Origin of the sequence: Streptomyces sp. NRRL S-1813, from assembly GCF_000719605.1 — a bacterium.
Lineage (GTDB): Bacteria > Actinomycetota > Actinomycetes > Streptomycetales > Streptomycetaceae > Streptomyces > Streptomyces decoyicus.
On the sequence record NZ_JOHB01000037.1, the window covers coordinates 1 to 55,798 of the forward strand.

The following is a 55,798-nucleotide window of genomic DNA, read 5'->3' on the forward strand; positions in this document are numbered from 1 at the left end:
GCTCCGGGCGGATTATGGCGTGGCGTCGGAGCGGAGACTCGGGGTCGACTGCGGGGTGACGGGGAAGGCGGAGCAAGACCGCAGTTACCGACCGCACCGCCCCCCGAATACGCCCCGGAAGCCGGTCGGCAGGCGCCATGACGACCGCGTAGAAACGGCGCCACTGCTGGATTTCGCGGGCGGTGCGGACGGTGTGGGTTCCCGGGGCGGGCGGGGCGGCTTCGCCTCGTTGGGCGGCGCGGTAGCTGTCGAGGAGGTGCTGCTGAGCGGCGTTCATGCCCTCACTCTGGGGCGGCGCCGGGTCCGGTGGCCCGTCGATTGACGGGAGCCGTCAATCGACGTCCGTGCAGGTGGCGGCCTCGCGCATGATGGGCGCATGTCCAACATCATCGACATCACCGGGCTGCCGCCGGAGCGCATCGTCTTCTCCCCTTCCCCGTTGGCGGAGCTGGGTGCCGCCCTCCATGCGCTGTCCGAGCCGGCGCACCACCCCGGGCTGCACGGCTGGGTCACCGCCACCAACGCGGCGCTGAAGCCCGACCTCGCCGACCGGCTGTGCGAGGCGGATTTCCTGTGGCGGTCCTCCCGCTCCGACATCCTGCTGCCGGCCCGCCCCGGGGCGACGCTGGCCGAGGACCTGGACGAGCTGGACGAGATCGACGATGAGCGGTTCGTGGCCGCCGCTTTCGAGATCACCTGCTCGGCGAGCTACGCCCGCCCCACCCCGTCGCCCCTTGTCGACGCGGATGAGCGGGCGCGGGTACGGGAGATGGCCGCCGCGCGCGGCCCGCGGCAGGCGGCCTTCACCGACCGGATGCTCACCGACCCCGACGGTCTGCGGGTGTGGCTGCGCCGCCTGTTCGAGGACTGCGAGGAGGCGTTCTTCGGGGACATCTGGCGGCGGGTGGGCATCCAGCTGGCGGCCGATGCCCGGCACAAGACCGAGTTGCTGCGCCACAAGGGCCTGGCCGAGACGCTGTCCGCGACGTCGAAGGCGCTGTCCCTGGAGGACGCGCAGGACGGCAGCGGCGGTACCCGCATCCTGGTCGACAAGCTCGCCCGGGGACGTGCGACGGCGTTCGCGAACGCCGCGGATCCGGGCGTCACGTTCCTTCCGACGTCGTTCGGCTGGCCTCATGTGCTGTTCAGCCACTCCCCGGGCTGGCGCCCCGTGCTCCAGTACCCGGTCGCCGGCCCGGAGTTGCCGGCGCCGGCCGCGCTGGAACTCGTCCAGCGGCGGTTGGAGGCGCTGGGCCATCCGATGCGGATGCAGTTGTGCCGCACGCTGTCACGGGGGCCGCATACGACGGGGGAGCTGGCGAACGCGTTCGGCATCACCCCGCCGGAGGTGTCCCGGCATGTCGCGACGCTGAAGAAGGCCGGGCTGATCCAGACGCGGCGCCGTGGGCGTTATGTGCTGCACCAGCTGGACCTCCAGGTGGTGGCCCGGCTGGGCAGCGACTTCCTTGAGGGCGTACTGCGTTGACGGCGTGACCGGCCCGACGGACCCGTCAGCCACCGCCGGCCGTCAGCCGCCACCGCCCCGTAGCCGCCCCCCGACAGCCGCCCGTCCCCACCCGGCAACCAGTCGCCCCTACGCCCCCGCTCCCCCGGCCCGCACCAGCCCCGTCTCATACGCGAGCACCACCGCCTGGACCCGGTCCCGGAGGCTCAGCTTGGTGAGGATGCGGCCCACATGGGTTTTGACGGTGGCTTCCGAGAGCACCAGCCGTGCCGCGATCTCACCGTTCGACAGCCCCTGGGCGACCAGCAGCAGCACCTCCCGCTCGCGGTCCGTCAGCCGTTCCAGCTCGGGCCGGGACGGCTCGGCGGAGGTGGCGGGCAGCATGGGCGTGAAGCGGTCGAGGAGCCGGCGGGTGGTGGACGGGGCGACGACCGCGTCGCCGCTCTCCACCGCCCGGATCGCGGCGAGCAGTTCGCCGGGCGGCACGTCCTTGAGCATGAAACCGCTGGCCCCGGCCTTCAGCGCGGAGAAGGCGTATTCGTCCAGGTCGAAGGTGGTCAGGATGAGGACCTTCGGGGCGTCCTTCTTCTGCCCGCCCTCACAGATCCGGCGGGTGGCCTCCACCCCGTCCAGATGCGGCATCCGTACGTCCATGAGGATCACGTCGACCTGGGTGGCGCGCAGCACCTCGAGGGCCTCCACGCCGTTGCCCGCCTCCGCGACGACCTCCATGTCGGGCTGTGCGGCCAGCACCATCCGGAAACCGGTGCGCAGCAGCACCTGGTCGTCGACGAGCATCACACGGATGGTCATGTGCAGGGGGTCCCTTCGTGCAGGAGTGGGGGCTGAGCGTACGGGGTCGTACGGGGTGAAGGCGGCGGGCCGCGGATGCGGCGGTGATGGTCAGCAGGCCGGCGGGCGTCGTCACCGCACCGGTTTGAGCGGCAGGACGGCACTGACCCGGAAGCCGCCCCCCGGCCGCGGCCCCGCAGCCAGGGTGCCACCCACCATGCCGACCCTTTCGCGCATCCCGATGAGGCCGTGGCCGAGGCCGTCCGCCCCGCCCTCCTCGTAGAGCTCGCGCTGCGCGCCCCGTCCGTCGTCCTCGACGAGCAGGTCGAGGTCGTCTTCCTTGTAGGCGAGGCGGACGGTCGCGCCGACGTCGGGGCCGCCGTGTTTGCGGGTGTTGGTGAGCGCTTCCTGGACGATGCGGTAGGCGGTGAGTTCGACGCTGCTGGGCAGTTCCCGCGGCTCGCCCTCGACCTGGAAGTCGACGTGCAGTCCCGCGCCGCGTACCTGCTCCATGAGGTCGTTGAGCTGCTCGACGCCCGGCTGGGGGACGTATTCGCCGCTCTCGGGCTGTTCGCCGGTGCGCAGTACGCCCAGCAGCCGGCGCATTTCGGCCAGCGCCTGGCGTCCTGTGCCGGAGATCGTCTCCAGGGCCTGCCGGGTCTGCTCGGGGGCGGCGTCGAGGACGTATGCGGCACCGTCGGCCTGGACGACCATCACCGAGACGTTGTGGGCGACGACATCGTGCAGTTCGCGGGCGATACGGGCGCGCTCGGCCGCGACCGCGATCCGGGACTGTGCCTCGCGCTCCTTCTCCAGCCGGGCGGCCCTCTCCTCCAGCTGCGCCCAGTAGGCGCGGCGGGTGCGCATGGAGTCGCCGAGCACCCAGGCCAGTACGAAGGGCACGGTGAGCAGCACGGCGAAGAAGATGCTGTCCCCGACCGACCGCTGGTTGAACGCGCTTCTGAAGCGCACGGCGGAGAGGGCGGGGCCGACGAGGGCGCCGGCGAGGGCGCAGCGGGAGGCCCAGCGGGGGACGGTGGGTGCGGACGCGACGGTGTAGGCGATCACGAACATCGCGAAGTCGGCGGGCATGGTCTCGATGCCGACGAGCAGTTGGCCGACGCCGATGGCCGCCGTCAGCAGCAGCATTTTCACGGGAGCCTTGCGGCGCAGCGCGACGACGAGGCACAGGCCGATTGTGAAGATCGCGGCGGCGATCTGCTCGCTGCCGTGGACGTCGATCCCGACCCACAGGCCACTGAACCCGAGCAGGGGGAGGGCCCAGAAGGTGTCCACTCCCGTCGGGTGCCTGCGGAGGAAGTCATAGAGGCGCTGCACGTAACCCAGCGTAGGCACCGCGGATACGTGTACGAGTCGACCGGAGGAGCGATCCTGTGCGCCGGGTCTACTCCCCAAGGTGGAGACTCCATGCGCCAAATGTGTCGGTCCTCGGGACGGCCGGCGCACCACCCCGTCCGCCGGGGCGGCGCCCGCCCGTACCGTGGGGCAGGTGACGAACGAGTGGTGCGGGTGGCGTGAGGCCACGGAGCGGGCGCTGTACGGTCCGGACGACGGCTTCTACACCCGCCCCGGCGGCCCCGGCCCGGCCGGTCACTTCCGTACATCCGTGCATGTCTCCGGCCTTTACGCCGGCGCCGTCGCCGCTCTTCTGCGCCGCGTCGACAGCGCTCTCGGTCATCCGGACGAGCTGGCGCTGGTCGATGTGGGCGCGGGGCGCGGCGAGCTGCTGACCGGTGTGCTGGCCGTGCTGCCCGGTGAGGTGGCCGGGCGGCTGCGTCCGTGCGCGGTCGAGCGCGCCGCGCGCCCCCGGGGCCTCGATCCGCGGATCGACTGGCGGGGCGAGCTGCCCGCGCCGGGCTCGGTGACCGGCCTGCTGTTCGCGAACGAGTGGCTCGACAATGTGCCGGTGGATGTCGTCGAGACGGATGCGGACGGGGTGCCGCGCCGGGTGCTGGTACGCACCGATGGCACGGAGCGGCTGGGCGGGCCGGTGGACGGCGCGGACGCGGAGTGGCTCCGCCGGTGGTGGGCTCCGCCGCCCGGCCCGGACGCCCCCGGTGGCACCGCTCCCGGCGCCCTGCCCCCGGGGCTGCGCGCCGAGATCGGCCGCCCCCGGGACGAGGCCTGGGCGCAGGCCGTCCGTACGCTGCGCGCCGGGCTCGCCGTCGCCGCCGACTATGCGCACGAACGGGGTGACCGCCCGCCCTTCGGCACGCTCACCGGCTTCCGCGACGGCCGCGAGGTGTCTCCTGTCCCGGACGGGAGCTGTGACATCACGGCGCATGTGGCGCTGGACGCCTGTGCCGGGCCGTCGGCGGAGCGGCTGACCCAGCGCGAGGCGCTGCATGCCCTGGGGGTGGACGGCCGGCGCCCGCCGCTCGCCCTGGCCGCCACCGACCCGTCCGGGTACGTGCGGGCGCTCAGCTCGGCCGGGTCGGCGGCGGAGCTGACCGATCCGGCGGGCCTGGGCGGCTTCGGCTGGCTCCTGGAGCCGGTGGGCGGGGCGTGTGCGGGGCTGCTCCCGGCAGGGGGCGCCTGAGGGCCAGGGCGGCTCCCGGGACGGCGTGCTGCAAGACTGTTCCCATGACGGAGACGACGGTCGGCATCGGCGGCGCGGCGGAGAGCACCGACATGGTGCTGAACATCGGCCCGCAGCATCCCTCCACGCACGGTGTGCTGCGGCTGCGCCTCGTCCTGGACGGGGAGCGCATCCAGCATGCCGAGCCGGTGATCGGCTATATGCACCGCGGCGCCGAGAAGCTCTTCGAGGCGCGTGACTACCGCCAGATCATCATGCTCGCGAACCGGCACGACTGGCTGTCGGCGTTCTCCAACGAGCTGGGCGTGGTGCTGGCCGTCGAGCGGATGCTGGGCATGGAGGTGCCCGAGCGCGCCGTGTGGCTGCGGACGCTGCTCGCCGAGCTGAACCGGGTGCTGAACCATCTGATGTTCCTCGGCTCGTATCCGCTGGAGCTCGGCGGTATCACCCCCGTCTTCCACGCCTTCCGGGAGCGGGAGGAGCTCCAGGCCGTCATGGAGGAGATCTCCGGCGGCCGGATGCACTACATGTTCAACCGCGTCGGCGGCCTCAAGGAGGATCTGCCGGCGGGCTGGCTCGGCCGGGCCCGGCACGCCGTCGCCGATGTGCGCTCCCGGATGGATGTCTTCGACAACCTGGTCCTGGGCAATGAGATCTTCCGCGGCCGTACGCGTGGGGTCGGGGTGCTCGCGCCGGAGACGGTGCATGCGTTCGGGGTCTCCGGGCCGATCGCCCGGGCCTCCGGTGTCGACTTCGATCTGCGGCGCGACGAGCCGTATCTGGCGTACGGGGAGCTCCAGTCGACGCTGAAGGTCGTCACCCGCGAGGAGGGCGACTGCCTGGCCCGCTTCGAGTGCCTGCTGGAGCAGAGCCACAATGCGCTCGAGCTCGCCGATGCCTGTCTGGACCGGATCGCGGAGCTGCCGCCGGGGCCGGTCAACCAGCGGCTGCCCAAGGTGCTGAAGGCGCCCGAGGGCGCGACGTACGCCTGGACCGAGAACCCCCTCGGCATCAACGGCTACTACCTCGTCTCCAAGGGCGACAAGACCCCCTACCGCCTCAAGCTGCGCTCGGCGTCGTTCAACAACATCCAGGCGCTGGTGGAGCTGCTGCCGGGCACGCTGGTCGCCGACATGGTCGCCATTCTGGGCTCGTTCTTCTTCGTCGTCGGGGACATCGACAAGTAGGACCCGTAGGGATCGGCCAGCGGGAATCGGCAAGCAGGAGGGGCGGGCGGCGTTCCGTTCGCCCCGGAGTGCCGCCGGGTCCAGGGCGCGGCAGCCTCACTCCCCCTTCCCCTCCTCCGGATCTCTCCCCCGCAGGTCATCCACACCCTGTGGACGGGAAGAGGCTCCTGGCCCCGGCCGGATGAATGCTCCTGCGCGCTCACCCCGCCCGGCCCGAAACGTTCAGCCCGGAAGCGTTCAGCCGGAGAACGTTCTGCCGAAAGCCGCCTGGCCCCGGAGCTGAGGAACGCTCCGGGGCCAGGCGGCTGTCGGGCCAGGGTCAGGAGATGGCGCTGCGCAGGGCGCCGAGGTCGAACTGATCGGTCTCGTCGTGCGCGGTCAGGTCGATGACCTCGCCGGTGCCGGCGGTCGTCCCACCATCGGTCCGCTCACCGCCCGGCCGGTCGTCACCCGCCCGCGCGCCGTCGCCCGGCTCACCGTCGCCCGGCTCACCGTCGGCCGCGGTGTGCTCCGTGGACGGCAGCGGACGGGCGTCCCCGAGGGCCGTCCGGGCCGTGCGGGCCGACTGCTCGGCGAGGGCCTCGTCGCCGACGACGTCCGCCAGATCGTCCTCCAGCGGCGCGGTCAGCTCCATGGGGCCTGCGGCGGTCGCATTGCCGAAGAAGTCGAAGCCGCCCTGCGCGCGGGACGCGGCGGGGCGGGGCGGTGCGAAGGCAGCGGCGGTTGCCGGGACCGGGCGGAGCGCGGGTCCGGCGGCGGCGGCCGTACGGGCATGTGCGTCGCCCGTGCGCTGTGCGGCGGCCGCCGACGGGTTCCCCCGGCCGTTCTCACCGTCCTGGCCGCCACGGGCCTCGCGGCGGGCGGGCGGTCCGGACCGGGCGGCCCCTTCGGCGCGGGACTCGTCCCGCGGCATGCGGGCGGCCTTCTGGGCGGTGCGCTGCCGGGCGGCGTTGCGGGCCAGTTGGCGCAGGGCCCGGTCGGCCTGGGCGTAGGTCGCGGGGGCCGGAGCGGGGGTCTCCCCCGCGCTCGGGGTTACCGCCTGCCCGTGGGGAAGGAGCCGAGAGCTCGGGGGAGGAGTCGAGAGCTTCGGGGAGAGGTGGAGAGCCCGGGTCAGTCCGGCGCCGACCGGCAGCGCCTTGGGCGGCGCGGCGGCCTCGATGGCGAGCAGCCGGCGGCCCTCCAGGGCGCTGGCCCGCTCGGTCTCGGCGGTGGCGTAACGGCGCAGCAGCGCGGCGTGTTCGCTGCGCAGCCGGGCCAATTCGGCGCGCTTGGAGCGGAGTTTGGCGTCCAGGGCGGCGCGGAGCTCGCGGGATTCCTCCACGTCCGTCTCGAGCTCGGCTATCCGCTCCTCGGTGCGCCACTCGTCGCGCACCCGGGCACGGTCGAGTTCGGCGACCCGCCGGCCGGCCGCACGGTCCCAGGTCCGCAGAAGGACGGCGCCGGTGAGGGCGGCGGCGGCCGCGCCCGCGGCGAGCACCCGTTGCACCAGATCGTCGCCGGCAAACCACGCGCCCGCGGCGCAGGCTATTGACGCACCGGCGACCGTCACGGGAGGAAGCAGCCGGTGGAGGGGTGGTGAATGGCGGTGGCGTCCTCGTGGCATGGCCAGAAACTTACCGTGCGTGCGGGACCTATGGGGCCCCGCACACCAATCCGTTTCCCGCTGGTTACTTCTTGACCAGGCCCTTGGACTCCACATATGCCTGCGCGACATCTGCGGGCTTGAGCCGCTCGGCATCGACCTTGCGGTTCACGTTGATGAGGTCCTCGGTCGTCAGCGTCTGTGTGAGCTTCCCGAGGGCGGTCTCGATCTCCTTGTCACCGGCGCTCTTGGCATTCACCACCGGCAGCACATTGTCGGCGTTCTGGAGCTTCTTGTCGTCCTTGAGGAGCACCAGCCCGAAGGTGTCGAGCGTGGCGTCCGTGGTGGTGGTGAGCACCAGTTGGTCGGTGCCGTCCTTGACCGCCTGCTTGGCCTGCGGGGTCCCGACGCCCTTGGGGTCCAGAGCCGTGATGTCGATGCCGTACGTCTTCTCCAGGCCCGGCTTGCAGAACACCCGGGTCTCGCACTCCTCGCCCGAAGCGAGTTTGATCTTCTGCTTCGATGCGCCGAGGTCGGACAGGGTCTTCAGGCTGTGCTCGGCGGCGAATTCCTTGCTGACCGCGAAGGCGTTCTGGTCCGTCGCACCGCCCGCCGCCAGCACCTTGAGTCCGCGCGGCGCGGCGAGCTTCTTCAGGGCCGTCACCGTCTTGTCGATGTCACTGGAGGCGACGGGCTTCGCCTTGGTGCCGTTCTTCTTCGCGTTGAGGAATTCGGCGAGGGTGGAGGCGTATTCCGGAACGACATCGATCTGGCCCTTCTCCAGGGCCGGTTCATACAGCTCGCGATTGGCCAGGGTCTGTACCCGCGTGCGGTAACCGGCATCGGTCAGGACCCTGGAATAGATCTCGGCGAGCACCTTCGACTCGGCGAAACCGGCCGAGCCGATCACGATCTCGCCCTTGCCGCCGCCCTTGCCGTTGCCGCCGCCCTTCTCCTCCAGGCTCTTGCCACCGCACGCGGCCAGCCCGGCCGCCAGGGTGATGACGGTGCCCGCGACCACCGCGGTGCGCGCCACACGCGACTTGCTGCTCATGGATGCCACCATTCAGTCCGTTCGGATCAGGTCAGGTCGGTTCAGGTCAGGCCAGGACGACCGGTCAAGACAACCGGTCAGGGCGACCGGTCAGGGCGATGCGGGCCGAGCCGAGCGAGGTCGGCCCGTCCGCGCCGCGCGCCGCCGCCCCCGCATCGGGTCGAGGAACCGCTCCGCCAGGACGAGGACGCCCTCCACGGTCAGGGCGAGCACGGCCACCAGGAGCGCGCCCGCCACCACTTGGGCCGTGTCGTAGTTGCCGAAGCCCGCGGTGATGATCCGGCCCAGGCCCCCGCCGCCGGCCAGTGCGGCCAGCGTCGCGGTCGCCACCACCTGCACCGTGGCCGAGCGCAGACCCGTCATGATCAGCGGATAGGCGAGCGGTATCTCGACCCGCAGCAGGAGTTGCGGCCCGGACATGCCCATCCCGCGCGCGGCCTCGACCACATCGCGGTCCGCCTCCCGCATCCCCAGATAGGCATTGGTCAGCAGCGGCGGCACCGCGAACAGCACCAGCGCGATGACCGTCGGCCAGTCGCCGTGCCGCCCCAGCGGGCTGAGCGTCAGCAGCACCAGCACCGCGAACGTCGGCACCGCACGCCCCGTGTTGGAGAGGTTGACCGCCAGCGCCCCGCCCTTGCCGAGGTGCCCCAGCCAGAGCGCCACCGGCAGGGCTATCAGACAGGAGAGGGCCAGGCACAGCGCGCTGAGCCAGAGATGCTCGGCCAGGCGGTGCCACACCCCCTTCTCCCCGGCCCAGTTGGCGGCCGTCGTCAGCCACTGCCAGGAACCGGTGATCGCCCCCATCCTCAGCCCACCGCCTTCGCCATACGGGCCCCGCGCCGCGCCCGGACCTTCGCCCGCGCCTGCGCCCTCGTCCAGGGCGTCAGCAGCCGCTGGAGGCCCATGAGCAGCAGATCGGCGAGCAGCGCCAGCAGCACGCAGAGCACCGAGGCCGTCAGCACCTCCGCCTTGAAGAAGCCCTCCATGCCGCTGGCTATGAGATTCCCCAGGCCGCCGTAGCCGACGACGGAGCCGATGGTCGTCATCGCCACCGTCGAGACCGTGGCGATGCGCAGTCCGGCCACCAGCGCGGGCAGCGCGAGCGGGAGTTCCACCTCGTACAGCAGCCGCGCCGGGCCGTACCCCATCCCCCGGGCGGCCTCCCGCACCTCGGCGGGCACCGCCGCCAGACCGGCGAGGATGTTGCGCACCAGGATCGTCAGCGAATACAGCACCAGGCCCGTCACGACCACGGACGCCGAGACCCCGAAGACCGGTGTCAGCAGGGCGAACATCGCCAGCGACGGGACGGTGTAGAGCACCGTCGTCAGCCCGAGGACCGGGCCTGCCGCGCCCCGCCACCGCCGGGCCACCAGCGCCAGCGGAAAGGCGATCAGCAGGCCGATCGCCACGGACACGGCCGTGATGCCGATGTGCTGGACCGTCGCGTCCACCAACTCCTGGCTGCGGGTGCGCAGATACTCACCGCAGATCCAGTCGTTCGTCTCCAGACAGCTCGCCCCGCCAACGCCGCCACTCATGGCCGCCACCTCCCCCGCCCATTCGCTCACTCTTCCGATAACCGTCTGCGACCCTAAACCCCGCCACTGACAATCGGACCGGTCCGGCAGCTCACGGGCCACATCGCCATCCACGTGCAACACCGCGTTCACGACCGCCCGTCCACAATGGGCCCGTCCACATCTGGGGGAAGAATGATCCGCTTCGAGCACGTCACCAAGAGTTATCCGGACGGCACGACCGCCGTGGACGACCTCACCTTCGAGGTCGCCGAGGGTGAACTCGTCACGCTCGTCGGGCCGTCGGGCTGCGGCAAGACCACGACGATGAAGATGGTCAACCGGCTCATCGAGCCCACCAGCGGCCGCATCCTCCTCGACGGCGAGGACATATCCGCCCTCGACCCCGTCCAGCTGCGGCGCCGTATCGGCTATGTCATCCAGCAGGTGGGGCTGTTCCCCCACAAGACCGTCCTGGACAACACCGCCACCGTCCCGCACCTGCTCGGCCGGCCGCGGACGAAGGCCAGGGCGCGCGCCGCCGAACTCCTCGACCTGGTCGGCCTGGACCCGTCGACGTACGGCGACCGCTATCCCGACCAGCTCTCCGGCGGCCAGCGCCAGCGCGTCGGGGTGGCCCGCGCGCTCGCCGCCGACCCGCCCGTGCTGCTGATGGACGAGCCGTTCGGCGCGGTCGACCCGGTGGTGCGCGAGCACCTTCAGAACGAGTTCCTGCGGCTTCAGTCCACGCTCCGCAAGACGGTCCTCTTCGTCACCCACGACATCGAGGAGGCGGTCCGGCTCGGCGACCGCATCGCCGTCTACGGGGCGGGGCACATCGAGCAGTTCGACACCCCCGCGACCGTGCTGGGCGCCCCCGCGACGCCGTACACCGCCGAATTCGTCGGCGCGGACCGGGGCCTGAAGCGGCTCTCCGTCACGCCCGTCGAGCCCGGCGACCTCGAACAGCCCCCGGTCGTACGCCTCGACGACCCGGCGGCCCGTGCCGCGGACAGGATCGCCGCCGACGGCGCCTCCTGGGCAGTCGTCCTGGAAGCCGACGGATCGCTGCACGGCTGGGTCCCGGCCGCGGCGCTCACGGCCGCCGCGCAGGCCTCGGGGAAAGGCCCCGGCCCGGCCGGCGCGAAGCGCACCCCCGAGGGCTCCACCGTCCGCGCGCACGCCCGCCGGATGGACGCCCGGCTGCCGCTCGGCGCCCCGCTCAAGCAGGCACTCAGCACGATGCTTCAGCACGACGCCGGCTGGGTCGCAGTCCAGGACGGCGAGCGCTACCTGGGCGTCCTCACCCCCGCCCGGCTGCACAGCGCGCTGCGCCGCTCCACCACGGCGGACGCCGCGAACGTCCCGCGCGGCGAGATCTCACTCGATACGGTCCCCGGCCCCGGCGACGCGGTCCCCGGCCTCGGAGACAGGGGCTGGGGCCCCGGCCGTACAGCCCCAGGCACCGACGCCGACGCCACGGCTTCGGGCGCCGATGTCACGGCCCCACGCACCGACGCCTGACGGGCGCCGACGCCTGACCGGCCGACGGGCCACCGCGACACGGCGCGCCCCACTACGGCGCCACAGTCCGCCCGGCCCGCTCCGGCCCCGCCCCGGGCCTCACGCCCTGGCGTCGGCCCCGCCGTTGCCATTGCCGTTGCCGTCGTCCTCCGGCAGTTTGCACACCCGCTCCAGGAAGATCGCCGCGGCGACCACCGCCGCCCCGGCGACCACCGACAGACCGGCGTAGATCGCCTGGTCCCGGCGGGGTGCGACATCGAGGCCGGTGGTCAGCAGAAAGACGCCGACACCGCCGTACAGCCCCGAGACCAGCGAGGCCACCAGCGCGCTCGCCTGCCCGAAGACCACCGCGCGGGCGGCCACCAGCGGATCGACGCCCTTGGCGCCCGGCCGGCGCTCACGCTGCGCCCGCAGCCGCGCCCGGAGCGAGAGCGCGGTGGCGGCGAGGACCGCGGCGATCAGCGCCAGCACGATCGGTGCGGCCACCGGCACGCTGGGGAGGGTACCGAGGGAGTCCCACAGCCGGGCGCCTCCCCAGGCCAGCACCCCGGCGGCCAGAAACAGCCCGACCAGCACCTTGATGTGTAGCTGCTTCACCGAGCGATCGCCCCTCGCGCTGTCATGACCATTCCTGCCGTGACGACCATCCTTGCCGTTATGGCCGCCGTATCCGCCTTGTCCGTCCCGTACGGATGCATCCCGCGGGGAACCGACCCGCAACCCTAACGGCTACTCCGGCAGCCGCAGTTCCAGGTCCGAGCGCGGCACCACACCGTCGCGGCCGACCGCCGACAGCAGCGCGGCCACCGCACCCTGCCCCGGAACCTCGGCCTCCGGCTCGATGTCGTGCCACGGCACCAGCACGAACGCCCGCTCGTGGGCCCTCGGGTGGGGCAGCGTCAGCCGCGGGTCGTCGGAGAGCACGTCCTGGTACGCCACGATGTCGACATCGATCGTGCGCGGACCCCATCGCTCGTCGCGGACCCGCTCGAACGCCTCCTCGATCGCCTGCCCGCGCTCCAGGAGGGAGGCCGGCGGCAGCGTCGTCTTGATCAGCACCACGGCGTTGAAGTACGCCGGCTGGGAGCCGGGGGCCACGCCCCACGGCTCGGTCTCATAGACCGGGGAGACCGCCTTGACCCGCAGGCCAGGGGTGTCCTCCAGGGCATCGACGGCGCCCTGGAGCGTCTCCAGGCGGTTGCCGAGATTGCTGCCGAGCGAGATCACGGCGCGTTTGGGGTTGGAGAGCGTCACATCCGCGGCGTCCACCTGCTCCACGACGGAGGCGGGCACCGGCTGTACGGTCGGGTCACCGGGCTGGGGGCGCCGCACAGCGGCTCCATCAGTGGTGGTCGTCGGCTGACGGGCGGAATTCATACTCGGCTCCGAGTGATGGTGATGGTCACGTCGTCGAAGGGCACGGTGATGGGCGCATCGGGCTTGTGCACCACCACCTCCACCTCCTGCACGCCCTCGTGCTTGAGGCACTGGCCGGCGATGCGCTCCGCCAGGGTCTCGATGAGGTCGACGGGCTCGCCCTGCACGACGGCCACCACCTCCTCGGCCACAACGCCGTAGTGCACGGTCTTCGCGAGATCGTCGGAGGCCGCTGCCGGGCGGGTGTCCAGGCCGAGCACCAGGTCGACGATGAAGGTCTGGCCTTCCTCGCGCTCCCGGGGAAACACCCCGTGGTGGCCTCGGGCCTTCAGCCCACGCAGCGCGACACGATCCACGCGAATCACTCCCACTGGTCCACGGCACCTCTGGCGCCACTGTTCGTCGGATTCCGGGCAGCCGCCGGAGCGATCCGGCAACACTGCCCCGCCGTCGAATCTACCTTCGAGGAACGACAGTCCTCGCCTACGGGGGCTATGGACAAGACCCCGTCCTGCTGCTAAATGCGGCCCATTCGGGCAGCACCCGGCAAACCGGGAGATCGTCCGCGCGGCCTCTTACCCCCCTGCTCACGACCCACCCCTACCCGTGCCGCACTTGGCTCGAACGGGTGCGCCCTGGCCCAGATGGCTGACCCCCGCCGCTGACGACGGCAGGCCGTCGCCCGGTACGCAAGGGCGGGCGGCCATGGCAAGGCTCACACCCCGCCCGCGCCCGGATCACACCCGCCGGGGGCGCCGCCCCGGGAGACCGGGCGCGCCGCCCCCGGGCAAGGGCTCAGAGCACGTCCTCGCCGCCGTCGCCCTCGCCGGCTCCCCCGGCTTCGTCGGCTTCGTCGTCCTCGTCGTCGTCGCGGTCCGCCAGCACCGGCGACCCGTGATGCGACCACACCCGCCAGCCGTCGTCCGTACGCCGGAAGACATTGGTCGCCACGACCAGCTGGCCGATCAGCGGCCCCACCGAGCCGTCGTCCTCGGCGGGACCGCCGCTGAGGATGTTCTCGGTGCAGGTCACCAGCGCCGTGTCACCGATGACGTCGATCTCGACGTCCGTGAGGAAGAACTGGATGTACTCGGTGTTCGCCATGATCAGGGCGTACGAGCGGAGCACCTCGCCGCGCCCCCGCAGCACCGGCCACCCGGGGTGGACCACACTCACCTGACCGTCCAGCCACAGCTCGGACAGCGCCTCGTGATCGCCGCGCTCGATGGTCTCGTACAGGGTGGTGTTCGCCTGCTCGACCAGCTCGATGTCCGTCTGTGGGCCCAAGCCGCTCACACCGTTCCCGTCGTCTTCGCCGTCGTGTCGCCGATCTCACCGGCACCGGCCGTACCGTCACTGCCGGCCGCTGCCGCGTCCTCCACGGCACGGGCCACCCGTACCGCATCCGCGCTCGCCCTGACCTCGTGCACCCGCACCGCCCAGGCCCCCTCTCGCGCCACGATCGCCGACACCGCCGCCGTCGCGGCGTCCCGCTCCCGGGCCGGCGGTGGGGCGGCTCCCTCGTCGCCCGCCAGCACCCTGCCCAGGAACCGTTTCCTCGAAGCGGCCACCAGCAACGGACGGCCCAGCGCCCGCAGCTGCGCCAGCCGGGCGACCAGCGCGAGATCGTGCCCGGCGTTCTTGGCGAAGCCCAGGCCGGGGTCGATGACGATCCGGTCCGGATCGATGCCGCCGGCCACCGCGCGCTCCATGCTCCGCCCGAGCTCGTCGACGACCTCGGCGACCACGTCCCCGTAGACGGCCCGGTTGTTCATGTCGATGGACTGGCCACGCCAGTGCATCACCACGAACGGGACGTGCTGCGAGGCCACCACGGGCACCATCGACGGGTCGGCGGCGCCCCCGCTGACGTCGTTGACCAGGCGCGCCCCGGCTTCCACGGCCTGCTCGGCGACCGTTGCGCGCATGGTGTCGACGGAGACCACGACACCGGCCGCGGCGAGCTCGCGTACGACGGGGACGACCCGGCGCAGCTCCTCGGCCTCGTCCACCCGCGCCGCGCCCGGCCGGGTCGACTCGCCGCCCACGTCCACCATGTCGGCGCCCTGCGCCACCAGGTCGAGACCGTGTTTGACGGCGAGTTCGGTGTCGAACCAGTCACCGCCGTCGGAGAACGAATCGGGCGTCACATTGACGACACCCATCACCGCGCAGCGTTCCCAGTCCGGCAGTCCGGCCACCTGGCCACGCAAGGTACTCATGGCACCAGCCTAGGCCGTGTGCAGACCGGCCGGATTGCGGCCGTCGGCTGCGGGACCGGCCGGGCGCCGGCGCGTTCCCGGACGCTGCGGAACGCCCGCGTCCGGACCCCCGGGCCCGGCGCCGGTCAGGCCGCCCGACCGACCGCGCCCGCCGCCCCGGCCGGCTCCGGCGTGTGCACGCACGGCCGCGGCTCGGCGGGCTTCCGGCGCCGCAGGACGCGCGGCAGGCTCAGCTCCAGATAGCCCTCGGCCTGAAGCGCCGCCAGACCGATACGCGGGATGTCACGGCTGTTGCGGAAGACCACGAAACGGGGCTCCCAGCGGGGCCGGAACTTGTCGTTGAACTTGTACAGCGACTCGATCTGGTACCAGCGGGACAGGAAGATCAGCATCCCGCGCCAGACCCGGATGACCGGCCCCGCGCCGAGCTTCTCGCCGCGCTCCAGAGAGGAGCGGAAGACCGCGAAGTTCAGCGACATCTGCTTGACCCCGAGGTCCGGGGCGGCCTGGAGCGCGGCGACGATCAGCAGTTCGTTCATGCCGGGGTCGGCGCTGCGGTCGCGCCGCATCAGCTCAAGGGAGATGCCGCTGTCGCCCCACGGCACGAAGTGCTGCATCGCCTTCAGGTCCCCGTACGGGCCGGGCTCCTCGCCCTCGCCCACCGGCAGATGCGCGGTGGCGATCACCGCGTCGCCGTCGGCCACCGCGTCGATCCGGCCCAGCGCCATGGAGAAGCCGCGCTCGGTGTCGGTGTCCCGCCAGGCGTCCGCGGCCTTCTGGAGCTGTGCCAGCTCGGCCGGCGCCAGGTCGCGCACCCGCCGCACCCGGGTCTCGTAGCCGTTGCGCTCGATGCGCTTGACCATCTGCCGTACGTTGCGCATCGCCCGGCCGGACAAGGTGAAGTCGGCCACGTCCACGATCGCCTCGTCGCCGAGCTCCAGCGCGTCCATACCGGTCTCCCGGGTCCACACCTGGCCGCCGGTCTCGCTGCAACCGGTGACCGCCGGGGTCCAGGAGTGCGCCTTGGCCTCCGCCATGAAGCGCTCGATGGCGCCCGGCCAGGCCTCCACATCGCCTATCGGGTCGCCGCTGGCGAGCATCACACCGGAGATCACCCGGTAGCAGACCGCGGCCTTGCCGGTCGGGGAGAAGACCGCGCCCTTGTCGCGGCGCAGCGCGAAGTAGCCCAGCGAGTCCCGGGCGCCGTGCCGGGCGAGCAGCTCGCGCAGCTGCTGCTCGTCGTCGTCGGTCAGCCGGGCCGCCGGGTGCTCGGGGCGGAAGGCGAGATACGCGGTGGTGGCGACCGTCAGCAGACCGAGCGCACCGAGGGAGTAGCCGACGGTGTAGTCCACGTCGTGGGTGTAGCCGACCGGGCCCTCGAAGCCGAACATGCCCCACAGGACGTGCTGGGCACGGTCCCACACGGAGGGCGAGCCGACGATCTTGTTGGGGTGGGAACTGACGACGATCATGCCGATGGCGAAGCTCGCGCCGCCGAGGACGACGAGGTTGGCCGCCGCCTTCCAGCGGCTGCGCGGGTCGGGCAGGGCGGCGAACTCCTTCCGGTGCCACACCAGGAACGCCAGGAGGGCCAGCGAGAGCACCGCGCCGAACACGGAGTGGCGGTAGACCAGCTGGGCGGCGATCCCCACGGGGAGCAGCGCCGCGGCCGCGCCCCACGCCCGCCGCTTACGCCGCTTGAGCCCGTGTGCCAACAGGAGCAGCAGGATGCCCACGACGATGGAGGCGGCGGCGGCCAGCGGGCTCACCGCGCCCGGCAGCACCTCGGCCAGGGCGTGCACCCGGCTGTGCCGGAACCGCGGGAACACCCCGGCGGCCAGGTTGAGCAGGCCGACGACCACGCCGGCCGTGCCGACGAATCCCGGCACCGCTTCGGGCCGCGGGCCACGGAGCCAGCGTGGCGTTCGCCACGCAACCTTCTCCGACTTTTCGCCATCTAGCCTGTCAGACATCACTTTCCCGTCGCCCCGGTCGAGAGAACGTGCGAGCCTTGTCGCAGCATCTGGACTTTATGCGCCCTGTATGACGGCGTTTCAGGGCTAAGGGTTCCACCAGCGGTACGGATGGCCCGGCCGCCCGGAAGAAAGCACCACATGGGTCTCACCAGCAAGAAAGTGCTGCTTCTTGCCGTCATTGTCGCGGTGGCACTGTTCGTCCTCACCGTTTGGCTCTGGCCCCGCCTGTCCAAGGGGAACTGGCGCGCCGTTCTCGGCCGTATCGGACTCCTGGTGGCGACCCAGCTTTCCCTCTTCGCCGTGATCGGCCTGTTCGCCAACAACTCTTTCGGCTTCTACGCCTCCTGGGCCGACCTCCTCGGCCAGGAGCAGGAGCCCGGCGTGGTCACCAATTACCAGACCGGGCCGAACGGCACCAAGCTTCAGATGCTGGGCACGCAGCGGGTCAGCGTCCAGAACGGGTCCCGCCCGGCGGCCGGCGGCCGGATCGACAAGGTGGTGATCCGCGGCGAGCACTCCCAGATCGCCAGCCCCGCCTTTGTCTATCTGCCGCCGCAGTACTTCCAGAAGAAATACGCGCACAAGAAATTCCCGGCGGCCCTGGTGCTCACCGGCTACCCCGGCACCGCCGAGGCGCTCTACAAAAAGCTGCATTTCCCGCAGACCCAGCACGAACTGCTCAAGCGGCACAAGATGCGGCCGACCGTCCTGGTGATGATGCGCCCTACGGTCGCGCCGCCGCGTGACACCGAGTGCATGGACATACCGAACGGCCCGCAGACCGAGACCTTCTTCACCAAGGACCTGCGCGCGGATATCGCCGGGCACTACCGAATAGGGCGCGAGGCCAAGAGCTGGGGTGTCATGGGTGACTCCACCGGCGGCTACTGCGCGCTGAAGATGGCCATGCGCCACCCCGATGCGTACTCCACCGCCGTCGCCCTCTCCGGCGCCTACAAGGCCCCCCGCGATGCCACCACCGGTGACCTCTTCGGCGGCAACCCGCAGCTCCAGCGCGAGAACAACCTGCTGTGGCGTCAGCGGCACCTGCCCGCCCCCGAGGTGAACCTGCTGGTCACCAGCAGCAAGCAGGGCGAGGGGAATTACCACGAGACGCTGCGGTTCATCCAGCAGACGAAGTCGCCGAGCCGGATCTCGTCGATCATCCTCGACAGCGGCGGCCACAACTTCAACACCTGGCGCCGGGAGATCCCCGCCGCCCTGGAGTGGATGGGCAACCACCTCAAGGCCTGACGGGCCGGTGCCCGTCCCCGTAGCGCTCCCGCAGACGGCCGGGGCCCCTCAGCGACTGCTGAGGGGCCCCGGCCGTCGGGCTAGCGGTCCGCGCGTCTCAGCGGGCGAGTATCAGGCTCATCGCCTCGGCGCGCGTGGCGGCGTCGCGCAGCTGGCCGCGCACGGCCGACGTCGTCGTCTTGGCGCCCGGCTTGCGCACCCCGCGCATGGTCATGCACATGTGCTCGCACTCGATGACGACGATTACGCCGCGCGGCTCCAGGATCTCCATCAGCGAGTCCGCGATCTGCGTGGTCAGCCGCTCCTGGACCTGCGGACGCCGGGCGTACACATCGACCAGCCGGGCCAGCTTGGACAGGCCGGTGATCTTGCCGTCGGCGGACGGGATGTAGCCGACGTGTGCCACACCGACGAAGGGCACGAGGTGGTGCTCACAGCTGGAAACCAGCTCGATGTCCTTGACCAGCACCATTTCGTCATGGCCGAGGTCGAACGTGGTGGTGAGCACGTCTTCCGGCTTCTGCCACAGTCCGGCGAAGATTTCCTTGTACGCCCGTGCCACCCGCGCCGGCGTCTCCAGCAGGCCCTCGCGGTCCGGGTCCTCGCCCACCGCGATGAGCAGCTCGCGGACGGCGTTCTCGGCGCGCTTCTCGTCGAATGTACCGATCTTGCCGTCGCCGTCCAGCGTCACAGGGTCCGTCATGTGGTGCCTCGTTCCTTCTGCGCCGCTCGAAATCGCGGTGGAATCGCGGAATGCCGCGCCCCCCAGGTTAAACCTGGGGGGCGCGGCATCTATTCCGGGGCCCGGGGCCTCGGGATCAGCTCTCGGGACGCTTGTCCTCGGGGGCTTCCGCCTTCTCCGTGGAGACGGTGGCGGTCGTGGTCACCGAGCCGTTGGCCGGGGCCAGCTCCCTCGGCGACAGCACCGGCGGGCGGCTGGAGGGCGTACGGCGCGAGGAGCCGGTCCACGCGGGGCGGGCCGGGCGCTTGACCACGTGCTTGAAGAGCTCGGCGATCTCCTCCTTGTTGAGGGTCTCCTTCTCCAGCAGCGTCAGCACCAGGTTGTCCAGCACATCGCGGTTCTCGACCAGGATCTCCCACGCCTCGTTGTGCGCGGTCTCGATGAGCCTCTTGACTTCCTCATCGACCAGCGCGGCGACCTCTTCCGAGTAGTCGCGCTGGTGACCCATCTCACGGCCCAGGAAGGGCTCGGAGTTGTCGGTGCCGAACTTGATCGCGCCGAGCCGCTCGGTCATGCCGTACTGCGTGACCATCGCGCGGGCCGTGGCGGTCGCCTTCTCGATGTCGTTCGCGGCGCCGGTGGTCGGGTCGTGGAAGACCAGCTCCTCCGCCGCACGCCCGCCCAGCATGTACGCCAGCTGGTCGAGCATCTCGTTGCGGGTGGTGGAGTACCTGTCCTCGTCGGGCAGGACCATGGTGTAGCCCAGGGCCCGGCCGCGGGACAAGATCGTGATCTTGTGGACCGGGTCGGAGTTCGGTGAGGCCGCCGCGACCAGGGCGTGTCCGCCCTCGTGGTACGCGGTGATCTTCTTCTCCTTCTCGGACATGATCCGGGTCCGCTTCTGCGGTCCGGCCACGACGCGGTCGATCGCCTCGTCCAGGAAGTGGTTGTTGATCAGCTTCTCGTCGCCCCGGGCCGTCAGCAGCGCGGCCTCGTTCAGGACGTTCGACAGATCGGCACCGGTGAAGCCGGGGGTGCGCTTGGCGACGGCCGAGAGGTCGACGTCCGGGGCGACCGGCTTGCCCTTCTGGTGGACCTTGAGGATTTCGAGACGGCCCTGGAGGTCCGGACGGTCGACGGCGATCTGCCGGTCGAAACGGCCGGGGCGCAGCAGCGCCGGGTCGAGGATGTCCGGACGGTTCGTGGCGGCGATCAGGATCACGCCGCCCTTCACGTCGAAGCCGTCCATCTCGACCAGGAGCTGGTTGAGGGTCTGCTCGCGCTCGTCGTGGCCACCGCCCAGGCCCGCACCGCGGTGCCGGCCGACGGCGTCGATCTCGTCGACGAAGACGATCGCCGGGGCGTTCGCCTTGGCCTGCTCGAAGAGGTCACGGACACGGGACGCACCGACACCGACGAACATCTCGACGAAGTCGGAGCCGGAGATCGAGTAGAACGGGACGCCCGCCTCGCCGGCGACGGCACGCGCCAGCAGCGTCTTGCCCGTTCCGGGCGGGCCGTACAGCAGCACGCCCTTGGGGATCTTGGCGCCGACGGCCTGGAACTTCGCCGGTTCCTGGAGGAACTCCTTGATCTCGTGGAGTTCCTCGACGGCCTCGTCCGACCCCGCGACGTCGGTGAACGTCGTCTTGGGGGTGTCCTTGGTGATCAGCTTCGCCTTCGACTTCCCGAAGTTCATCACCCGGGAGCCGCCGCCCTGCATCTGGTTCATCAGGAACAGGAAGACGACCACGATGAGGACGAAGGGAAGCAGCGAGAGCAGAACGTTGACGAACGGGTTCTGCTTCGACGGGGAGACGGTGTACCCGTCCTTGATCTCGCCGGTCTGGTACTTGGCCTGAAGGTTCTTGGCCACGTCGACGCCCTGGTCGCCGATGTAGCTCGCCTGGAGCTTGTTGGAGCCCTCAATCTTGTTGGAGCCCGACAGCTCGATCTTGATCTTGTTCTCGTCACCGGTCGTCAGCTCGGCGGATTTCACCTTGTTGTCAGCGATCGCCTTGACGACCTGACCGGTGTCCACCGTCTTGTAGCCGCCGGACGAGCCGACGACCTGCATCAACACGACCACGGCGAGGACGGCCAGCACGATCCACATGACCGGCCCACGGAAGTATCGCTTCACGTCCATCCATACGGAGCCGCTGAGGCCCCGTCCCTCCTGCCACAGTGAGGCACAACGCCCTTGGGAGGGCTGGTCGTGCGTACGGTGTATTACTGGCCCGAAAAAGAACTGCCTTCGGACGGTACCCCAGCATTGCCACCCGGCGCCTGCGCCGACGGTGAACATGCGGCCGAGGAGTCCGTCCTCCCTGCTCCAACGGCGGAAGGCCCCGAAGGGTTCCCGCCGGCCCGCGGCGGCAGGTCCGGGCCGCGCCCGGCCGCGTCGGCCGGACGGGCACGGGGAGCGCCCTCAGCCGCCGTATACGTGCGGCGCGAGGGTACCGACGAACGGCAGATTGCGGTACTTCTCCGCGAAGTCGAGGCCGTACCCCACCACGAACTCGTTGGGGATGTCGAAGCCGATCCACTTCACGTCGATGGCGACCTTGGCCGCGTCCGGCTTACGCAGCAGGGTGCAGACCTCCAGCGAGGCCGGCTCCCGCGAGCCGAGGTTCGACAGCAGCCACGACAGCGTCAGGCCGGAGTCGATGATGTCCTCGACGATCAGGACGTGCTTGCCCTTGATGTCGGTGTCGAGGTCCTTGAGGATGCGGACCACGCCGGAGGACTGGGTGCCCGCGCCGTACGACGACACGGCCATCCAGTCCATCGTGACGGGGGTGGACAGCGCGCGCGCCAGGTCCGCCATGACCATCACGGCGCCCTTGAGGACACCGACGATGAGCAGGTCCTTGCCCGCGTACTCCGCGTCAATCTTCGCGGCCAGCTCAGCCAGCTTCGCGTCGATCTCTTCCTTGCTGATGAGTACCGACTGAAGGTCGGAACCCATGTCCTTGTCGTCCACCCGTGCCACTCTCGCTCTGTTCGGTGTTCGCGTCAGTCGTGAGACTTCGGATGCGGGGCAGCGTCTGCGGCTCAGCCCTGCCGAATCACCAGTCTGCCACCCTGCCGTCGCACACCCACTCGCCCGGGGAGGTTGATGGCCCCCTGCCCCCTCCAGGCCGTGATCAGCCGGTCCACTTCCTCGATGTGGCGGGCGAAGAGCGAACCGGCCGGTGAGCCGGCGCCGATGACGGCCCGGCGCAGCACCCGGCGGCGCACCGCGGGGGGCAGCACGAACAGGGCGGCGATGTCGAGGGTTCCGGTGTCGTCGAGGACCGTGCCCTCCGCGTCGGCGGCCCAGGCGTCCAGGGCGTCGGCGTCGTCACGGGAGAGCTGGGCGGTACGGGCGAGCGCCTCGACGACGCCCTTGCCGAGCGCCTTCTCCAGTGCGGGCAGCCCCTCGTGGCGGAGCCGTGAGCGGGTGTAGGCGGGGTCGGTGTTGTGCGGGTCGTCCCAGACGGGCAGCGACTGGATCAGGCAGGCCTTGCGGGCGGTCTGGCGGTCCACGTCGAGGAAGGGCCGGCGGTAGCGGCCGTCCCTGCCGCTGGTCGCGGCCATCCCGGAGAGCGAGCGGGTCCCGGAGCCGCGGGCGAGACCGAGCAGCACCGTTTCCGCTTGGTCGTCGCGGGTGTGGCCGAGGAGGACCGCGGTGGCGCCGTGGCGCTCCGCGATGTCGTCCAGGGCGGCGTACCGGGCGTCGCGGGCGGCGGCTTCCGGCCCGCCCGACCCTCGCCCGCCACCACCCCGGTACGACGCGCCGTGCGCCACCCTGTTCGGTTCGTTCACATCGACGGCGACGACCTCGACGGGGTCCAGCCGCAGGCCCCGCAGCCGGAGGGCGACCTCGGCGGCGCGGAGGTCCGAGCCCTCCTGGAGGCCGTGGTCGATGGTGACGCCCCCGGCGCGGACCCCCAGCTTGGGGGCCTCGAAGGCGAGAGCGGAGGCGAGCGCCATCGAATCGGCACCGCCGGAGCAGGCGACGAGCACGAGCGGGGGCTCGTGCCGGTCCTGGGTGCAGTGATGGGTGAGGACGTCGTGGAGTACGCGGCGGACCGCCAGGCGTATCGCGGCGACCGCTGGATGGGGACCCATGTCCGTTTCCAATCGTTCAGCTGGGGAGCCTCGGGCCGGTGAGGGCTTTCTCGTCACACAGAGTGCCTAGATGGTGACAGAGGCGAGCGGTTCCCCGAGCATTGCACGCCTATCCATCCGTATCGGTCCCTCAGACGGGTGATTGAAGGGGCGCTCTACTGCCACCCGGCGTGCCCAGCTCACGCCGTTCGCTTACGGTGCCCCGTCCGCCTTGCGGTGCACCCGTGCGATCCAGTCCGCCGGTTTGGCGATCTCTTGTTTGGTCGGGAGGGTGTTCGGCGACGTCCAGACGCGGTTGAAGCCGTTCATACCGACCTCGTCGACGACCGCACTGACGAACCGCTCGCCGTCGCGGTACTGCCGCAGCTTGGCGTCGAGGCCGAGCAGCTTGCGCAGCGCCTGGTCGAGCCGGCCCGCGCCGCTGGCCCGCCGCTTCTGGAACTTCTCGCGGATCTCGGCGACCGACGGCACGACATCGGGCCCCACACCGTCCATCACGTAGTCGGCGTGCCCCTCCAGCAGGGACATCACCGCGGTCAGCCGGCCGAGGATCTCGCGCTGCGCGGGTGTCTGGACGAGATCGACGAGGGAGCGGCTGCCGTCCTCGCCCTCCTCGCCCACGGGCTTGGCGCCGGCCAGCGACTGGGCGGCCTCGCGCAGCCGCTCCAGGAGGGTGCCCGGGTCGATGTCCGTCTCGCCGAGGAAGGCCTGGATCTCGCCCTCGATGTGGTCCCGCAGCCACGGGACGGCGGTGAACTGGGTGCGGTGGGTCTCCTCATGGAGGCACACCCACAGCCGGAAGTCGTGCGGTTCCACCTCCAGCTCGCGCTCCACGTGCACGATGTTCGGCGCGACGAGCAGCAGCCGCCCGCCCTGAGCCGCGGCCGGCAGGTCGCGGGAGGCCGGTGCGAACGTCTCGTACTGGCCCAGGACGCGCGAGGACAGGAACGACAGCAGCATGCCCAGCTCCACGCCGGTGACCTTGCCGCCCACCGCGCCGAGCACCGCGCCGCCGGGGGCCGCCGAGCGGCGGTCCTCCATCTTGGCCAGCAGCGGCTTGAGCACGGCCCGGAACCCGGCGACGTTCGCCTTGATCCAGCCGGGCCGGTCCACGACGAGGACCGGCGTGTCATGCGGCGCCTCGCCCGTCGCGTCGGGCTGTGCCATCCGCGTGAAGGCGCGGACATGGGCCTCGGAGGACTTGGCGTGCTTGCGCAGCTCGGCGACGATCGCGCGCGCCTCGTCCCGGCTCACCTCCGGCCCCGGCCGCACGAACCGGGTCGCGGTCGCGACCGCGAGATTCCAGTCGACCATCTCGGTCCCACCGATGCTCGTCATGAGTTCACCGTACGTGGGCGCTCCGCTGTGGGGTAGCGGACCACGTTTTTGGCTCCGCCCACGTTGTCGGCTTTCCCGCCGTGGGGTGTTCTCGCCGTTGCCGCTCCGCTGCGCTTGGCCTCCGGCCCACGTGTTCGGCTTTCCCGCCGTGGGCGTGTTCTCGCCGTTGCGCCTGCGGCGGGCGGGGCCGTGGGTGCGGGGACGGGCCTCCGGGCCGCCCCCTAAGTGAACGTGAGTGGGGGCGGGGAGACGTCCATGGGTGCCCGGGTGCCCGGGTGCCTGGCGCCTCAGCGGCAGCCGCAGTTGGCCACTGCCGAGGCGAGTTTGTCGAGGGCCTTCTGGGCGCCCTGCGGGTCTGTGGTGCCGGTGGTCATGAAGGAGAAGACGAGGAGCCGGCCGTCGGCGTCGACGACGGTGCCGGCCAGGGTGTTCACCCCGGTGAGGGTGCCGGTCTTGGCGCGTACGGCGCCGGCGCCGGCGCTCTGGCCCCGGTAGCGGTTGCTGAGGGTGCCGGTGAAGGCGGCCACCGGGAGGCCGGTGACGACGGGGCGCAGGGCGGGGCGGTCGGGCGACGAGGCCTGGAGCAGGAGGCGGGAGAGCAGGGCGGCGGTGACCTTGTCGTCACGGTCCAGGCCGCTGCCGTCCTCGAAGACGGCGCCGGACAGGGGCAGATGCTGCCGTTCGAGGGCGGCGCGGACGGCCTTTCCGGCGCCGGCGAAGCTGGCCGGCTGCCGCGAGCCCAGGGCGGTCTGGCGGGCCAGGGCCTCAGCGATGTCGTTGTCGCTGTAGGTGAGCATCCGCTCGACGAGCGCGGACAGCGGCAGCGAGTGGACGGCGGCGATCCGGTCGGCCTTCTTGGGGGCCTTGGCCCCGGCGGGGTCGCCGTCGACGGTGACGCCGCGCTGGTGGAGCAGCCCGGCGAAGGCGCGGGCCGCGGCGCGGGCCGGGTCGGTGTCGCGGGGGGCGGTGCCGTGGTCGGTGTCGTCGAGGCGCGCCTCGTCGGTCATCAGCGCGGTGACGGGGGCGATGTTCTCGTTCGGGCCGATGGGGTGCTCGGCGGGGCCCGAGTAGGCGCTGGTGTCGTAACCGAGGCCGATCTTGGTGAGGTGGCGGTGCTTGAGGGCGCGGGCGGTGGCGTCGGCGAGGGTGCGCAGATTCGCGGGCTGTTCCTCGGCGCCCGGCCGCGGGGCGCGGGCGGTGAGGGTGGGGTCGCCGCCGCCGACCAGGACGATGCGGTTCTTGCCGCCCATGACGACGGTGGTGTCGATGCGGTGGTCGGGTCCGCGTACGGAGAGCGCGGCGACGGCGGTGGCGAGCTTGACGGTGGAGGCGGGCGTGGCGGCCGTGCCCTGGTGCTCGCCGAAGACCTCGCGGCCCGCGGCGACGTCCAGGACGGAGGCCGTCCGCAGCGGGCCGAGCGCCGGGTCCTTGAGCAGCGGTGCGAGCGCGTCGGCCAGCCCCGCGCCGGTGGGCACGGGGGCGGCGCCACGGCCCGCGGCGCCGGGCGCGGTGGCGCCGAGCGCGGGCAGCACGGGCGGTGCGCTGGGCGCCGGCCCGGGGTCAGCGGCGTGATGCTCGCCACTGGCACCGTCCATGGAGCCCGCCTCCGTGCGCTCGGCCGTACGCTGACCCGAGTCCCACGGCCCGGCCGCCGCCACCGCGGCGAGCGCGACCGCCAGACCGGTGGCTGCGGAGACCACCGTCAGCCGCCAGGTCTGCCGGGTATGGCGCGGTGTGGCCTCCCAGGCCTGCCGCGCGGCATCGACCGCGCTTCGCGCCGCCTCGACCGCTGTCTGCGCCGAGCGGACCGCCGCGCGCGTCGCCGCCCGCGCGGACCGCTCCGCCGACTGCCATCTGACCTGCCACTTTCCGGTCTCCGGCACCTCGGACCAGCCCCTTTCGCCACCACACACCTGCGTGGGGGACACTTAATCACCAGACGTATGTGTTGATCATGGAGGAGCCACCCGTGGAGTTCGACGTCACCATCGAGATCCCGAAGGGTTCGCGGAACAAGTACGAGGTGGACCACGAGACCGGTCGGATCCGCCTGGACCGTCGACTCTTCACCTCGACCAGCTACCCGGCGGACTACGGATTTGTCGAGAACACCCTGGGCGAGGACGGCGACCCGCTGGACGCCCTGGTCATCCTGGACGAGCCGACTTTCCCCGGCTGCCTCATCAAGTGCCGCGCCATCGGCATGTTCCGGATGACGGACGAGGCCGGCGGCGACGACAAGCTGCTGTGCGTGCCGGCGTCCGACCCGCGTGTGGAGCACCTGCGGGACATCCACCACGTGTCGGAGTTCGACCGCCTGGAGATCCAGCACTTCTTCGAGGTCTACAAGGACCTGGAGCCCGGTAAGTCCGTCGAGGGCGCCAACTGGGTCGGCCGCACCGAGGCCGAGGCCGAGATCGAGGCCTCGTACAAGCGCCTCGAGGCGCAGGGCGGCAAGCACTGACGCAGTCGTGCCGTCCCGGCGTGCGGCGGGGTTTTCCCGACCGCGGCGCGCCGGGATCTGCACACTGATTTTCGTACGCGAACGGGCGGCACCCGGTTGGGTTGCCGCCCGTCGTGCGTGTCGGGGCCCGGTGGCCGCCTAGAAGCCGCGGGTGCGCTTGGCGGCACGGCGGGCGCCGGCCTCCTCGATGCCGGGCGCCCGCAGGAACAGCCGGGCGACCTCCGCGCCGAGGTTGACCCCCACCGCGATGGCCAGCGCCAGCGAGACGGCCTGGACCAGCGACGTGAGGCCCTGCGGCAGGTGCCCCTGGGCGAAGTTGAGCAGGCCGAAGTACGTGGCGCTACCGGGCAGCAGCGGGCCGATGGCGGCGGTGACGTACGGCAACGCGGACGCATAGCGGTAGCGGGAGAGCAACTGGCCGAAGAGGCCGACCAGTCCGGCCGCGATCGCGGTGGCGGGCACGGCGTTCATCCCGGCGACGTAGGTGAGCGCGCCGTACACGACCCAGGCGACGCCACCGTTCAGGGTCGCAAACGCCACGGTGTGACGTTCCTGCTGGAGCAGCACACAGAACGCCAGCGCCAGCAGCATGGCCGCCACGATCTGCACCAACGGCTCGTTGTAGTCCCCCAGCGACTGCTCGGGGTTGAGCCGCCGCAGGCCGGGGTTCAGCTGAAGACCGATGTAGAGCACGCTGAGCACGCCGACGACGATGCCGACGATGAGGTAGCCGACCTCCAGCAGTCGGGCGGCGGCGGTGATGTAGTAGCCGGTCAGCCCGTCGTGGACGCCGGCGACAAGCGCCCGCCCCGGGATCAGCGCGAACAGCCCACCGGTGATCACCGCGGACGCCTGCACATTGAGGTGGGCCAGACCGAAGGCGACACCCACCGCGGCGGGCGGCATCGCGGCGACCACGAACTGGTAGAACTCCGGCAGCCCGCGCGCGGACGCGAGCCAGGCCAGCCGGTCACCGAGCATCGAGCCCACCGCGGCCGCGACGAACACCAGCATGGTGCCGCCGACCAGCATGGAGGCCGCACCGGACAGCAGCCCGGAGGCCACCGTCAGCGCCCAGCTCGGGTACGGGTGGCGGTTACGGCGGATCTCGGCGAGGCCGCGGTAGGCCTCTTCGAGGGTGATGTCCTCGGAGGCGATGTCGTCGACGAGCCGGAAGACGGCGGACAGCCGGTTGTAGTCGACGCCGCGGCGCCGGACCGTACGGCTGGCGGTGACCGGGTCGTCGACCAGCGAGGGCTGGTAGGAGATCGACAGCAGGGTGAAGGTGACGGTCGGCTCGACGCGCTCCAGCCCGTAGGCGTGCGCGACGCCGAACATGGCGGCCTCGACGTCCTCCGCGCCCTCACCGCCGGCGAGCAGGATCTCGCCGATACGCAGGGTCAGGTCGAGTACGCGGGGTACGGCCGGACCGGTCTCGTCATCGGCCCGCTCGAGGCGCTCGGGGACCGGCCGCTCCCCCACCGGCATCCGGAGCATCGTCCGCATCCGGTCCTGCCAGGGCGCCTCTTTGGTGAGGCGGACGGCAGGGATGCCGTGCGGCGGGGTGAATGCGTAGCTCAGGGCTGTGGAGCCGGCGGGCATCGGGGTCTGGCCGGTGGTGCTGCTGGGCCGTGTGAACGCCGAGCCCTCCTGTTCCGCCGGGGTCTCCGGGCGCAGGCCGGAGGGCAGCGCGAACTCGGAGGTGGGGTGCTCGTCCTCGGGGAGCGGAGGGTAGGGCACGCCCAGCGGCGGGGTGAAGGCGCTGTGCGCCTCGTCCGGCTGGGGCTTGCGCTCCTCGGAACCGCTCTGATCCGAGGCGCTGCTGCTGCCGCTCGCGCCCCGCTGGCCGCGCTGTGGGTCCGACGCCACGGGTCTTCGCTCTCCTCGTAAGCCTCCTGACGGATGACAAGGACACGATGCCTGATGGGGATGCACGGCGCGTGCTCGGGGGCGACGTTTTGGCTACCGGTCGGAAATGAGTGGCCGGGTGGCTCACGGCCGGTGGTCAGCGCTTGGCGTGGCGGCCGCGGCGGGTGTCGGGGGCGGGGCCCTGGGGGCGGTCCGCGGCGTACGGCGGGGCGGACTGCTCCTTCTTCGCCTTGCCGCGGGCGCGGAGGTACTCGATGGCGATCGGCACGACGGAGATCAGCACGATCGCGACCAGGATCAGCTCGATGTGCTTATGGACGAACGGGATGTTCCCCAGCGAGGCGCCGAGCAGCGTGACGCCGGCGCCCCACAGCGTGCCGCCGATGAAGTTGAAGGTGATGAAGGAGCGGTAGTTCATCCGGCTCACACCGGCGATGATCGGCGTGAAGGTCCGCACGATCGGCACGAAGCGGGCCAGGATCAGCGACTTGGGGCCGTGCTTCTCGAAGAAGGCGTGCGCCTTCTCGACGTTCTCCTGCTTGAAGAGGCGGGAGTCGGGGCGCCTGAACAGCGAGGGGCCGACCTTGCGGCCGAAGAGATAGCCCGCCTGGTCACCCAGGACGGCGGCCAGGACGATCAGGGAGCACACCAGCCACAGCGGCCGGTCCAGCTTGTTCGTCGTCACCAGCAGACCGGTGGTGAACAGCAGCGAGTCGCCCGGCAGGAAGAAGCCGATCAGCAGGCCGGACTCCGCGAAGACGATGACCAGGACGCCGACCAGGCCGAATGTCGCAATCAGATAGTCCGGGTCCAGCCACTGGGGGCCGAGCGCGAGAGTATTCACGGGGTGAAGGCTCCTGGGTCGAGGGCGCCGGATCGTGCGGTGCGACGAGCGAAGCGACGAGGGTGCAGGCGCGTGTGCGGCCCAAAACTATCAACGCCGGCTGACTCCCCTTGGTTCCAGGCGGGCGCCGGGGCCCCTTCCGGCCGGGGTCGGACCGTACGGGCCGGGGGCGCGCTTCCCCGGCCCGGACGGATCACAGGTGGCGGACGGCGTTGGCCAGCATCGCGTCACGCATGTAGACGGCGAGGCCGGGCCTGATGGCCTCGTAGGTGGCGGTGAACCGCTCGTCGGTGACGTACATCTCGCCGAGTCCGCTGTGCATCTCGTAGGGGCAGTCGTAGTACGTGCCGCTGATGAACCGGCGGTGCTCCTCCGCGACGTCCATGGCCGCCTCGGAGTCCGCCGGCACGCCCTGTGCGAGCAGGTCCGCCATCGTGCGGTGCAGGGCGTCGAACTCCGCCGTCAGCCGCTTCCAGTCGTCCTTGGTGTACGCGGCCGCCCTGCGCTGCGATTCCTTGTAGGCGTCCGTGCCGCCCCAGCGTTCCTCGGCCTCCGTGGCATACGCGTCGGGGTCGAAGTCCCCGAAGACCTCGAACTTCTCCTCCGGTGTGAGCCGTACGTTCATCCTGCGTGCCTCCATCGCGTGTTCGACGGCGGCGGCCATCTCCTGGAGTCTGCCGATCCGCCCGGTCAGCAGGTCGTGCTGGCGCCGCAGATGTTCCTGCGGGTCGGCGTCCGGGTCGTCCAGGAGGGCCGCGACCTCTTCGAGCGGGAACCCGAGCTCCCGGTAGAACAGGATCTGCTGGAGCCGGTCCAGGTCGTCTTCGCCGTAGCGCCGGTGACCTGCGTGATTGCGCTCGCCGGGCAGCAACAGCCCGATCTCGTCGTAGTGGTGCAAGGTGCGCACCGTCACCCCGGCGAAGGCGGCGACCTGCCCTACCGAATAGCTCACTTCCGCTCCCTTCTCGGTACGCGCTCCACGATGTGTCCTCACGTCACGTGAGGTGCAAGTCCGCATCATGAAAAGCCGGTGAGGCGGCGGACGGGGGGATGAGATCCTGCCGCACATGCTGGGGATAACGGATCTGTCCACGTATCTGGTGGGGCTCGCGCTGATCATTCTGCTGCCGGGTCCCAACTCGCTGTACGTCGTTTCGGTGGCGGCCCGGCGCGGCCCGCGGGTGGCCTACCGGGCGGCGGCCGGTGTGCTGTGCGGCGACACGGTGCTGATGACGCTGTCGGCCGGCGGGGTGGCCTCGCTGCTCCAGACCAGCCCGGTGCTGTTCGCCGTCGTGAAGTTCGCCGGCGCGGGCTATCTGACGTGGCTGGCGGTCGGGATGCTGCGCGGCGCCTGGGCGCTGTGGCGCGGCCGGGAGGCGCGCAGGGCCGAGCGGCAGGACGGGGCGGCCGAGGCGCCGAAGGAGACCGTGGAGCGGCCGTACCGCAGGGCGCTGGTGGTCAGCCTGCTCAACCCGAAGGCGATCCTGTTCTTCATCTCCTTCTTCGTGCAGTTCGTCGACCCGTCCTACGCCCACCCGGTGCTGTCGTTCCTGACACTGGGCGCCTGGGCGCAGCTGTTCAGCTTCACGTACCTGTCGGTCCTGATCTTCAGCGGAACGTTCCTGGCGGCGACCTTCCGCCGCCGCAAGCGGCTGACGGCCGGACTGTCCGCGGGCGCCGGTGCGGCGTTCCTCGGCTTCGCGGCGAAGCTGTCGCTGGCGAGCGCGGGCTGACCCGGCGCCGGGCGGGCGGGCCCGGCGCCGTTGCGCGGACGCGGCAACGGGCGGGCGGCGGTCCTTCGGGACGGCCGCCCGCCCGTTGCCATCCACTGGGTGAACCCTGGAGGCCACGCACCCCTTGTACCCTTATCGTCGGGTTCGAGGAGGTACGTCCATGCCCGTGCACGACGTACATGTCGCCGTCATCTACTACTCGTCGACCGGCACCGTCGCCGAGCTCGCCCAGCGGATCGCGGACGCCGCCGAGCACGCGGGGGCCGACGTGCGACTGCGCCGGACCGCGGAACTCGCCCCCCAGGCCGCGATCGACGCCAACCCCGCCTGGGCGGCGAACGCGGCGGCCACTGCGGACGTCCTGGAGGCCACCCACGAGGACCTGCTCTGGGCGGACGCGGTGATCTTCGGGACCCCCACCCGCTTCGGCAATGTGACCTCGCAGCTCAAGCAGTACCTCGACACCCTGGGCGGCCTGTGGCAGCAGGGCAGACTGGCCGACAAGGTCTACAGCGGCTTCACCGCGAGTGCCACCGAGCACGGCGGCCAGGAGTCCACCCTGCTCGCGCTCTACCAGACCATCCACCATTTCGGCGGCATCCTCGTGGCACCGGGCTACACCGACCCGGCGAAGTTCCGCGACGGCAACCCCTACGGCACCTCCCACGTCGGCGGCCCGGACACCCCACTCGACGAGGACGCGCGCACCGCCGCCCGCATCCAGGCGGAGCGCGTAGTGAAGTTCACGAAGGCCATCAAGCACGGTCTCTCACCGGCGAGTTGACGGGTAGTGGCGACAGATGACTCTGCACAAAGGCGCATCGGCATCCGACCGCAAGCACACCAAGCACCCGGTCAACCCCTTCTACGGCGAGGCCGACCCGGTCGCCGGTATGGAGACGGCGCCGCCGCGGCACACCCTGCCCGACGGCCCGGTCTCCCCGCACACGGCCTATCAGTTCGTCCACGACGAGCTGATGCTGGACGGCAACTCCCGGCTGAATCTGGCGACGTTCGTCACGACCTGGATGGAGCCGCAGGCCGGCGTCCTGATGGCGGAGTGCCGGGACAAGAACATGATCGACAAAGACGAGTACCCGCGCACCGCCGAGCTGGAGAGGCGGTGTGTGGCGATGCTCGCCAACCTGTGGCACGCCCCCGACCCGTCGGCCACCATCGGCTGTTCCACCACCGGGTCGAGCGAGGCCTGCATGCTCGCCGGCATGGCCCTCAAGCGGCGCTGGATGCGGCGCAACAAGGACCGCTATCCGGGCGAGGCCCGGCCGAACCTCATCATGGGCGCCAACGTCCAGGTCTGCTGGGAGAAGTTCTGCAACTTCTGGGAGGTCGAGGCACGCATGGTCCCGATGGAGGGCGACCGCTTCCATCTGGACGCGGCCTCCGCCGCCGAGCTGTGCGACGAGAACACCATCGGGGTGGTGGCGATCCTCGGCTCGACCTTCGACGGGTCGTACGAGCCGGTGGCCGAGATCTGCGCGGCGCTCGACGAGGTCCAGCAGCAGAAGGGCTGGGACATCCCGGTCCATGTGGACGGCGCGTCCGGCGCCATGATCGCCCCGTTCCTCGACCCGGAGCTGATCTGGGACTTCCGGCTGCCGCGGGTCGCCTCCATCAACACCTCGGGGCACAAGTACGGCCTGGTCTACCCGGGCGTCGGCTGGGCCCTGTGGCGCGATACGGACGCGCTGCCCGAGGAGCTGGTCTTCCGCGTCAACTACCTGGGCGGCGATATGCCGACCTTCGCGCTCAACTTCTCCCGGCCCGGCGCCCAGGTCGCCGCGCAGTACTACACCTTCATGCGGCTCGGCCGGTCCGGCTTCCGCGCCGTACAGCAGGCGACCCGCGACGTGGCCCGCTCGATGGCCGAACGGATCGGCGCGCTGGGCGATTTCCGGCTGCTGTCCCACGGCGACGAGCTGCCGGTCTTCGCCTTCACCACCGCGGACGACGTCACCGCCTTTGACGTCTTCGATGTCTCGCGGCGGATGCGGGAGCGCGGCTGGCTGATCCCCGCCTACACCTTCCCCCCGAAGCGCGAGGACCTGTCCGTCCTGCGGGTGGTCTGCCGCAACGGCTTCTCCCTGGACCTCGCCGATCTGTTCATGGCGGACCTGGAAGCGCTGCTGCCCGAATTCCGCGAACAGCCGGGTCCGTTGCAGCGCCCGGAGAACGTCGCGACGGCATTCCACCACTAGGGCCTGATCCAAACGACAGGCCCTGGGGGCGGCACCTCCAGGGGACGCCCGGCGGCTCCGGCCGGGGGCGGCCGGCGCGTCCCCGGCGCCCGCCCCCACGCCTGCCGCGACACCCGCCTCACCACGGCCGCACGCCGTCGCGGCGGAGACCGTTTCCCCCGCGACGGCGTGCGGACCCGGGCGCTCTCAGCGCCCCAGCCGCCGGTATCTCCGCACCGCCAACGGGAAGAACACCGCGAGCAGCACCAGCGGCCACACCACGGCCAGCAGCCCCGCGTGCCCCGCCGCCCAGCTGTCCCCGGACCACCGCGGGTTGGCGAACAGTTCACGTACCGCGCTCGCCGTTGCCGACATCGGGTTCCACTCGGCGACCGCGCCCAGCCAGCCGGGCATCGACGCGGCGGAGACAAAGGCATTGGAGAGGAAGCCCACCGGCCAGACCAGGATCTGTACCGCCTGCACCAGCTCCGGTCTGCCGGCGAGCAGGCCGAGATGGATGCCGATCCACAGCATCGCGAACCGCAGCAGAAGCAGCAGCCCCACCGCGGCCAGCGCGTCGAGCACACCACCGTGCCAGTGCCAGCCCATCGCCAGTCCCACGCCGATCATCACCAGCAGGCTCAGCGCCGACTGGAGCATGTCCAGGACGCTGCGTCCGACCAGCACCGCGGACGGCGCCATCGGCATCGAGCGGAAGCGGTCGAGCACCCCCTTGCCGAGGTCCTGGGTCACCGCGATCATCGTCGATTCGAGCCCGAACGCCATGGTCAGCGCGAACATCCCCGGGACCAGGTACTCCTTGTAGTCGCCGCCGCCCGGCACGGCCATCCCGCCGCCCAGGAAGTACCCGAACATCAGCAGCAGCAACACCGGAAAGGCCAGTTGGACGATGACCTGCACCGGCTGTCTCGCCCAGTGCGCGAGACCGCGCCGGGTCATCGTCCAGGAGTCGGTGACCGCCCACACCATGCCGCTCATACCGTCGTGCCCTCCTTGTCGGCGTACACCGCCGCGGCGGCCGACGGGCGCGCACCGGCCGCACCGGCCGCACTGCCCGTGCCGCCGGCCGCCCCGTCCCCCGTCAGATGCAGAAACACCTCGTCCAGCGTCGGCCGCCGCACCGCGAGGTCCGCGGCCTCGATCCCCGCCGCGGCCAGCACCCGTACGGCCTCCGCCAGCCCCGCCATCCGGTCGGCGACGGGCACGCTCAGGCGGCGCCCCTCCGCGTCCGCGGCGACCGCACCGCCCCCCGCCGCGCCCCTCAGCGCCGCTTCCAACGGACCGGCCGCCCGGCCCAGTTGTCCGGCGTCGTGCAGGACGACATCGATCCGGTCGCCGCCGGTCGCGGACTTCAGCTCGTCGGGGGTACCGTCCGCGACCACCCGGCCGCCGTCCACCACCGAGATCCGGTCCGCGAGCTGGTCGGCCTCCTCCAGATACTGCGTGGTCAGCAGCACCGTCGTACCGCCGTCCACCAGCGAGCGCACCGCCTGCCACACCTCGGTACGGCCGCGCGGATCGAGCCCGGTCGTCGGTTCGTCCAGAAACAGGATCCGCGGCGCCATCACCAGGCTCGCCGCCAGGTCGAGCCGGCGCCGCATCCCGCCGCTGTAGTGGCGCACCGCCTTGCGGCCGGTATCGGCGAGCCCGAACCGCCCCAGCAGCTCGTCCGCCCGCTCGCCCGCCCTGCGCGCCCCGAGGTGGAAGAGCCGCCCGAACATCTCCAGGTTCTGCCGCCCGCTGAGCTCCTCGTCGACCGCCGCGTGCTGGCCGAGCAGCCCGATCCGCAGCCGCACCTCGTCCGGCCGGCGCAGCACATCGAAGCCGGCGACCTCGGCCCGGCCGCCGTCGTGCCGCAGCAGCGTGGACAGAATCCGTACGAGAGTGGTCTTGCCTGCGCCGTTGGGTCCGAGGACACCGTGCACGACGCCGTGCGGAACGGTCAGGTCCAGCCCGTCCAGGGCCGCTTTGGTGCCGTAGTGCTTGTGCAGTTCTTCGACGACGATCGCATGATCGCGGTCCGTCACGACATCTCCTCCCGATGTAGTCAAGTTTGACTACATGCCCGCCGAAAGGTAATCCCCTCCGGATGGTTAGTCAAACTTGATTAATGAGCTTCCGTGGCGGCGCCGTCGCCGCCCTCGCGCCCGGCGACCCCGTCGCCTCCGGGCTCCACGTCCGCCTGGGAGCGCGCACTCTTCGCCGCGTACGGGTTCTCCTGCCCGTCCGCCAGCACGCCGACGAACGGCTCCCCCTCGCCGGCGAAGACATACGCCCCGCCCTCGATCCGCTCGATCAGCCCGCGTGTCCACACGGCACCGCTGTCCGCGGAGTGCACCCACATATTCATGATCTCGCCGATGTGGCCGAGCGTTTCGGGCCCTTCCTCGGGCGTGTAGTACTCGGTGACCGTGCTCCGCCACTCCTCCAGCGCCCGCACCCGCTCCTTGAGCAGCGCCACCGCCTCGGCCCGCGGCAGATCGACGACGAAGCCGATGGCCGCGCTGAGCATGTCGACCTTCTGGTCGTGCCGGGCGAGCGCCGCGCGCAGCAGCGCGAAGTACTCCGCCTCGCCCGCCGCGGTCAGCTCGTACTCGGTACGCGGCGGACCGCCGGCGGTGCTGGGCGCGATGTCATAGGCGTGCAGCAGCCCCTGCTTGGCCATCTGCTTGAGCGCGTGGTAGATCGAGCCCGGCTTGGCGTTGGACCACTCATGGGCGCCCCAGTACTCCAGGTCGTTGCGCACCTGATAGCCGTGCGCCCGGCCGTGCTGCCGCACGGCGCCCAGTACCAACAGCCGGATCGCCGACATCGTCTCCTCTATCCCTCACGCGCCCTTGCCGTCAGCCTAGAACGCCCCGGCAGGGCCCGGCGCTCGCCCCTGCTGCGCCTTCTGCTCCTCGTCCACCAGCGCAAAGGCCGTCCTGCCGTCCAGGGACTCGCGGAGGATGTCGGCGTGGCCGGCGTGCCGGGCCGTCTCCTCGATCAGATGCAGCACCAGCCAGCGCATCGACTGCCGGACCTGCGGCGGGTACCAGGGCGCCTCGGGCAGTGGGAAGGTGTCGTTCAGGCTCGGCACGGAGCGGATGAAGTCCTCCGTGCGCCGTGCGACCTTGTCCCAGAACGCCAGCACCTCCGCCAGGCTCTCGCCGTCCCCGAGCTCGAAGCTCAGGTGCCAGGTCTCGGCGTTCCGCTCGATGGAGTGCGGCCGTTCCTGCGCGGTCTCCACCCAGGTCTGCTCGGTCTCCGCGACATGCTTGACCAGTCCGGCCAGTGACAGCTCACTGACGCTCGGCCGCCGGGCCGCCTGGGCATCGGTCAGCCCCAGGACCGAGCGCCGCAGCCCGCCGCGCTGGGCCTCCAGAAACGCCAGCAGCGCGCCGGCCTCGTCGCCGTGGGCCTCGGCAAGAACGTGAGTGGGCATGGGATCCGCCTTTCCTGACATCCGTCGGCGGCCGGCTGGTCGCCGTCCGCCTTTCGACATCACTCAAGGTAGGAGTCCTTGCGGTCAGCTTCTGTCCGCAACTCGCGGCGGACCGCCCCGGATCCCCGCACTTCTCAGAACGGGAACTGCGACCGCCCGTGCTGGATGGAGATCCACTTGGTGGTGGTGAACGCCTCCACCATCGCGTCGCCGTTCAGCCGCCCCACCCCGGAGCTCTTCGCGCCGCCGAAGGGCACGATCGGCTCGTCGTGGACCGTGGCGTCGTTGACGTGGAACATCCCGGTCTCGATGCGCTTGGCGAACCGCACCCCGCGCTCGATGTCCCTGGTGTGCACGGCACCACTGAGCCCGTAGGGCGTCGAGTTGGTGAGCCGCACCGCCTCCTCGTCGCCGTCGAACGGAACCAGCACCACCACGGGTCCGAAGATCTCCTGTTGCAGCAGCGGGGAGTCGTCCGGCAGCCCGCTCAGCACGCTCGGCGCCACCAGCGTGCCCCGGGTCTCGCCGTGCAGGAGCGCCGAGGCGCCGTCGGCGAGCGCGCGGTCCACCAGCGAGGTGATCGCCTCGGCCTGGCCCTCGTTGATCAGCGGGCCGATATGGGTCTGCGGGTCGGTGGGGTCGCCCACCTTCAGGGCCGCGACCCTGGCGACGAACTTCTCGGTGAACTCCCGCTCCACGGTGCGGTCCACGAGCACGCGGTTGGCGGCCATACAGACCTGGCCCTGGTGGACGAAGCGGCTGAAGACGGCCGCGTCCACCGCGTAGTCGATATCAGCGTCGTCGAGGACGACCAGTGCGCTGTTGCCGCCCAGTTCCAGCACGGAGTGCTTGAAGTGGGCGGCGGCGACGGTCGCGACATGCCGGCCGACCCTCTCGGAGCCGGTGAAGGAGATCGTCTTGGGCACCGGGTGCTCGATCAGCGCGTCACCGATCTCGGCGATGTCGGTGACCACGACGTTGAGCACGCCCGCCGGAAGCCCCGCCTCCTCGAAGATCTTGGCGACCAGACCGCCGCCGCACACCGGGGTGTTCTGGTGCGGCTTGAGGACGACGGCGTTGCCGAGGGCGATCGCGGGCGCAACGGACTTCAGCGACAGCAGGAAGGGGAAGTTGAAGGGGCTGATGACCCCGACGACGCCGACCGGCAGCCGGTAGAGACGGTTCTCCTTGCCGTCGATGGGCGAGGGAAGAATGCGGCCCTCGGCGCGCAGCGCCAGCTGGATCGCCTCGCGCAGGAACTCCCGCGCCAGATGCAGCTCGAAGCCCACCTTGACGAGCGTGCCGCCGACCTCGGCGGCGATCGTCTCGGCCAGCTCCGCCTCACGGTCGTCGATGATCCGCAGCACGCGCTCGAAGACGAGCCGCCTGGCGTACGGATTGGTGGCGCCCCACTCCCGCTGCGCGCGCTCCGCGGCGCGGTAGGCCTGGTCTATCTCCTCGACCGTGGCGACGGGTATGGAGGTCAGCTTCTCGCCGTTATAAGGATTGAAGTCGACGATGTCCCATGAGCCGCTGCCGGCCCGCCACTCGCCGTCGATGAACTGATACGCCAACTCGTCGAAGTAGGACATGCCATCCCGATCTGGAGAACAGGGCGCTCAGGGCGCCGCATTGGGGGGTGCTGACTCCTGATGGTGCGCCATCCTACCGACGCGTCACATCAGTTGGAGCAGACCACGCAACAGGTCCCTGGTCTCGGCCGGATTCGGCCCCTCTTCCTGGAGGCGGTCCATCACCCGCGCGTACTGCGCCACCTCTTCGGGCTTGTCGACATAGAGCGCACTCGTGAGCTGCTCCAGATAGACGACGTCCGGCAGACCCGACTCCTGGAAGCCGAGCATGGTGAAGGCTCCGCTCTCGCCCGCATGCCCTCCCAGACTGAAGGGCATCACCTGAAGCCGCACATTGGGCCGCTCGGACACCTCGATCAGATGCTTCATCTGCTCGCGCATGACGGCACGTTCGCCGTACGGGCGGCGCAGCGCGGCCTCGTCCAGCACACAGTGGAACTGCGCCGACCGCTCGGCCACCAGCAGCTTCTGGCGCTCCAGACGGAGCGCGACGCGACGTTCTATCTCGGCGGGCCCGGCATCCGGCATGCCGCGTCTGACGACGGCCTGCGCATAGGCCTCCGTCTGCAACAGACCGTGCACGAACTGGACTTCGTAGACGCGGAGGAGGGAAGTGGCGCCTTCCAGACCCACATACGTCTGGAACCAGCCGGGCAGCACATCGGTATAGCTGTGCCACCAGCCGGCGACATTCGCCTCCCGCGCCAGCGACAGCAGCGCCTCGCGCTCCTGCTCGTCACCGACGCCGTACAGCGTGAGCAGGTCCTCCACATCACGTGCCTTGAAGCTCACGCGGCCCAACTCCATGCGGCTGATCTTCGATTCGGACGCACGGATCGAGTAGCCGGCCGCCTCACGGGTTATCCCACGCGATTCACGCAGCCGGCGGAGCTGCGACCCGAGCAGGATCCGCCGCACCACCGACCCGCTCGACTCACTTGCGGACACCTCTCAGACCCTCCTGTGACCCCGCCCTGTCCCAACAGTGGGCCGCAGTCTGCCACGTTCGGGCTTCGTTGAGTGCTCATCCGGTTACTGATATGTGAGGCTCCCGCAAGCCTTCCACGCGAAGCGGCAGGAAGAATTCCGGAGGAATCATCCCGTGCCGGTGTAATCGCGTCACGTGCACGTGCATCTGCCCTTGCATCTGTCCCGCGCATTGGGAACCATAGGCGTCGCACGCATGCACGCTCGTGAAAGATCCGCCAGATCCGGCTGACCGGCCAGGGTCATGACGTCCGCGAACGCCAGGAGTGCCTCGCATGGGGACCAAGGTTTTGACCATGCTCGAGCCGTTATGGCAGGGCTTTCCTCCCGTCGACCCCTTGGCTGTCTCCGGCTCCGCATCCCGCACTCTCCCGGCTCGCTATGAATCGGTGCGCTGTGCACGTGCGTTCACCCGGGAGACCCTTCAGGGCTGGGATCTGGACGACCTCTTCGACTCGGTCGCCCTGGTGGTCTCCGAACTCGTCACCAATGCCCTGCGGCACGCGATCCTCGCCGCCCCGGAGCATCCCGACGCCGCGCCGCCCGCCCGGATCCATCTGATGCGCTGGTCCTCGCGGCTGATCTGCGCCGTACGGGACCCGAGCGATGATTCACCGGTCGCCGGCGAGGCGGATTCCGCCGCGGAGTCGGGCCGTGGGCTGTATCTCGTGGAGTCCTTCAGCGACAGCTGGGGCTGGCATCCACTGGCCGGTGCCGCACACGGCAAGATCGTGTGGGCGCAGTTCCGGCTGCCGTAGCCGTTCCCTCACACCGGGCGCACCGTCACCTACGGGCGCCCGGTCGCGCTGTGCGCACACCGCGCCGCATACCGGGCCCGCACTCCGGCGGCCGCTCGACCACCGACGGGCGCTCAGTCCCGTACGAGATGGTCAAATTCGCCGTCCTTGATGCCGAGCAGCATCGCCTGGACCTCGGCCGGTGTGTAGATGAGCGCGGGTCCGTCCGGGAAGCGGGAGTTGCGCACCGCGATGTCACCCCCGGGCAGCTTGGCGAACTCCACACAGGAGCCCTGGGAGTTGCTGTGCCTGCTCTTCTGCCATGCCACATCGCGGAGATCCGTGGCGGCCATGCCGTTGTATGCGTGGAGCACAGGGGTCTCCCGGTGATAAATGGTGTCAACTGCCCGGGAGCATAGCTGCGTTCTCATGCGTATGCATGCGCAGATGCACGTGCACGACAGCCGGTGCCGAGGCCGTCACAGCTCGTCGAGCACCCGGTCCAGCCCCCTGCGCACCGTCGGCCGCAGGCCATCGCCCCTGGCCCGATGCTTCTTACACTGGTACGGGCCGACGGGGCCGAAGCCCTCACGGCCGAGGAAGAGACGTGTGCCACGCCATGCGGGTTCCAGGGTCCGGGCGGTCGCCCGGCCGCACGCCCGCCGAGTGGCCCCCGTACACACGAGAAGGTCCCCTGCGCGTCACACGCAGGGGACCTCCCGCCCGTCACCGGACGGCACCCGTCACCGAGAGGCGGCCGTCACCGAACGGCGACTGTCACCGTGACGCGTACGGGAGCAACGCCATCTCCCGGGCGTTCTTGATCGCGCGGGAGAGCTGCCGCTGCTGCTGCGCACTGACCCGGGTGATCCGGCGGCTGCGGATCTTGCCGCGGTCGGAGAGGAACTTCCGCAGCAGATCGGTGTCCTTGTAGTCGATGTACGTGATGCCCGCCGCGTCCAGCGGATTGGGGCGGGGCGTGGGCGTCCGGCGCGGGTCGTGCCGACGGGGCATGAGAACTTCCTTGTACGTGCGGGGTGAGAGGTGCTGACGTGTGCTCGGGGGCGACCGGCCCGTGCCGGAACGGCCGGGTCCGTACGGACGGCCCCGGCCGTCCTACGAAACGGGGTCGAGGAGTGCGTCGAAGGCGGGCGGCAGGCTCTTCCAGGCCGGCGGGCCGCCCGCGTACTCGGCGTCGGTGAGAAGGCAGGACTCCAGCAGGGATTCCAGTCCCTCACGGTCCAGGCCCGGCGAGGTGAAGACCAGATGCTGGGCGCGGTCCCCGTGCTCGGGGTGCCAGTCCAGCGCGGCGGCGGCCCGGCGCATCGGCGGCACCATCTCCCATGCGGCGTCCGGCAGCGAGGCCAGCCACGGCCCGGCGTTCTCCACGCACAGGGCCCCGCCGGCCGCGTCCCACGACAGCAGGGTGTCCGGGCGGTCGGCCAGCCAGAACCGGCCCCGGCTGCGCGCGGCCGCACAGGTCAGATCCTCCAGCGCACAGTAGAGCCGCTCGGGGTGGAAGGGCCGGGTCTGCTGCCATACGAGCGTGCTGACGCCCTCCGCATCGGCCTCCTGCGGCAGCAGCGCACAGGCCGGGTGCTGGCGCGCCGCGGCCGCCGCCACATCGAAACCGGCCGTCGCCGCGGCCGCCAATTCCCCTGATTCCACGGGGACCCGGAGGGCCATCGGATGCAGCTGGTCGAGCAGGGCGAGGTCGGCCGGCTCCGCCGTCTCCTCCCCCGTGGCGATCGCCAGCACCGGCGCGTACTCCAGCTGTCGCGCCCAGGTGTCGGCGACCGTGCGCTGGTCGGAGGCCGCGGCGGCGAGGCCGGCCTCCGCGAGGTCGTCGCCGCAGCCGAGGTAGGGCAGCAGCAGCGCGGGGTCGACGGCGGTGACGACACCGGTGAGTGCGAAGTTCTCGCTGCCGCAGGCGGTGACCACCTCGGCCATCGCCTTGGGCTCGACCGAGTCCCACAGTTCGACGACGGCCAGCCGGCAGGTGCGGCCGGCTGCCAGCCGCTCCAGCTCGGGCACCAGGTCCTCGCGCAGCGCACAGCAGGCACAGTCGTTGACCAGCGGTGCCGATCCGGTGTCGAGGGTGCCGCCCGCGTCGCGGACCGTGCGCCGCACGGTGCCCTCGGCGGCGGAGGCGAGGTCGTGGTGGAGCGCGACGCTGCCGGGGACGGACCGCAGCAGCCGCTCGACGGCGGCCCGCCGCGCCTTCGCGTGCAGGCCGCCCACCAGCACGACAGGGAGCCGTTCCATCAGCGGGCCTCGCGCTTGCCGTAGCGGCGCTCGAACCGCTCGACGCGGCCCGCGGTGTCCAGCACCCGGGCGGTGCCCGTATGGAAGGGGTGGCTCGCCGAGGAGATCTCGACGTCGATGACGGGATAGGTGTTGCCGTCCGTCCACTCGACCGTCGCGTCACCGGTCGCGGTCATTGGGGCCTCCCCTGCTCGAGCGAAGCCGAGAGCTTGGGGAACGGTGCCGGCGGTGGACCGGAGCTTGACGACCGGGCGTAGTTCGTTGCGGGCCATGTGGTTAGTATACGGAAATGGTTTCCATTTTCAATAGGCTCCCCACCAGGGGCCCCGACCGGAAGGACCGCACCGTGTCCGCCCACTGCCAGCTGACCGGCCGCAAGCCGGGCTTCGGCAACTCCGTCTCCCATTCGCACCGCCGCACCTCGCGCCGCTTCGACCCCAACATCCAGCGCAAGCGCTACTGGCTCCCGAGCGAGGGCCGGCACATCCGGCTCACGCTGAGCGCCAGGGGCCTCAAGACCGTGGACATGATCGGGATCGAGGCCGCCGTGGCCCGTATCCGCGCACGAGGGGAGAAGGTCTGATGGCCAAGCAGAGCAAGATCGCCAAGAACGAGAAGCGCCGCGCGACCGTCGCCCGCTATGCCGCCCGGCGCGCCGTCCTCAAGGCCGTCATCCGCAGCCCGCACACGCCGGAGCAGGAGCGCACCGCCGCCCGGCGCGAACTCTCCCGCCAGCCGCGGGACGCCAGCGCCACCCGGGTACGCAACCGCGACAGCGTCGACGGGCGCCCGCGCGGCTACTTCCGCGCCTTCGGCCTCTCCCGGGTACGGCTGCGCGAGCAGGCGCACGCGGGCTACCTGCCGGGGGTCCGCAAGTCGAGCTGGTAGCGCACCGCCGGCCGTCCGGCCCCGGGGACGCCCCCCTGGACCGGACGGCCGGACCGTTCGGGTAATACTGGACAGAACGTCCGCCGGCATTCCCGACGAAAGCGAGCGCGCTCATGCTCCGCAACGCCTTCGAGCCCTGGCACCTGCTCCTGATCATCGCCGTCCTCGTGCTGCTCTTCGGCTCGAAGAAGCTGCCCGACATGGCGCGCGGCCTGGGCCGCTCGATGCGCATCCTCAAGTCCGAGGCCAAGTCCCTCAAGGACGACCGCCCGGACGGGACTCCCCACGCGGATTCCGCCGCCCGCCACTGACGCCGGGCCGCCGCCCGGACACGCCCTAGTGGTCGCCGCCCTCGTCGATCAGCCGCCGCACCTCGCGGTCGATCAGCCCCAGCCGGGCCTCGGCGACCAGCGGTACCGCACGCCGCTGCCGCCGCGCCTCGGCGAGATCGATCTCGACGGTGACCAGCGAGGGCTCCCACTTGGGCGCCTGCGCCACCACCGCGCCCCGCGGGTCCACCACCCGTGAGCCGCCCCAGAACGTCGCGCCGAGCTCATTGCCCACCCGGTTGACGAAGACCACCCAGCACTGGAGCATCCGCGCCGTATAGGACAGCAGCGTGTCCCAGTACAGGCCGGTGTCCATCGCCTCCGGATCCAGGCTCGCCGCGCTGTTGGTCGGGACGAACAGCACCTCGGCGCCGTCCTGCACCGCCAGCCACGGCAGCGTCGGCTGCCAGGCGTCGTTGCACACCAGCGTCGCGCCCCGGCCGCCGCTCCTGGCCCGCTTCAGCTCGTACGCCCGCAGCGACTGCCCCGGGCTGACGTGCTTGCGCTCCTCCCAGGCCAGGTAGTTGGGGAGGTACAGCTTGCGGTGCGCATGCACCAGCTCGCCGCCCGAGTAGTGCGCCGCGGTGTTGTACGCCCGCAGGCTGGTGTGCTCGTGGAAGCCGACCAGCACATCGGGGCCGAGTGTACTGAGCCCCAGCAGCCGCGGATCGCTGGCCTCGAGGGCCTCGTCGCGCTTGAGCGCGCCCAAGTGGTAACCGTGCAGGCTCAGTTCGGGAAAGACGACGAGATCCGCGCTCTGCGCCGCCGCCTGCTCGATCTGCTCACGGGCGGCATCGAGGTTCTCCGCCACCTCGCCCAGCACGCAGTCCGTCTGCGCCAGCGCAATGAGCATGGCCCCACCTCATCGACCCATTACTTTTGCGGCTTTCATCCCAATTTTGCCAGAGGTTGAGGAGAGCGGCACGGCCCCCGCGGCGCTCCCGGTTCCGCACCGGTTCAAACACCCGGAAGACGGGTCCCCACCAATGAGCGAAAGAACGATCCTCCCCGTACCGGACACCGCTTCCGCGCGTTGATCTGCACGATCCGTCGTCCGCCCCGCAGGGCCGCTTCCAGCCGCAGCACCGCCCGGCGACAGCGGTACGACGGCCCGTGGTCGAGTCATCCGGAAATACCGACGGCCGGCTCGACCGGGCGGCCCAGGCCGAGCGGCCCGCCGGACCCGCTCGGCCGGCCGCCGAGCCCCTGGAGACCCCAGGGAGCGCCCGGCCCGCCTGCGCACCTCGCGCTCATCTGTAGCGCGTACGGCCCCTGCGCAGCAGCAGCACCCCGCCGACCAGCAGCCCGCCGCCCATACCGGCCATCACGCCCAGCTCACCGGGCCCGGTGGACGCCAGGAGCGCGGAGCCCGCCGAGGCCCCGGCCCGCGCCACCGCCCCCACGCGCGCGTCCCGCGCGGCCCGGGAAGCATCAAGCGTCCCGGGATCGCCCACGGGCTTGCGGGCGTGCTTCGGCGACGTCTTGGCCGGGTGGTCCACCGGGGGCTGCGCCCGGTGGGATGCCGGCTCCGGGGCCGCGTGCCGCCGGACCTGCTCGGCGACCGGCCGGCGCGCCACCTGGGACGGCGGCGCCGCGTTCAGGGGCCGCTGGGCCACCGGTACAGGTGCCGCACCGTTGCCGCACGCGGCGCCCATGGCCGGGTTGAGCGCCCCGCCCCCGCTCACCGAGTTGCCACACGCGTTGACCGGGGCGTCCACGGTCACCTGGATGGTGTTCCCGGACAGCACACCGGGAGAGTTCGCCGTGCTCCCCCCGGCCCCGGCATCCGCACACGCCGTGCCGGCGCCCGCGCCGAGCATGCCCGATGCCGCCGCCACGAACACGCACGTCTTCAGGCTCTGTCGCATCTCTCACCCCTCGTCTCCAGTCATGGCGTACGAGCTGCCGCCCGCACCCCGTGGTGCTCGCGCGACCGGGGGGTCGGCAGCGCGTGAGCGGAGCCGACCCCCCGGAGTCGCAAGCGGTGGACCGGCCGGAGCCGGATCGCCGTCAGCGGTTGCCGACGCCGTTGCCGGACAGCACCGCGAGGTCGTCCACGATGTGCGACAGCGCCTCGTCGCCCTTCACCTGGCTCGAGTTCTCGACGCACTGCTGGTTCTGCGGCGACGACAGCACGTTGATGTCCTGGGCAACGAGCCCCGCGAGGGCGGCGTTGACCTTCGGAAGGCCCAGGCAGAGGTCGTTCAGGGAGCCCTGGACGAGCCCGAGCTGGGTGCTCAGCTGGCCGGTCGTGGTGGAGTTGCCGTAGAGCGACTTGGCACCGTTGCCGTTGACCGTGGTCGTGCCGCGGTCGTTGCCGATCGCCATGGCCTGCGGGGCGGCCGCCGCGGACATTCCCACGAGCGAGGCCGCAATTGCCGCACCCGCCATCATCTTCTTCATCGTGCAAACCCTTCAGGAGAACGAACTCCCGGCACGGGAGCCCTGTTTGAATAACCCGTCACACCCGCACGGGTTCCGCATCATCACCCGAACAGATGGCGATGGCTTTCCCGGAAAAGACGTCACGTGCACTAAGTGGACCCATAGCGCCCGCCGTCACCCTTTCCGAACCGGTCGGGTGAACCGAATTTCATTCCTCGGACCGGGAGCAGTTTTCCGGGCGGACGGTATGACAAAGGGCCTACGCCGCCGCTGAACGGATACGCAGGCCCTGCCCTGTGTTCTCGGCCGGCATGCCAATGCCCTGGCGACCCCATCAATTTCACAAGGGCATTGGCATGCTTCCCTCCACACATCCTTCTCAACGATCCGGTGCACCGAATATCAGTCACGGGCGAATAACAATTCCGCGCACCGGTGTCCACCGCTGCCCGCTCCGGACGCACCGGATTCGCGCAGCGATGGCAGCAAAAACCCGGGCCGCCCAGAAGAAGGAGGGCTGGGCGGCCCGGGCCTTACTCAGCCGCTCAGCGGTTGCCGGCACCGTTGGCGGAGAGCAGCGCGATGTCGTCCAGGATGTGCGACAGCGGCTCGTCGCCCTTGGCCTGGGTCGAGTTCTCGGTGCACTGCTGGTTCTGCGGCGACGACAGGACATTGATGTCCTGAACGACGGCCGCAGCGGCGCCGAGGTTCAGCTTGGGCAGGGCGAGGCACGGCTTGTTGAGCGAGCCCTGGATCAAGCCGATCTGCGGGCTCATGTAGCCGTACGTGGTGGAGTTGCCGTAGAACTGCTTCGCACCGTTGCCGTTGACGGTCGAGGTTCCGTGGTCGTTGCCGGTGGCCATCGCCTGAGGGGCGGCAGCGGCGGCAATTCCGACAATGGACACAGCTACAGCTGCGGTCGCAAGTGTCTTCTTGATCATTGCTAGTCCTTCGTGTTTCGGGTTGCCCTGGGACGGGCACGCTGCCCAACTCGAAAGAATTGAGTTGGGTTGTGCTGATTCACTCAAATGAGCTTGCCCCTGGCCGGTCATACCGAGAAGGGGAACCGCCCGGGACATACAGGCGGGACGCATTCGAAGGGCCGCCGGCCCCCGAGTAGTGGTTTCGGCCGGGGCTCGCGAAGCATTCGGCGACTGCGGTATCCGGAAACGATGAACTGCGAATATCTGCGACGGCTGGCCGGGAGCAATCCGCCGGATAGCCGAGGTTCACGGTCATCACGTCCCGCACCGGCGAACTGCTCGGTGCCCGCTCGGCCGACGGGCGAGGCCGCGCGCCCGGAATTACTTGCCGAGGGGCAGACCGCCGAGCAGCTTGCCGTTCTTGGCGGCGGCTCCGGTGACGTTCCCGAGCAGCTTCTTCGCGCTGGTCGACTTGACCTTGTCCGTCGTGGTCTTGACCGTCTTGACCAGCGGTGCGAGCTGGTGTCCGTCCAGCTGCTTGCTGCTCAGCGCGTCCGTCAGACCACCGTTGAGGCTCATGGTCGGAGCGCCGGGCTGGGCGGCGAAAGCGGGCACGGCCGCAGCCAGCGCCATGACGGAACCAACAGCAACTGCGGCAGACTTCGCGTACTTCACTTTCAACTGTCCCTTCTCGGGCGGTGCTTGAAGGTGCCGCGGCACAAGCGCCACGTGAGCATTCACTTCACTGCTCGGATCACCGCATTCACCCTGACTAACGAGTGCCGTCTCGTGGAGAAACTCTGAAGTTCCACATTCTTGACCACGCCACTCAAAAGGTGCGGGCTTTTGCGATTTCAGCGGACAGGGCCGGGGCCGAACACCGACCGGCCCCGGTGCGCAGACGACAGCGCACACCGGGACCGGATCAAATGAACACGGCTCGAATCTCTTCGAGTCAGTGGTTCAGGCAGTTGTTGCCGAACGCCGGGTTCAGCAGCGCAACGATGTTGACGGTGTTGCCGCAGAGGTTGACCGGGATGTGAACCGGCACCTGGATGGCGTTTCCGGAGAGCACACCGGGAGAGTTCTTGGCGCCACCCGCGGCACCCGCGTCGGCGAACGCCGGCGCAGCCGAGCCCACCGCCATGAGCGTACCGGCAGTGATTGCTGCGACCTTTGCGTACTTCACTTTGAGCCCTTCCTGCAGCGGGTCCGTAGCGAACACGACCGTCGTGTCGCTCGGGCGCTGATCTGCTCGCCCGTAACACCGCTGCCGATATTGGTAACGATTTTTCCTCGTGGACGAAACTCTTACCGGGAAGTTTTCGGAGGAATCGCCCGAAGGATGCAAGAACGTTTCAGGAGATTGCCACCGCGCATACGACGCGGAAAAAACACCGGAGTTCGAACGTGCGAGGTACCCGCCGAATAACAATTCCCGCCGGAAAGGCAGGAAAATCTTCGGCCTTACGGCTCGTAAGGGGGTGTCGCGGGCCCGGACCGCTCAGGAAGAGAGAGCCGGCGGCCGGGCCTGCGACCGATGGCCGGGTCAGCGGTTGCCGACTCCGTTGGCGGAGAGCACCGCAATGTCGTCCAGGATGTGCGACAGCGCCTCGTCGCCCTTCGCCTGGCTCGAGTTCTCGGCGCACTGCTGGTTCTGCGGCGACGACAGGATGTTGATGTCCTGCACCACGGCCACCGGGGCGATGCCGGCGTTCACCTTGGGCAGGGCGAGGCACAGCTTGTTCAGCGAGCCCTGGACGAGCTCCAGCTGCGGGCTCATCTTGCCCCTGGTGGTGGAGTTTCCGAACGCCGAAGCGGCGCCGTTGCCGTTGACCGTGGAGGTGCCGTTGTCGTTGCCAACAGCCATCGCCTGGGGGGCGACCGCCGCCGAAATGCCGACGATGGACGCGGCTACAGCCGTCGTGGCCAGGACCTTCTTGATCACGATTTACCCTTCTAGAAGCGGAGTGCCCGTATCCGGAGCGCTCTGGTCAACTCGCTTCTGGGGGTGCGGTTTCGCCGTTTCACCCGAATGCCACGAAACCATAGATACATATCACTGGACCCGGGCGATGTTCAGCCTCCGGGGCACGATTTGGCATTTCAAAGGCCGGTACGAAGAATCCGTACCGGCCTTTGGCATCGAAAGCCCCGCCCTTACGGGCCGGAGCTCAAGTGCTGTGCGAGGATCAGGTGTTGAGGCAGGTGTTGCCGAACGCCGGGTTCAGCAGAGCGACGATGTTGATGGTGTTGCCGCACACGTTGACCGGCACGTCGACCGGGACCTGGATGAGGTTGCCGGAGATGACACCGGGGGAGTTCTGGGCGACACCCGCGGCGCCGGCACCGCCATGGGCACTGGCCACACCGGCCCCGCCCACAACGGCAATGCCCGCGGCAGCGGACAGGACGGCGGCCTTCGAGACAAACTTCACGGTGAACCTCTTCACTGAGCAGCATTCAGGTATCTGTACGCGCCGCTTAGAGCGACAAGCTGCTCAACTCACCAACTCGGGCAAAAGTAGCGGTTCAATCGGGTGAATACGGTGCTCGCTTTTCCGAAAGGACGCAGCGACTCCGTGTCCCTCATGGTGGCGCGTCACCCCAACCCGCCTGCGGACGGCGCCGGTTGCCACGGGATTCGTGCGCAATGGCGCCATGAAGGTGTTCCGCGCACAGGTGTTTTCCTGACGGCTTTTGCAGCAGAGTCCGGCGCCAAGGGAGGGCGCCCCGGTCGAGGAGCTCGTCGGGCGGCTGACCGGCCGGGGTGCAGGCCAGGTCGGCTCCGTCGCCGAACTCGGCCTTGGCGTTGGGCAGAAGATGCCGGAGGGCGTGACCGTGCGGCGACGCTCGCCGCGGTACGGCCCTCAAACCCTGCGCCCGGGCGCGGAGGTTGTGCCCGGGGCGCCTGGAGGCGGGAGCCGTTCGCCCCACCCGCCGCACGGGGCGTGATCGCCCGCTCACCGTGCGTACGGCTCAGGCGGTGCCGGGACCTGTGCGCTCGCTTGCGTCGCGGGCGGGGATCGTGTCGTCCGCGCTGGTCAGGGCGAATGTCAGACCCTGGTGGAAGACTCAGGGACATGAGATGGGCGGTGGTGGAGACGGGCGACGGGGGTGCTCGTCTCTGCCCGCTCGCCCAGGACGGCCGGCCCGCCGGACCGGTGCTGCGGGAGTCCTCGCTCGCCGAGGCCGTGCGCTCGCGTCCCGAGGTCGAGCGGTGGGTGTGGCGGTCCACCGCGGAGATCTACCGGCGGCTGCTGGCGGCGGGGGTGCGGGTCGAGCGGTGCTACGACGTGGAGGCCGCTGAGGCGCTGCTGATCGGCCATGAGGAGGGCCAGTCCGGTCAGCCGCGTTCGCTGGCCGCCGCCTGGGCGCGGCGGCACGGCCTGCCCGTCCCGCCGGATCCGCCCGTCCGTACGGCACAGACCCAGCCGTCGCTGTTCGACCCGGGCCCGGTGCCGCTGCCGCCCGGCACGGACGAGCTGACGGCGCTGCTGGAGGTCTACGGCGGCCAGGTGGCGCGTACGGAGAAGGCGAAGCATCCGGACCGGATGCGGCTGCTGCTCGCCGCGGAATCCGCGGGCACGCTGGTCGCCACGGAAATGGGGCGGGCCGGGGTGCCCTGGCGGGCGGATGTGCACCGCAAGCTGCTCGACGGGCTGCTGGGCGAGCGCTATCCGGGCGGCGGGGAGCCACGCCGGATGGCGGAGCTGGCCGATGAGGTGTCCCGGGCCTTCGGGGAGGGCGCGCGGGTGCGCCCTGACCTGCCCAACGACATCATCAAGGCCTTTGCCCGCGCCGGGATTTCCCTCACCTCGACCCGCAAATGGGAATTGCAGCAGATCGATCACCCCGCTGTGGCGCCGCTGCTGGCGTACAAGACGCTCTACCGGCTGTACACCGCTCATGGGTGGGCATGGCTCCAGCAGTGGGTGCACGACGGCCGCTTCCGCCCCGAGTATCTGCCCGGTGGCACGGTCTCCGGCCGCTGGACCGCCAACGGCGGCGGCGCGCTCCAGATCCCCAAGGTGATCCGGCAGGCCGTGCTCGCCGACCCGGGGTGGCGCCTGGTGGTCGCCGACGCCGACCAGATGGAACCCCGGGTGCTGGCGGCCGTCTCCCGCGACCGGGGCCTGATGGACGTGGCCGGCAGCGGCGAGGATCTGTACGCGGATCTGGCGGCCCGCGCGTTCGGCGGCGACCGCGCCCGGGCCAAACTCGGCCTGCTGGGCGCCATTTACGGCCAGACATCCGGCGACGCCCTCAAGCACATGGCCGATCTGCGCCGCCGCTATCCGGCCGCGGTGGCGTATGTGGACGAGGCGGCGCGCGCGGGCGAGGAGGGGCGGCTGGTGCGCACCTGGCTGGGCCGTACCTGCCCGCCCGCGTCCGTGGCACCGCCCGACGAGGCGGGCCTGCCCCAGGAGGAGGAGCCGTCCGCGGCGTACGGCAGCAGCTCGGCCGCCGCCCGCGCGCGCGGCCGCTTCACCCGCAACTTCGTCGTCCAGGGCAGCGCCGCCGACTGGGCGTTGCTGATGCTGGCCGCGCTGCGCCGCGCGCTGTCGGAGTGCGGGCTCCACGCCGAGCTGGTCTTCTTCCAGCATGACGAGGTGATCGTGCACTGTCCCGCCCAGGAGGCGGCGACGGTCGCCGAAGCGATCACGGAGGCGGCCGCGGCGGCAGGGCGGATCGCGTTCGGGGAGACGCCGGTCCGTTTCCCGTTCACCACGGCGGTGGTGGAGTGCTATGCGGACGCGAAGTGAGCCGGGCGGCCGGCACCGCAGGGCCGGTGCGGGCGTGCGGGTGGGGATCGTGAGCAGAAGCCCTGGTACGTCCGTCCTGAACGAGGAGCACCCCGTATGAGCGTCCAGCCCGAGATGACCGACCTGACCGCGAGACGCGTGCATCCCGAACTCGTCCCGGCATTTGCGTCGTTGCCGCTGCTCCCTGACCCGTATGCGGACATCGAGGCCACGCGCCGGGAGTTCCACGAGATGCTGGCATCCTTCCCGGCCGACCGTACGGGCGTGTGCAGCGAGCGGTTCGGCATCCCGCGGACGGACGGCAGCGTGCTGTCGGTCGAGGTCTACCGTCCGGAGGGGGCGGTGGGCGCCGCCCCCGGGAGCGGAGGTGACGCGCTGCCCGCCGTGCTGCACTTCCACGGTGGCGGGTTCGCCCTCGGCCGGTCGCTGCCGGGCCAGGACCGCGTGGCCGTCGAGCTCTGCCGTGAACTGCCGGCCGTCGTCCTCACCGTCGAATACCGCCTCGCCCCGGAGCACCGCTACCCGGCCGGGGTGGAGGACTGCTATCTCGCCCTGGAATGGGCGGCGGGGCGGGCTGCCGAGCTGGGCATCGATCCCGGGCGGATCGCTGTGGCAGGCAAGTCCGCGGGCGGTGGGCTCAGTGCCGCTGTTGCCCTGATGGCGCGTGACCGGGGCGGTCCTGCGCTCGCCTTTCAGTCGCTGTGCGTGCCGGATCTGGATGACCGGGTCGGGGCGGACGGGGCGGCGGACGCGGAAGGGGCCGGGGAGGCGCGGGTGCTCGACGGGCGCGGCGTCCAGACGTCCTGGAAGCACTACCTTCCGGAGGGGACGGCGACGGCGGAGGCGTATGCCGCACCGGCCCGCGCCACGGAGCTGTCGGGGCTGCCGCCGGCCCATGTTCTGGTCTGCGATCTCGATCCGATGCGTGACGCGGGGCTGGCCTACGCCCGGCGTCTGATGGATGCGGGGGTGCCGGTCACGGTCCGCAATGTGCCCGGTGCCTGGCACGGCTTCGAGCTGTACGCGGCGGACACCGGGGTGGCGAAGGAGATGGCGGCGCACTGGACGGGGCAGTTGAGGGCGGCGTTGTATCCGGCGTGTCCGGCGGTGGTGTGAGGCCGCTCAGTTCGTCCCGTCCGGCGCGCCGGGGGTGACCTGCCCGGTGGCTGCCTCGGCGCCCTGACGGTCGCCGCCCGGGGCCTCGACGGTGGAGATCAGGCCACGGGTGATCCGCACCATCGCCGCGACCAGCAGCTCGCGCGGGCGGTCGGGCCGCTCCAGCCACCACAGGGCGAGCCCGTACAGCGAGCTGCGGATCGCCTCGCCGAGGGGCTCCAGCTCCGCCTCGGGGATGCCGGGCACGAACTCGCGCAGCAGCGCCATGTCCGTCTCCCGCTGTCTGCGCTGGAGCTCACGGTGGAAGGCCGCCACCTGGGCGTCCCCCGTGGTGTCCCGGAACATCATGCGCCAGGTGTACGGATGGCTCTGCACATACCCGAACCAGGCGTCGTACATCGCCGTCATCCTCGTGGCCAGGTCGCCCTCGCCGTGGAGGAGTTCGCGGACCGGGGCGGCGGCCAGCTCGTCGCGGTGCCGCTCCAGCAGGGCGAGGTGCAGCTCCTGCTTGGAGTCGAAGTGGCGGTAGAGCATCGGCTTGCTCAGGCCCGCTTCGGCGGCGATCTCCCCGATGGTCGTGCCCGCGAAGCCGCGCTCCGCGAACAGCCGGGCGGCCGTGTCCTCGATACGCGTCCTGGCCTCGGCGCGCGCGGCGCGGCTCCGCTCGATCTCGCTCATGTGCTCCATCCTGCGATCTGGCTTGTTCCGGCTGGTGATTTCGGCTCGCCATGGCCGCTGCGATAAAGGATACTGGATCGTGTACCACTTGGTATACGCATGAGTAACTTAGGAACGGGGGCTCCTCGTGATCGTTTCCGTCCACTTCGCCGACGTCGGTGTCCGCACTGTCCGTGCCGTCCTCCGGGAGCGTCCACGGCCGGACCACACCCCCGGCCTCCGGTACGCCCAGACCACGCTCACCGGCGCCGTCGCGGCCGGTCCGCCCCGGGTGCGGCCCGGACGGGCCGGGCTGCTCGCCTCGTGGGAGGACGATGCCGCGCTCGACCGCTTTCTCGCCGAGGACCCGCTGGCCCGGCGGCTGGCCGGCGGCTGGCATGTGCGGCTTCAGCCGCTGCGGGTCTCCGGTTCGTGGCCCGCGATGCCCGTCGAGATCGCCCCCGGTGCCGCGGGGGACGAGGAGGACGGGCCGGTCGCCGTCCTCACTCTCGGACAGCTGCGGCTGCGCCGCGCACTGCCGTTCCTGCGTGCCAGTTCCCACGCCTCCGGCCGGGCAGCGGCCGATCCTTCGCTGATGGCGTCGGCAGCGCTGGCCAGACCGCCCCGCTTCGTCGGCACGTTCTCCCTGTGGCAGAGCCTGTCGGCGATGCGCCACTACGCCTACGGCGCCGACCGGCCCGCACACCAGGAAGCGGTCAGGCGGGACCGGGCGGATCCGTTCCACCACGAGTCGGCGTTTCTGCGGTTCCGCCCCTACGGCGCCCGGGGCACGCTGGACGGCCATGAGCCGGTGGCGGCGGCGGTGAGGGCGTCGCGCTAGGAGACGCGACGCAGCGCCAGATGGCTTCCGGTGCCCGGCGTACGGCCCGCGGTCCTGGGGAGCGCCGCGGGCCCGCGTGGATCCGCCGGGGCACGCCCTAAACTCCCCGGGTAGGGGCCTGCCACGGGCGAACGGCCGAGATGTGATCCGGGAAGGGACCAGCGTTGACCGACACCGAAGGGGCCGCCGACTCCTCGGACGCGACTGATCCGTCGGTCACCAAGCTGAGCCCCAGGGACCGCCGGAAGCGGATCGCCGACCGGGTGCTGGCCGAGGGCCAGGTGACCATCGAGGAGCTGGTCGGGGAGCTCGGCGTCAGCCAGATGACGGTGCACCGCGATCTGGACACCCTGGAGCACCAGGGCTGGCTGCGGAAGGTACGCGGCGGCGCCACGGCCGCGCCCAACGCCCTCTTCGAGTCCAACGCGCGCTGGCGCGGCAATGAGCAGGTGGCGGCGAAGGAGGCCATCTGCGCGGCCGCGCTGGCCATGGCCGAGCCCGGCCAGGCCGTGATCATCGACGACTCCAGTACGGCACTGCCGCTGGCCCGCGCACTCTCCGGGCGCGGCGCCTACACCGTCATCACCAACTCCCTTCAGGTCATCAACGAACTGGCCGAGGAGCCCGACATCCGGGTGATCGCGCTGGGCGGCGAGTATCACGCGGCGTTCAACGCCTTCCTCGGCATGTCCACCGCCGACAGCGCCCGCAGCTTCCGCGCCGATGTCGCCTTTCTGTCCACCTCCGCGGTCGACAACGGCCACTGCTACCACCAGGCGCAGGAGAACGTCCTGGTCAAGCGCGCGCTGATGGCCGCTGCCCGGCGCAAGGTGCTGCTGGTGGACCACTCCAAGTTCGGCCGCCAGGCGCTCTACGAACTCGCGCCGCTGGCCGACTTCGATCTCGTCATCTCCGATGAAGAGCTTCCCCAGGAGGAACGGGACGCGCTTCAATCCCTGGGTGTGCGATACGAGTTGGCGGCGGAGGGGAGCCGGCGGGAATGAGTGCCGAGAGCGGGACGAGCGCGGGAGCGGGGATGGGTGCACAGAACGGTGAGCGCGGTGCGGCCGCGGGCGGTGGCGGTGGCGAGCTGGAGCGCATCAATCCGCC

The 55,798-nt window shown here is 70.8% G+C and carries 59 protein-coding genes (1 of these 59 cut by a window edge); 18 read left to right on the forward strand and 41 right to left on the reverse strand.

Annotated features, from left to right (window positions below):
- Positions 1-277: hypothetical protein (locus IF67_RS45380; protein ID WP_107050343.1), on the reverse strand; the 277-nt coding region annotated here is incomplete at its 3' end.
- A 99-nt stretch (positions 278-376) separates the two neighbouring features.
- Between IF67_RS45380 and IF67_RS0133155 the strand changes: the two genes are divergently transcribed.
- The gene (locus IF67_RS0133155) at positions 377-1,486 is read left to right on the forward strand and encodes a DUF5937 family protein (RefSeq protein ID WP_030992005.1); all 1,110 of its coding nucleotides are present in this window, start codon (positions 377-379) and stop codon (positions 1,484-1,486) included.
- 108 nt (positions 1,487-1,594) lie between these two features.
- On the opposite strand, the gene IF67_RS0133160 is transcribed toward IF67_RS0133155, so the two are convergent.
- Together IF67_RS0133160 and IF67_RS0133165 are read right to left on the reverse strand one after the other, a co-directional pair.
- Positions 1,595-2,278, reverse strand: a complete 684-nt coding sequence (locus IF67_RS0133160) for a response regulator (protein ID WP_030992007.1) — start codon at positions 2,276-2,278, stop codon at positions 1,595-1,597.
- Positions 2,279-2,389: 111 nt separating this feature from the next.
- On the reverse strand, positions 2,390-3,595 hold the full coding sequence (locus IF67_RS0133165) for a sensor histidine kinase (RefSeq protein WP_030992008.1): 1,206 nt from the start codon (positions 3,593-3,595) through the stop codon (positions 2,390-2,392).
- Between the two features lie 172 nt (positions 3,596-3,767).
- Between IF67_RS0133165 and IF67_RS0133170 the strand changes: the two genes are divergently transcribed.
- Together IF67_RS0133170 and IF67_RS0133175 are read left to right on the forward strand one after the other, a co-directional pair.
- Positions 3,768-4,817 carry an SAM-dependent methyltransferase gene (locus tag IF67_RS0133170; RefSeq protein ID WP_030992009.1) on the forward strand — a complete coding sequence of 350 codons (1,050 nt, stop codon included), beginning with the start codon at positions 3,768-3,770 and terminating at the stop codon, positions 4,815-4,817.
- A 44-nt stretch (positions 4,818-4,861) separates the two neighbouring features.
- The gene (locus IF67_RS0133175) at positions 4,862-6,004 is read left to right on the forward strand and encodes an NADH-quinone oxidoreductase subunit D (protein WP_030992011.1); all 1,143 of its coding nucleotides are present in this window, start codon (positions 4,862-4,864) and stop codon (positions 6,002-6,004) included.
- A gap of 319 nt (positions 6,005-6,323) precedes the next feature.
- Here IF67_RS0133175 and IF67_RS0133180 read toward each other — a convergent pair whose 3' ends face one another.
- From IF67_RS0133180 to IF67_RS0133195, 4 genes are all read right to left on the reverse strand, one after another.
- Positions 6,324-7,607 carry a hypothetical protein gene (locus IF67_RS0133180; protein WP_030992012.1) on the reverse strand — a complete coding sequence of 428 codons (1,284 nt, stop codon included), beginning with the start codon at positions 7,605-7,607 and terminating at the stop codon, positions 6,324-6,326.
- 64 nt (positions 7,608-7,671) lie between these two features.
- Positions 7,672-8,640, reverse strand: coding sequence for an ABC transporter substrate-binding protein (locus IF67_RS0133185; RefSeq protein WP_030992014.1), 969 nt, complete (start codon positions 8,638-8,640; stop codon positions 7,672-7,674).
- Positions 8,641-8,730: 90 nt separating this feature from the next.
- On the reverse strand, positions 8,731-9,447 hold the full coding sequence (locus IF67_RS0133190; protein ID WP_030992016.1) for an ABC transporter permease: 717 nt from the start codon (positions 9,445-9,447) through the stop codon (positions 8,731-8,733).
- A 2-nt stretch (positions 9,448-9,449) separates the two neighbouring features.
- On the reverse strand, positions 9,450-10,184 hold the full coding sequence (locus IF67_RS0133195; RefSeq protein WP_030992018.1) for an ABC transporter permease: 735 nt from the start codon (positions 10,182-10,184) through the stop codon (positions 9,450-9,452).
- 174 nt (positions 10,185-10,358) lie between these two features.
- Here IF67_RS0133195 and IF67_RS0133200 point away from each other — a divergent pair, with 174 nt between their 5' ends.
- Entirely contained in the window at positions 10,359-11,687 is a 1,329-nt protein-coding gene (locus tag IF67_RS0133200) for an ABC transporter ATP-binding protein (protein ID WP_234341500.1), read from the forward strand.
- A gap of 99 nt (positions 11,688-11,786) precedes the next feature.
- Here the strand turns inward: IF67_RS0133200 and IF67_RS0133205 are convergent, their stop codons facing one another.
- From IF67_RS0133205 to IF67_RS0133230, 6 genes are all read right to left on the reverse strand, one after another.
- Entirely contained in the window at positions 11,787-12,284 is a 498-nt protein-coding gene (locus IF67_RS0133205) for a DUF3180 domain-containing protein (protein WP_030992020.1), read from the reverse strand.
- Between the two features lie 132 nt (positions 12,285-12,416).
- A complete protein-coding gene (gene folK, locus IF67_RS0133210) occupies positions 12,417-13,064 on the reverse strand; it encodes a 2-amino-4-hydroxy-6-hydroxymethyldihydropteridine diphosphokinase (protein ID WP_420708734.1) in 648 nt (215 codons plus the stop codon).
- The gene (folB, locus tag IF67_RS0133215; RefSeq protein WP_030077148.1) at positions 13,061-13,420 is read right to left on the reverse strand and encodes a dihydroneopterin aldolase; all 360 of its coding nucleotides are present in this window, start codon (positions 13,418-13,420) and stop codon (positions 13,061-13,063) included. Before folB ends, folK begins: the two co-directional genes overlap by 4 nt.
- A gap of 439 nt (positions 13,421-13,859) precedes the next feature.
- Positions 13,860-14,351 (reverse strand): nuclear transport factor 2 family protein, encoded by a 492-nt coding sequence (locus tag IF67_RS0133220; RefSeq protein WP_037840178.1) that lies wholly within the window; start codon positions 14,349-14,351, stop codon positions 13,860-13,862.
- Between the two features lie 5 nt (positions 14,352-14,356).
- Complete coding sequence (folP, locus tag IF67_RS0133225) at positions 14,357-15,286, reverse strand: dihydropteroate synthase (RefSeq protein WP_199812819.1); 930 nt, start codon at positions 15,284-15,286, stop codon at positions 14,357-14,359.
- A 125-nt stretch (positions 15,287-15,411) separates the two neighbouring features.
- A complete protein-coding gene (locus IF67_RS0133230) occupies positions 15,412-17,259 on the reverse strand; it encodes a phosphatidylglycerol lysyltransferase domain-containing protein (RefSeq protein WP_051818870.1) in 1,848 nt (615 codons plus the stop codon).
- Between the two features lie 141 nt (positions 17,260-17,400).
- On the opposite strand from IF67_RS0133230, the gene IF67_RS0133235 reads away from it, so the two are divergent.
- Positions 17,401-18,516, forward strand: a complete 1,116-nt coding sequence (locus IF67_RS0133235) for an alpha/beta hydrolase (RefSeq protein ID WP_030992029.1) — start codon at positions 17,401-17,403, stop codon at positions 18,514-18,516.
- A 97-nt stretch (positions 18,517-18,613) separates the two neighbouring features.
- Here the strand turns inward: IF67_RS0133235 and folE are convergent, their stop codons facing one another.
- The 6 genes from folE to dacB all read right to left on the reverse strand — a co-directional run bounded on the left by folE (position 18,614) and on the right by dacB (position 26,535).
- Positions 18,614-19,219, reverse strand: coding sequence for a GTP cyclohydrolase I FolE (gene folE / locus IF67_RS0133240; protein WP_030992030.1), 606 nt, complete (start codon positions 19,217-19,219; stop codon positions 18,614-18,616).
- Positions 19,220-19,334: 115 nt separating this feature from the next.
- A complete protein-coding gene (gene ftsH, locus IF67_RS0133245) occupies positions 19,335-21,347 on the reverse strand; it encodes an ATP-dependent zinc metalloprotease FtsH (protein WP_030992031.1) in 2,013 nt (670 codons plus the stop codon).
- 282 nt (positions 21,348-21,629) lie between these two features.
- A complete protein-coding gene (gene hpt, locus IF67_RS0133250; protein ID WP_030077134.1) occupies positions 21,630-22,169 on the reverse strand; it encodes a hypoxanthine phosphoribosyltransferase in 540 nt (179 codons plus the stop codon).
- An 86-nt stretch (positions 22,170-22,255) separates the two neighbouring features.
- Positions 22,256-23,314 carry a tRNA lysidine(34) synthetase TilS gene (tilS, locus tag IF67_RS0133255; RefSeq protein ID WP_030992033.1) on the reverse strand — a complete coding sequence of 353 codons (1,059 nt, stop codon included), beginning with the start codon at positions 23,312-23,314 and terminating at the stop codon, positions 22,256-22,258.
- Between the two features lie 192 nt (positions 23,315-23,506).
- On the reverse strand, positions 23,507-24,652 hold the full coding sequence (locus IF67_RS0133260; protein ID WP_030992035.1) for a zinc-dependent metalloprotease: 1,146 nt from the start codon (positions 24,650-24,652) through the stop codon (positions 23,507-23,509).
- A 287-nt stretch (positions 24,653-24,939) separates the two neighbouring features.
- On the reverse strand, positions 24,940-26,535 hold the full coding sequence (gene dacB / locus IF67_RS0133265; protein ID WP_030992037.1) for a D-alanyl-D-alanine carboxypeptidase/D-alanyl-D-alanine-endopeptidase: 1,596 nt from the start codon (positions 26,533-26,535) through the stop codon (positions 24,940-24,942).
- A gap of 86 nt (positions 26,536-26,621) precedes the next feature.
- Between dacB and IF67_RS0133270 the strand changes: the two genes are divergently transcribed.
- Positions 26,622-27,116, forward strand: a complete 495-nt coding sequence (locus IF67_RS0133270) for an inorganic diphosphatase (protein ID WP_030077125.1) — start codon at positions 26,622-26,624, stop codon at positions 27,114-27,116.
- Positions 27,117-27,254: 138 nt separating this feature from the next.
- Here IF67_RS0133270 and IF67_RS0133275 read toward each other — a convergent pair whose 3' ends face one another.
- The 3 genes from IF67_RS0133275 to IF67_RS0133285 form a co-directional block, all read right to left on the reverse strand.
- Positions 27,255-28,985 carry a threonine/serine ThrE exporter family protein gene (locus IF67_RS0133275; RefSeq protein ID WP_030992039.1) on the reverse strand — a complete coding sequence of 577 codons (1,731 nt, stop codon included), beginning with the start codon at positions 28,983-28,985 and terminating at the stop codon, positions 27,255-27,257.
- Between the two features lie 136 nt (positions 28,986-29,121).
- Positions 29,122-29,829 (reverse strand): DedA family protein, encoded by a 708-nt coding sequence (locus IF67_RS0133280; protein ID WP_030992040.1) that lies wholly within the window; start codon positions 29,827-29,829, stop codon positions 29,122-29,124.
- A 193-nt stretch (positions 29,830-30,022) separates the two neighbouring features.
- Entirely contained in the window at positions 30,023-30,781 is a 759-nt protein-coding gene (locus IF67_RS0133285; RefSeq protein WP_030992042.1) for a MerR family transcriptional regulator, read from the reverse strand.
- A 115-nt stretch (positions 30,782-30,896) separates the two neighbouring features.
- Between IF67_RS0133285 and leuE the strand changes: the two genes are divergently transcribed.
- The 3 genes from leuE to IF67_RS0133300 all read left to right on the forward strand — a co-directional run bounded on the left by leuE (position 30,897) and on the right by IF67_RS0133300 (position 33,778).
- On the forward strand, positions 30,897-31,562 hold the full coding sequence (leuE, locus tag IF67_RS0133290; RefSeq protein ID WP_030992044.1) for a leucine efflux protein LeuE: 666 nt from the start codon (positions 30,897-30,899) through the stop codon (positions 31,560-31,562).
- Positions 31,563-31,722: 160 nt separating this feature from the next.
- A complete protein-coding gene (wrbA, locus tag IF67_RS0133295) occupies positions 31,723-32,346 on the forward strand; it encodes an NAD(P)H:quinone oxidoreductase (protein ID WP_030992045.1) in 624 nt (207 codons plus the stop codon).
- A gap of 16 nt (positions 32,347-32,362) precedes the next feature.
- Positions 32,363-33,778, forward strand: a complete 1,416-nt coding sequence (locus IF67_RS0133300) for a glutamate decarboxylase (protein ID WP_030992047.1) — start codon at positions 32,363-32,365, stop codon at positions 33,776-33,778.
- A 186-nt stretch (positions 33,779-33,964) separates the two neighbouring features.
- On the opposite strand, the gene IF67_RS0133305 is transcribed toward IF67_RS0133300, so the two are convergent.
- From IF67_RS0133305 to IF67_RS0133330, 6 genes are all read right to left on the reverse strand, one after another.
- Complete coding sequence (locus tag IF67_RS0133305; RefSeq protein ID WP_030992048.1) at positions 33,965-34,756, reverse strand: ABC transporter permease; 792 nt, start codon at positions 34,754-34,756, stop codon at positions 33,965-33,967.
- A complete protein-coding gene (locus IF67_RS0133310; RefSeq protein WP_078889780.1) occupies positions 34,753-35,805 on the reverse strand; it encodes an ATP-binding cassette domain-containing protein in 1,053 nt (350 codons plus the stop codon). The genes IF67_RS0133305 and IF67_RS0133310 overlap by 4 nt, the downstream gene beginning before the upstream one ends.
- A gap of 80 nt (positions 35,806-35,885) precedes the next feature.
- Positions 35,886-36,590: a PadR family transcriptional regulator gene (locus IF67_RS0133315; protein ID WP_030992051.1), complete on the reverse strand. Its 705-nt coding sequence runs from the start codon at positions 36,588-36,590 to the stop codon at positions 35,886-35,888.
- 36 nt (positions 36,591-36,626) lie between these two features.
- Positions 36,627-37,202 (reverse strand): DinB family protein, encoded by a 576-nt coding sequence (locus IF67_RS0133320; protein WP_030992052.1) that lies wholly within the window; start codon positions 37,200-37,202, stop codon positions 36,627-36,629.
- A gap of 134 nt (positions 37,203-37,336) precedes the next feature.
- Entirely contained in the window at positions 37,337-38,794 is a 1,458-nt protein-coding gene (locus tag IF67_RS0133325; RefSeq protein ID WP_030992054.1) for an aldehyde dehydrogenase family protein, read from the reverse strand.
- A gap of 84 nt (positions 38,795-38,878) precedes the next feature.
- Positions 38,879-39,742, reverse strand: a complete 864-nt coding sequence (locus IF67_RS0133330; RefSeq protein WP_078889781.1) for a helix-turn-helix domain-containing protein — start codon at positions 39,740-39,742, stop codon at positions 38,879-38,881.
- A gap of 314 nt (positions 39,743-40,056) precedes the next feature.
- On the opposite strand from IF67_RS0133330, the gene IF67_RS0133335 reads away from it, so the two are divergent.
- Entirely contained in the window at positions 40,057-40,539 is a 483-nt protein-coding gene (locus IF67_RS0133335) for an ATP-binding protein (RefSeq protein WP_030992055.1), read from the forward strand.
- 113 nt (positions 40,540-40,652) lie between these two features.
- Here the strand turns inward: IF67_RS0133335 and IF67_RS0133340 are convergent, their stop codons facing one another.
- The 4 genes from IF67_RS0133340 to rpmE all read right to left on the reverse strand — a co-directional run bounded on the left by IF67_RS0133340 (position 40,653) and on the right by rpmE (position 43,055).
- Positions 40,653-40,892 (reverse strand): DUF397 domain-containing protein, encoded by a 240-nt coding sequence (locus IF67_RS0133340; RefSeq protein WP_030077099.1) that lies wholly within the window; start codon positions 40,890-40,892, stop codon positions 40,653-40,655.
- Between the two features lie 403 nt (positions 40,893-41,295).
- A complete protein-coding gene (gene rpsR, locus IF67_RS0133345) occupies positions 41,296-41,532 on the reverse strand; it encodes a 30S ribosomal protein S18 (RefSeq protein WP_030992057.1) in 237 nt (78 codons plus the stop codon).
- A gap of 102 nt (positions 41,533-41,634) precedes the next feature.
- Entirely contained in the window at positions 41,635-42,783 is a 1,149-nt protein-coding gene (locus IF67_RS0133350) for a GTP-binding protein (protein WP_030992059.1), read from the reverse strand.
- A complete protein-coding gene (rpmE, locus tag IF67_RS40565) occupies positions 42,783-43,055 on the reverse strand; it encodes a 50S ribosomal protein L31 (RefSeq protein ID WP_051818871.1) in 273 nt (90 codons plus the stop codon). The genes IF67_RS0133350 and rpmE overlap by 1 nt, the downstream gene beginning before the upstream one ends.
- Positions 43,056-43,129: 74 nt before the next feature.
- Here rpmE and rpmB point away from each other — a divergent pair, with 74 nt between their 5' ends.
- From rpmB to tatA, 3 genes are all read left to right on the forward strand, one after another.
- Positions 43,130-43,366, forward strand: a complete 237-nt coding sequence (gene rpmB / locus IF67_RS0133360; protein WP_030992063.1) for a 50S ribosomal protein L28 — start codon at positions 43,130-43,132, stop codon at positions 43,364-43,366.
- Complete coding sequence (rpsN, locus tag IF67_RS0133365) at positions 43,366-43,671, forward strand: 30S ribosomal protein S14 (protein ID WP_030992065.1); 306 nt, start codon at positions 43,366-43,368, stop codon at positions 43,669-43,671. Before rpmB ends, rpsN begins: the two co-directional genes overlap by 1 nt.
- A gap of 113 nt (positions 43,672-43,784) precedes the next feature.
- The gene (tatA, locus tag IF67_RS39730) at positions 43,785-43,982 is read left to right on the forward strand and encodes a Sec-independent protein translocase subunit TatA (protein ID WP_037840173.1); all 198 of its coding nucleotides are present in this window, start codon (positions 43,785-43,787) and stop codon (positions 43,980-43,982) included.
- 25 nt (positions 43,983-44,007) lie between these two features.
- Here tatA and IF67_RS0133375 read toward each other — a convergent pair whose 3' ends face one another.
- From IF67_RS0133375 to IF67_RS0133410, 8 genes are all read right to left on the reverse strand, one after another.
- Positions 44,008-44,853: a nitrilase-related carbon-nitrogen hydrolase gene (locus IF67_RS0133375; protein WP_030992069.1), complete on the reverse strand. Its 846-nt coding sequence runs from the start codon at positions 44,851-44,853 to the stop codon at positions 44,008-44,010.
- 397 nt (positions 44,854-45,250) lie between these two features.
- Complete coding sequence (locus tag IF67_RS46065; protein WP_030992071.1) at positions 45,251-45,868, reverse strand: chaplin; 618 nt, start codon at positions 45,866-45,868, stop codon at positions 45,251-45,253.
- A 142-nt stretch (positions 45,869-46,010) separates the two neighbouring features.
- Positions 46,011-46,403 (reverse strand): rodlin, encoded by a 393-nt coding sequence (locus tag IF67_RS0133385; RefSeq protein ID WP_030992073.1) that lies wholly within the window; start codon positions 46,401-46,403, stop codon positions 46,011-46,013.
- A 527-nt stretch (positions 46,404-46,930) separates the two neighbouring features.
- Entirely contained in the window at positions 46,931-47,326 is a 396-nt protein-coding gene (locus tag IF67_RS0133390) for a rodlin (protein ID WP_030992075.1), read from the reverse strand.
- Between the two features lie 363 nt (positions 47,327-47,689).
- Complete coding sequence (locus IF67_RS0133395) at positions 47,690-47,941, reverse strand: hypothetical protein (protein WP_048828870.1); 252 nt, start codon at positions 47,939-47,941, stop codon at positions 47,690-47,692.
- 322 nt (positions 47,942-48,263) lie between these two features.
- Positions 48,264-48,497 carry a chaplin gene (locus tag IF67_RS0133400; RefSeq protein WP_030992077.1) on the reverse strand — a complete coding sequence of 78 codons (234 nt, stop codon included), beginning with the start codon at positions 48,495-48,497 and terminating at the stop codon, positions 48,264-48,266.
- Positions 48,498-48,857: 360 nt separating this feature from the next.
- Complete coding sequence (locus tag IF67_RS0133405; protein WP_030992078.1) at positions 48,858-49,256, reverse strand: rodlin; 399 nt, start codon at positions 49,254-49,256, stop codon at positions 48,858-48,860.
- 244 nt (positions 49,257-49,500) lie between these two features.
- Positions 49,501-49,746, reverse strand: a complete 246-nt coding sequence (locus IF67_RS0133410; RefSeq protein WP_030992081.1) for a chaplin — start codon at positions 49,744-49,746, stop codon at positions 49,501-49,503.
- Between the two features lie 645 nt (positions 49,747-50,391).
- Between IF67_RS0133410 and IF67_RS0133415 the strand changes: the two genes are divergently transcribed.
- Both IF67_RS0133415 and IF67_RS0133420 read left to right on the forward strand, forming a co-directional pair.
- Complete coding sequence (locus IF67_RS0133415; RefSeq protein WP_030992083.1) at positions 50,392-52,074, forward strand: bifunctional 3'-5' exonuclease/DNA polymerase; 1,683 nt, start codon at positions 50,392-50,394, stop codon at positions 52,072-52,074.
- Positions 52,075-52,170: 96 nt separating this feature from the next.
- Positions 52,171-53,190 (forward strand): alpha/beta hydrolase, encoded by a 1,020-nt coding sequence (locus tag IF67_RS0133420; RefSeq protein WP_107050344.1) that lies wholly within the window; start codon positions 52,171-52,173, stop codon positions 53,188-53,190.
- A gap of 6 nt (positions 53,191-53,196) precedes the next feature.
- On the opposite strand, the gene IF67_RS0133425 is transcribed toward IF67_RS0133420, so the two are convergent.
- Positions 53,197-53,868, reverse strand: a complete 672-nt coding sequence (locus IF67_RS0133425) for a TetR/AcrR family transcriptional regulator (protein ID WP_234341505.1) — start codon at positions 53,866-53,868, stop codon at positions 53,197-53,199.
- Between the two features lie 127 nt (positions 53,869-53,995).
- Between IF67_RS0133425 and IF67_RS0133430 the strand changes: the two genes are divergently transcribed.
- The 3 genes from IF67_RS0133430 to IF67_RS0133440 form a co-directional block, all read left to right on the forward strand.
- On the forward strand, positions 53,996-54,688 hold the full coding sequence (locus IF67_RS0133430) for a spheroidene monooxygenase (RefSeq protein ID WP_030992088.1): 693 nt from the start codon (positions 53,996-53,998) through the stop codon (positions 54,686-54,688).
- Between the two features lie 164 nt (positions 54,689-54,852).
- The gene (locus IF67_RS0133435; protein WP_030992091.1) at positions 54,853-55,692 is read left to right on the forward strand and encodes a DeoR/GlpR family DNA-binding transcription regulator; all 840 of its coding nucleotides are present in this window, start codon (positions 54,853-54,855) and stop codon (positions 55,690-55,692) included.
- 32 nt (positions 55,693-55,724) lie between these two features.
- Positions 55,725-55,798 carry the beginning of a RidA family protein gene (locus tag IF67_RS0133440; protein WP_051818873.1) on the forward strand. 373 nt of this gene lie beyond the right edge of the window, so 74 of the gene's 447 nt are visible here — the first part of the coding sequence; its start codon is at positions 55,725-55,727; its stop codon lies off the right edge, out of view.

Coding starts and splice junctions, on each gene's coding strand:
- IF67_RS0133155 (WP_030992005.1), top strand. CDS start 377: ATGTCCAACATCATCGACATCACCGGGCTGCCGCCGGAGCGCATCGTC.
- IF67_RS0133160 (WP_030992007.1), bottom strand. CDS start 2,278: ATGACCATCCGTGTGATGCTCGTCGACGACCAGGTGCTGCTGCGCACC.
- IF67_RS0133175 (WP_030992011.1), top strand. CDS start 4,862: ATGACGGAGACGACGGTCGGCATCGGCGGCGCGGCGGAGAGCACCGAC.
- IF67_RS0133180 (WP_030992012.1), bottom strand. CDS start 7,607: ATGCCACGAGGACGCCACCGCCATTCACCACCCCTCCACCGGCTGCTT.
- IF67_RS0133185 (WP_030992014.1), bottom strand. CDS start 8,640: ATGAGCAGCAAGTCGCGTGTGGCGCGCACCGCGGTGGTCGCGGGCACC.
- IF67_RS0133190 (WP_030992016.1), bottom strand. CDS start 9,447: ATGGGGGCGATCACCGGTTCCTGGCAGTGGCTGACGACGGCCGCCAAC.
- IF67_RS0133195 (WP_030992018.1), bottom strand. CDS start 10,184: ATGAGTGGCGGCGTTGGCGGGGCGAGCTGTCTGGAGACGAACGACTGG.
- IF67_RS0133200 (WP_234341500.1), top strand. CDS start 10,359: ATGATCCGCTTCGAGCACGTCACCAAGAGTTATCCGGACGGCACGACC.
- folK (WP_420708734.1), bottom strand. CDS start 13,064: ATGAATTCCGCCCGTCAGCCGACGACCACCACTGATGGAGCCGCTGTG.
- folP (WP_199812819.1), bottom strand. CDS start 15,286: ATGAGTACCTTGCGTGGCCAGGTGGCCGGACTGCCGGACTGGGAACGC.
- IF67_RS0133230 (WP_051818870.1), bottom strand. CDS start 17,259: ATGTCTGACAGGCTAGATGGCGAAAAGTCGGAGAAGGTTGCGTGGCGA.
- IF67_RS0133235 (WP_030992029.1), top strand. CDS start 17,401: ATGGGTCTCACCAGCAAGAAAGTGCTGCTTCTTGCCGTCATTGTCGCG.
- folE (WP_030992030.1), bottom strand. CDS start 19,219: ATGACGGACCCTGTGACGCTGGACGGCGACGGCAAGATCGGTACATTC.
- ftsH (WP_030992031.1), bottom strand. CDS start 21,347: ATGGACGTGAAGCGATACTTCCGTGGGCCGGTCATGTGGATCGTGCTG.
- hpt (WP_030077134.1), bottom strand. CDS start 22,169: ATGGGTTCCGACCTTCAGTCGGTACTCATCAGCAAGGAAGAGATCGAC.
- tilS (WP_030992033.1), bottom strand. CDS start 23,314: ATGGGTCCCCATCCAGCGGTCGCCGCGATACGCCTGGCGGTCCGCCGC.
- IF67_RS0133260 (WP_030992035.1), bottom strand. CDS start 24,652: ATGACGAGCATCGGTGGGACCGAGATGGTCGACTGGAATCTCGCGGTC.
- leuE (WP_030992044.1), top strand. CDS start 30,897: ATGCTGGGGATAACGGATCTGTCCACGTATCTGGTGGGGCTCGCGCTG.
- wrbA (WP_030992045.1), top strand. CDS start 31,723: ATGCCCGTGCACGACGTACATGTCGCCGTCATCTACTACTCGTCGACC.
- IF67_RS0133300 (WP_030992047.1), top strand. CDS start 32,363: ATGACTCTGCACAAAGGCGCATCGGCATCCGACCGCAAGCACACCAAG.
- IF67_RS0133305 (WP_030992048.1), bottom strand. CDS start 34,756: ATGAGCGGCATGGTGTGGGCGGTCACCGACTCCTGGACGATGACCCGG.
- IF67_RS0133315 (WP_030992051.1), bottom strand. CDS start 36,590: ATGTCGGCGATCCGGCTGTTGGTACTGGGCGCCGTGCGGCAGCACGGC.
- IF67_RS0133320 (WP_030992052.1), bottom strand. CDS start 37,202: ATGCCCACTCACGTTCTTGCCGAGGCCCACGGCGACGAGGCCGGCGCG.
- IF67_RS0133325 (WP_030992054.1), bottom strand. CDS start 38,794: ATGTCCTACTTCGACGAGTTGGCGTATCAGTTCATCGACGGCGAGTGG.
- IF67_RS0133335 (WP_030992055.1), top strand. CDS start 40,057: ATGGGGACCAAGGTTTTGACCATGCTCGAGCCGTTATGGCAGGGCTTT.
- rpsR (WP_030992057.1), bottom strand. CDS start 41,532: ATGCCCCGTCGGCACGACCCGCGCCGGACGCCCACGCCCCGCCCCAAT.
- IF67_RS0133350 (WP_030992059.1), bottom strand. CDS start 42,783: ATGGAACGGCTCCCTGTCGTGCTGGTGGGCGGCCTGCACGCGAAGGCG.
- rpmE (WP_051818871.1), bottom strand. CDS start 43,055: ATGGCCCGCAACGAACTACGCCCGGTCGTCAAGCTCCGGTCCACCGCC.
- rpsN (WP_030992065.1), top strand. CDS start 43,366: ATGGCCAAGCAGAGCAAGATCGCCAAGAACGAGAAGCGCCGCGCGACC.
- tatA (WP_037840173.1), top strand. CDS start 43,785: ATGCTCCGCAACGCCTTCGAGCCCTGGCACCTGCTCCTGATCATCGCC.
- IF67_RS0133375 (WP_030992069.1), bottom strand. CDS start 44,853: ATGCTCATTGCGCTGGCGCAGACGGACTGCGTGCTGGGCGAGGTGGCG.
- IF67_RS46065 (WP_030992071.1), bottom strand. CDS start 45,868: ATGCGACAGAGCCTGAAGACGTGCGTGTTCGTGGCGGCGGCATCGGGC.
- IF67_RS0133385 (WP_030992073.1), bottom strand. CDS start 46,403: ATGAAGAAGATGATGGCGGGTGCGGCAATTGCGGCCTCGCTCGTGGGA.
- IF67_RS0133390 (WP_030992075.1), bottom strand. CDS start 47,326: ATGATCAAGAAGACACTTGCGACCGCAGCTGTAGCTGTGTCCATTGTC.
- IF67_RS0133395 (WP_048828870.1), bottom strand. CDS start 47,941: ATGGCGCTGGCTGCGGCCGTGCCCGCTTTCGCCGCCCAGCCCGGCGCT.
- IF67_RS0133415 (WP_030992083.1), top strand. CDS start 50,392: ATGAGATGGGCGGTGGTGGAGACGGGCGACGGGGGTGCTCGTCTCTGC.
- IF67_RS0133420 (WP_107050344.1), top strand. CDS start 52,171: ATGAGCGTCCAGCCCGAGATGACCGACCTGACCGCGAGACGCGTGCAT.
- IF67_RS0133425 (WP_234341505.1), bottom strand. CDS start 53,868: ATGAGCGAGATCGAGCGGAGCCGCGCCGCGCGCGCCGAGGCCAGGACG.